Below are 51257 nucleotides of genomic sequence, written 5' to 3' on the forward strand. Positions count from 1 at the left end.
TCCTTATGAAACGAGACGCAATTGACCTCGGTGAAAAAAACTTTGGATGAAGGATTATCTTAGCCACCGCAATCTCAAAGGGGATATCGATCAGAAATGCGCTCGGATGCTTCAATGGAAAATCCATAGCCCTTGTTGGCAGACCGCAAAATCTTTCGACCATGACATCCTCCAACGTATTCCCGCCATGAGTGGAATCACTATCCACACCGATGTTCTTGATCTGATTGTACCTTGGGACAATCGCGTATACGTTATGGACACGCATTGTAAAACTCATCTGGTAGTCCCAGGAATAAAAGCGACCGACGCTCTCTTTGGCCTCAAGCTCATAATCAAGATTGTATTTATCCTGATAAAAGAGCCTTTTATACTGGTAATCGGCCTTTATTCTGTTCTTTATGTAATTATCGCGCCAAAGTTCCAACTCACCATCATACAACTTTGTAAATTTGTCAGACCAAGATGCCCAACCGCATGGCATCATGTTTTTGGTAAACACGTAACTGGAACTATCCTGCGGAGCATATTCCTTCAGGTAATTAGTTCCACACACCCACAGCACTCGAGAATCATGCTTGTACTTATTCAGCACATCTTCACAAAACTTGAAAAACGTCAATTCCGGAAGATTATCATCCTCCAGGAAAATGGCATATTCTTCGCGCTGAAAAACCCACTTGGCGCCTTCAGCGATATTTGAATAGACCCCAATATTTTTTTCTTCATACTTTCGAATTACTTCGCAGTCCCATGTAATAGCATCTTCAATGGAGCGCCTGCAGCGCTCTACGAGCACCTTCTCTTCCTCGTTCCTGCCGCCATCCGACAACAGATACAGCTTTGCAGGGGCAACTTTTGCAATTTGCTTAAGGACCTCCAAAGGCTTGTCTATGCGTTTGAAGAGAAACAAAACAACCGGGACACTAAATTTTTCCATTGCCATCACGCACTCCACCCAACCCTTAAGATCAACCTGCCAGTTAACGATGCTTCGGTACTTCGGGCTAAAACACCAATACACACACAATTAAACCATCGCCCGAAGCGCCTCATCCCATCAAGCTAATAGCTCTTTACCTTATTGACCAACGAATAACTATAAACTATCTCTAACAGAGCCGAGCTGACCAATGCCAACACAACAGAATACATGCTCCAACTGAAGTATAAGTAAATTGCACAAAGAGAATAGAATGAAACCACCGAAACCAGCTGATTCCTTAACACAAAGTCGTATCGCTGATGCGGGACAAATATAAAATAAATGTGACTGCCAACTATCAGAAAAGTCATTATATTAACACTAAGTAACATCGACAAATAATACGCCTCTTGCATATCATGGACCGATATTAATTTAACAACCCAATACCCCCCAACCGCGACGGACAACATGCAGAGCAACCCGATAAATACTTCAATTTTTATTATTTTATTAACGATGTTTTTTTGCGCCTTTTTCACCATCATAGGAAAAAGTGCAGCGTTAATATTTGAAGCCAGCAAACTTGGAACAGAAAATATTTTGTTTGCCAAGTCATAGACCGCGACTTCCTTCATACCAAACAATGAGCCTATTATGATCTCGACACTTTTCTGTTTGAGGGTATTTGTAGCGCTGGACCAGAAAAAAGGTTGCACTTCAAACAACAACACCCTTACTTCAGCCAGTGCAGGCCACTTTAGCGCTGAGCCAGATAGTTTGACCGCCATGCCAAATGCGATTACAGCTGAAAGCACGTTAGTTACAACGACAATAAATGTATAAACATCAATATCATCAACACCATCAACAAGAAAAAAGATTGCAGGCAACGATAAAAACTTTAAAGACAGTTGAATAATTGTCAGGATTTTCATTTTTTGCATGCCATGGAAATACCAGACAGGCAGGAATATGCACGAAAGCGTGTTCGCAAAACACAATAAAAACAGTAACCAACTACCCCTCATGAACGGAATATTCATCACCAAGAGTAAAAACACTGCAATCGCAAACAACTCAAGCAGTACTTTCGCAACCGTGACCGAGGAAATCAACGAAGCATGTAATTCTCGATCATTCTGATCAAGCGATATCAATTTTGCAGCATGCATATCAAACCCAAAGTTTATAAACACCATGAAGTACGCTGCAATACTTGTAGCAAAAACATAAAGCCCGTAATTTTCGAGCCCTACTGTGTTAATAACAAATGGATAAATAAGTATGTAAAAGAACGAATTGACTACCTGTAAGATAGTCATATGGGAATAATTACTAATAACCTTGATATTATTCTTGTAGATTTTATTGATCTGCGCCAGATTCAAACAACACCTCACATAAAGCTTACGAACCTATGTATCTTTAGATCAGCGCCCGAGACTTTCAACAGCAGTCAGAGCGCCCACACCTAAAGAGAGCTCTGAGAAAGTGTTTTTTCAGGAAGCAGAAAACGGACCAATGCCAGGAAAACGCCAAAACCAAAACCCACCACCAAACCCAACACCAAGATAAGGAGTTTTCGCGGCTTGATGGGTTGATCAGGCAACTCTACCAAGCCATCCTGACGGAAAACGGTAACACTCGCAGGGTCAATATCCAGTGTACGGTAAAACGCTAAGCGTTCCTGTTTCTGACGCAACTGACTAATGAAAGGATCGTCCGACTGTCTCTTCTGCAGGTTGTCAATTTCCGCTTCGAGGGCTTTGCTACCACGCATATACATCAGAGAGCCATCCATGCCGACGGACACTTCCGCTGATAGCTCGCCCTTTATGACTGGCGGTTTCTCCAGGCCAATAGACCTTGCGATAATCAACGCCTCCTTGAGTTGCACAATATGGTCTTCGCGCTCCTTACGTGAGCTTGATTGCTGCCTGTCGATTTCTCGCTCAAGGTTATTTGCTTTGATCGTCGCATCGCTCTTGATGTTACCAAGCACTTCCTGTTTGGCATGATCGCCAGCCATCACCGCAAACGCCGTCACCCATTTCACCGCATCATTGGGATTGGGAACTGTAGCGATGATAGAGAAGCGCGTCAGATCTTCTTTGCTGGTTAATGCAACCGCCAAAGACCTGTCGAATCGACCAAACATCGCATTCTGTGAACCAATGCGCTGCGACTCAGCAATACCCGGCAGGTAAACACTCTCAAACAGATCCCTGCGCAAGGCCTCAGACTGCAGATGCTTGAGGTAGACATCGTAGACATCCTTGACCGTTAGCACCGGCAAGCCAGTACCTTCCCCCCGCCCATAATTGAGGTTTGCAATATCATTTTGTGTCGGGGGCTGCACATAAAACGTTGTTTCGTAGGTCGGCGTTACGTACCAGGCGTAGCCAGCAGCTGCCAGGAGTCCAATGGTCGTGCACAGCACAATCAGAATTTTCTGCTTCCACAGCCCTTTGTACAGGTCTGTTAAATCCATCTCGTCGCTCTCAATCAAGCGGTCTCGATCGTTAACCATTATTCTCAATTTTCCTTGAATGCAACTCACCGGGCTCGCGGCGGAAATTCAACGACCAAGAGCCTGGTCACCCATGTCGGGCAACAGTAGAAGCGTAGCAGCTCGGTCGAGGGCGAAGGCACGTAACAGCGGTTACGGCTTGACACAACCACAACGGCTCGGTGACTTTTCCTGCATCGAAGCAGAGCCAACCGGCCGTCCGGCCACCGATTTTCGCCTAGAATATCTGATACTTACGCATCGGAAAACCAGCTTTAAGATTCGCCTTACACACTGAAGTTCACCCACACAGACTCCGCTTGTCGCATATCACAATCAAGACAAAGGGGCGAGGGGGTGAAGAAGCAAATACCCTCTAACAGCAATCACCGTAAAGTGTGCAGTAAAGGAAAAAATGAGTGCGCTAATTAATATCGCGCAATTTCAGTCCATTTCTCCTGCGACTACGCTTGACAACCAGCAAACTCACAGCTGGCCCAAAAAACAGCCCAACTAACAAGGCAGCAATCAGCAAAGCAGAAACAGGGAAGTGCGGCAGAGAGAAACCCAAAAAAACCAAGCCGACCGCTTCCTGATTTTCCAGGACAAATAACAGGACAGCCGCCGCCAGCAAAAGGAATACAAATACCAACAGTAGGCGCTTGATTTTATTCACCCCTCCCTCCCTGATACTCATTGCCGCCTTCTTCCTCCTCCTCATTCACCCGATCCCGCAACTCCTTCCCCGGCTTGAAATGCGGAACAAACTTGCCATCCAGGCTAACCGACTGACCAGTCTTCGGATTACGCCCTACCCGTGGCGCACGGTAGTGCAATGAAAAACTGCCGAACCCACGGATCTCGATACGATCGCCGGTGGCCAGGCATTGGGACATTTGCTCAAGCATGGTCTTGATGGCCAGCTCCACATCCTTGGATGAGAGCAGCCCTTGATGGGTGACAATTCGTTCGATCAACTCCGACTTCGTCATAATTTTCCCTTCTTTTTCAAGCAGCTAGATCAGCGCTTCAAAGGTTTTAGCATGCCCTGACAAATTTGAACAGCCCCATGCTGTACCCTGCTTTTTCTCCTTAGGCACTGCAATGCCCTACCCACCCACTCACCTGCAGATAACCAGCATCGTGCGCGTGATACAGCCCGCTGGATTGAAGCCGAAGAGATAATCCTCCTCTTCCTTGGCATCATCGGACCTTGCCACCACCTTGTAGCCTGAACCATTGCATTCTTTAACTGCGCGCTTTTGGCACCTATCCCACCCCGACCCCAGCCCCGAGCAATCGATCTCGATACCACTGACCCCACGCACGACATGCGTTCTTGCATTAGTTGTACAACCAGCCAATGCCAGCACCGCCATCACGACAACGAGCCTTTTCATTCGCATCCTTATGCCAGGCAGACAGCCTGACGGTCGCTTACCCCAAGCTAAGACTAGCTGCAAATAAGCGATTGATCCTGCTAAAGAAAGAGACAGTTTTGCTGAGGGAATGTTTCGTGGTTGGCGCGCAGAAGAACGCGCCTGCTGGGCATGGGTCAAATTCCAGGCACAAAAAAGGGCGACCGAAGTCGCCCTTTTTTACAGAAAGTCAGAACTTAGTTCTGTTTTTCCGCTTGTGCAGCACGCAGCAGGTCACCCAGGGTGGTGGCTACTGGAGCGTCACCAGCTACTGGCTTGTCGCGCAGGCTCTGGATAGCTTCTTTCTCGTCTTCAACGTCTTTCGACTTGATCGAGAGCTGGATTACGCGGCTCTTGCGATCAACGCTGATGATCTTGGCTTCTACTTCTTCGCCTTCTTTCAGAACGTTGCGCGCGTCTTCAACGCGGTCACGGCTGATTTCGGAGGCTTTCAGAGTCGCTTCGATATCGTCGGCCAGGGTGATGATGGCGCCTTTAGCGTCAACTTCTTTCACGATGCCCTTAACGATTGCGCCTTTGTCGTTCTCTTGAACGTACTCGGAGAACGGATCGCTTTCCAGTTGCTTGATACCCAGGGAGATGCGCTCACGCTCTGGGTCAACCGACAGGATAACGGTGTCCAGCTCGTCGCCCTTCTTGAAACGACGAACAGCTTCTTCGCCCACTTCGTTCCAGGAGATGTCGGACAGGTGAACCAGGCCGTCGATGCCGCCGTCCAGACCAATGAAGATACCGAAATCGGTGATCGACTTGATGGTGCCGGAGATTTTATCGCCCTTGTTGAACTGGCCAGAGAAATCTTCCCATGGGTTAGATTTGCACTGCTTGATGCCCAGGGAGATACGACGACGCTCTTCGTCGATGTCCAGAACCATAACTTCCACTTCGTCGCCGACTTGTACGACTTTCGAAGGGTGGATGTTCTTGTTGGTCCAGTCCATTTCGGAAACGTGTACCAGGCCTTCAACGCCTTCTTCCAGCTCAGCGAAGCAGCCGTAGTCGGTCAGGTTGGTTACACGAGCGGTAACGCGAGTGCTTTCTGGGTAACGGGCTTTGATAGCAACCCATGGATCTTCGCCCAGTTGCTTCAGGCCCAGGGAAACACGATTGCGCTCGCGATCGTACTTCAGAACCTTGACATCGATCTCGTCGCCAACGTTGACGATTTCGGAAGGATGCTTGATACGCTTCCAAGCCATGTCGGTAATGTGCAGCAGGCCATCGACGCCACCCAGATCGACGAATGCGCCGTAATCGGTGAGGTTCTTGACGATACCTTTGACTTGTTGGCCTTCCTGCAGGGATTCCAGCAGAGCTTCGCGCTCGGCGGAGTTCTCGGCTTCCAGGACGCTGCGACGGGAAACGACAACGTTGTTGCGCTTCTGGTCCAGCTTGATGACCTTGAATTCCAGCTCTTTGCCTTCCAGGTGCGTGGTGTCGCGCACTGGACGGACGTCAACCAGAGAACCTGGCAGGAACGCACGGATGCCGTTAACGTCGACAGTGAAGCCGCCTTTAACCTTACCGTTGATAACGCCCTTGACCACTTCTTCGGCTGCGAAGGCTGCTTCCAGAACGATCCAGCATTCAGCGCGCTTGGCTTTTTCACGGGACAGCTTGGTTTCACCGAAACCGTCTTCAACCGAGTCCAGAGCAACGTGAACTTCGTCACCGACGTTGATGTTCAGTTCGCCAGCGTCGTTGTAGAACTGCTCCAGCGGGATCAGTGCTTCGGACTTCAGGCCAGCGTGAACGGTTACCCAGCGAGCTTGGTAATCGATATCAACGATAACACCGGTGATGATGGAGCCTGCCTGAAGGTTCAGGGTTTTTAGGCTTTCTTCAAAGAGTTCCGCAAAGCTTTCGCTCATTTTAATTCCTGTTGATGAGGGCGAAGAATACGCCCATCTCCACACCCCAGACGGTGTGGGTTAGTTTCATTTAAAAGAAGCGCCACAGGACTATGACTGGTCCCCTGCGGCCTTCTTGGTCACCCGGCGATATCGCGAATGGCGATCTCGCTCATGATGCGTTCCAGCACCTGGTCGATGGATAATTCCGTGGAATCCAGCTGTATGGCGTCAGCCGCCGGTTTGAGCGGGGCTACCGCTCGCTGGGTGTCACGCTCGTCGCGTGCACGTATCTCATCTAGCAGACTCGACAGACTAACATCCTCGACCTTGTCCTTCAACTGCAAATATCGACGACGTGCCCGCTCCTCGGCGCTGGCGGTCAGGAAAATCTTCAGCGGCGCATCCGGAAACACCACCGTGCCCATGTCGCGACCGTCAGCCACCAGGCCCGGCGCTTCCCGGAAGGCGCGCTGGCGCTGCAGCAACGCCTCGCGTACCGCGGGCAATGCAGCCACCTGGGAGGCACCCGAGCCGATGCTTTCGGTACGGATCACATCGCTGACTTCATCACCTTCCAAGATGATGCGCTGCAGCTGACCTTCGGTCGCCGCGATGAACTGCACATCCAGATGAGCGGCGAGTTTCTTCAGCAGCTCTTCATTGGTCAGGTCGACGCCGTGGTTGTGGGCGGCGAAGGCCAGCAGGCGGTACAACGCACCGGAATCCAGCAGGTTCCAGCCCAGGCGATTGGCCAGGATCCCGGCGATCGTGCCTTTGCCCGAACCGCTTGGCCCATCGATGGTGATGACCGATGCACTGTTCTTCACGACTGGGCCTCTTGGGCAACGCGGATACCGACCTGCGCACACAGCGCGAGGAAGTTGGGGAACGACGTGGCGACGTTGGCGCAGTCATGGATGCGGATCGGTGCGGTGGCGCGCAGCGAGGCAACGCTGAAGGCCATGGCAATCCGGTGGTCGCCGTGACCGTGCACTTCGCCACCACCGATCGAGCCGCCATCAATGATGATGCCATCCGGGGTCGGCTCACACTTGACGCCAAGTGCCAGCAAGCCATCGGCCATGACCTGGATACGGTCCGATTCCTTGACCCGCAGCTCTTCGGCGCCGGTCAGCACGGTGCGCCCTTCAGCACAAGCGGCAGCCACGAACAGCACCGGGAATTCGTCGATCGCCAACGGAACCAGCGCCTCGGGAATCTCGATACCCTTGAGTTTAGCTGCACGCACGCGCAGGTCAGCCACCGGCTCGCCACCGACTTCACGCTGGTTTTCCAGGGTGATGTCAGCGCCCATCAGGCGCAGGATGTCGATCACACCGGTGCGGGTCGGGTTGATGCCGACGTGCTCGAGCACCAGCTCCGAGCCTTCGGCGATCGATGCGGCCACCAGGAAGAACGCCGACGACGAGATGTCGCCCGGCACTTCGATGTGGGTCGCGGTCAGCTTGTTGCCGGATTCGACCGACGCGGTGGCGCCGTTGACGCTGACCGGGTAGCCGAAGCCGCGCAGCATGCGCTCGGTATGGTCGCGAGTCGGTGCCGGCTCGGTGACGGTGGTCTTGCCTTCGGCGTACAGGCCCGCCAGCAGCAGGCAGGATTTAACCTGGGCACTGGCCATCGGCATGGTGTAGGTCAGGCCCTTGAGCTTGTTGCCACCACGAATGATCATCGGTGGACGGCCTTCAGCGGCGGTCTCGATCACGGCGCCCATCTCGCGCAGCGGGTTGGCCACGCGATTCATCGGGCGCTTGGACAGCGAAGCGTCGCCGGTCAGGGTGCTGTCGAAGTCTTGCGCGGCCAGCAGGCCGGACAACAGGCGCATCGACGTGCCGGAGTTACCCAGGTAGATCGGGCCCGGTGCCGGCTTGAGGCCATGCAGGCCGACGCCGTGAATGGTCACACGACCATGGTGCGGGCCTTCGATGACCACGCCCATGTCACGGAACGCCTGCAGGGTCGCCAGGGCGTCCTCGCCCTCGAGGAAACCTTCGACTTCGGTGACGCCTTCGGCCAGGGAGCCCAGCATGATCGAACGGTGGGAAATCGACTTGTCGCCTGGTACGCGAATCCGACCGGACAGGCGGCCACCAGGTTGAGCCAGGAAAATCAGATCGTTGGAATTCATAGCGTCCACATAGGCCCGACGGGCCAGGATTTTACTGAAATGCTCGCGGGCAACCCGGGCGCGCGTGAAAACGCCCAACAATTGGTGCCCATCCCCTGCATCGACCGCGTCGCGCAAGGCGTCGAGGTCGCTGCGAAATGTATCGAGTGTGCGCAGGACAGCGTCGCGGTTAGCGAGGAAGATGTCATGCCACATGACCGGGTCGCTCCCGGCGATTCTTGTGAAATCGCGGAAACCGCCCGCAGCGTAACGGAAGATCTCAAGATTTTCATTGCGCTTGGCCAGCGAGTCGACCAGGCCGAATGCCAGCAAGTGCGGCAGATGACTGGTGGCGGCCAACACTTCGTCGTGCCGCTCGACTTGCATGTGCTCGACATCGGCGCCCAGTTCGCGCCACAAGCGGTCGACCACGGCCAAGGCTTGCGGATCGGTCTGTTCCAGCGGTGTGAGGATCACTTTGTGGCGACGAAACAGTTCGGCATTGGAGGCTTCCACTCCGCTCTGCTCGGAACCGGCGATCGGATGCCCCGGCACGAAACGCGCCGGCATGCCGCCAAAAGCTTCGCTTGCCGCATGTACAACATTGCCCTTGGCGCTGCCGACGTCGGTCAGGATCGCTTGCCCCAGATCCATGCCGGCCAACCGGCCAAGCATTTTTTCCATGGCGAGGATCGGCACAGCCAGCTGGATCACGTCGGCGCCCTGGCAAGCGACCGCCAGGTCGTCTTCGCAGCGGTCCACTACACCCAGTTCAACCGCCAGCTTGCGCGACTGCGGGTCGAGGTCAACCCCGACCACTTCGCGGCACACGCCACTTTCGCGCAAACCCTTGGCAAACGAACCGCCGATCAACCCCAGACCGACCACCACCAGGCGTCCGATCATAGGCTCAGCAGATTGAGGCACAGTGACATCAACCACGAGCCATAACCTTGGTCAGCGCCTCGAGGAAGCGGCTGTTTTCCGCCGGCAGGCCGATGGTGACGCGCAAATGGTTCGGCATGCCGTAGTTGGCCACCGGACGCACGATCACGCCTTCGCGCAGCAAACCCTGGAACACCGGAGCCGCTTCGCGACCCAGATCAACGCAGATGAAGTTGCCTTTGGAAGGAATCCAGCTCAGCCCCAGATCACGGAAACCCGCTTCCAGTTGCTGCATGCCCGACTCGTTCAAGCGGCGACTTTCTGCCAGGTACTCGGCGTCTTGCAGCGCAGCGCACGCAGCGGCCAAGGCCAGGCTGTTGACGTTGAATGGTTGGCGCACGCGGTTCAGCACATCGGCGACCACGGCGGTGGAAAAGCCATAACCGACGCGCAATGCCGCCAGGCCGTAGGCCTTGGAGAAGGTGCGCGACACCAGCAGGTTCGGGTAGGCCGCCAGGAAGTCCAGGCCGTCCGGCAAGTCGCTGCCTTCGGCGTATTCGATGTAGGCCTCGTCCAGCACCACCAGCACGTGCTCCGGCACGTCCTGGAGGAATTCGTCCAGCGCCTCGGTATCGAACCAGGTCCCGGTCGGGTTGTTCGGGTTGGCGATGAAGACGACGCGGGTATTGGCGTCGATCGCCGCCAGCATCGCAGGCAGGTCATGCCCCCAGTCCTTGGCCGGGATCACTTTGGCCTGGGCGCCGACGGCCTGGGTCACGATCGGGTAGACCGCGAACGCATGCTCGCTGAACACCGCATTCAGGCCAGGTGCCAGGTAGGCGCGCGCCACCAGCTCAAGGATGTCATTGGAGCCGTTGCCCAGCGTTACCTGGTTCAGCTCGACGCGGCACTGTTCGGCCAGCAGGGTCTTGAGCGCAAAACCGTTGCCGTCCGGATAGCGGGTCAGCTCGACCAGGGCATCACGGATGGCGGCCAGGGCCTTGGGGCTCGCGCCCAGCGGGTTTTCGTTGCTGGCCAGCTTGACGATGCTGGATGGATCCAGATCCAGCTCACGTGCCAGTTCGTCCACGGGCTTGCCCGGAACGTAAGGCGAAAGTTGTTGCACGCCCGGCTGTGCCAGAGCGAGGAAATTGCCACTCATTTGCTACCGCCCCTTAGAGAACTGCTTTCGGGTAGGAACCCAGCACTTTGAGTGCTACTGCTTCCTGACTGATCTTTTCCAGCACACCTTTTACCAGCGGATCGCGGTGGTGGCCGACGAAGTCGATGAAGAACACATAAGTCCATTTACCGCTGCGCGACGGACGGGTCTCGATGCGCGTCAGGTCGATGCCGTTGTCGTGGAACGGCACCAGCAATTCGTGCAGCGCGCCCGGCTTGTTGCTCATCGAGACGATGATCGAGGTCTTGTCGTCGCCGGTCGGCGGCACTTCCTGGTTACCGATCATGAGGAAGCGCGTGGAGTTGTCCGGACGGTCCTCGATTTTCTCGGCCAGTCGGGTCAGCCCGTAGAGGCCGGCCGCCATGTCGCCGGCGATCGCCGCCGAGTTCCACTCACCCTTGACCCGCTTGGCCGCTTCGGCGTTGCTGGACACCGCCACGCGCTCGACATTCGGGTAATGGGCATCCAGCCACTTGCGGCACTGGGCCAGGGACTGGGCGTGGGAGTAGATGCGGCTGATGCTGTCGGTCTTGGTGTTTTCACCGACCAACAGGTGGTGGTGGATCCGCAGCTCGACTTCACCACAGATCACCATGTCGTGCTCGAGGAAGCTGTCGAGGGTGTGGTTGACCGCGCCTTCGGTGGAGTTTTCCACCGGGACCACGCCAAAGTTCACCGCACCGGCCGCCACTTCACGGAACACTTCGTCGATGGCCGCCATCGGCTTGCTGATCACGGCGTGACCGAAGTGTTTCATGGCCGCGGCCTGGGTGAAGGTGCCTTCAGGGCCGAGGTACGCCACTTTCAGCGGCTGCTCGAGAGCCAGGCACGAGGACATGATTTCGCGGAACAGCCGCGCCATCTCTTCGTTGCCCAGCGGCCCCTGGTTGCGCTCCATGACACGCTTGAGCACCTGAGCTTCGCGCTCGGGACGATAGAACACCGGCACTTCGCCTTCGGCCAGCGAGGCCATCTTTACTCGCGCAACTTCCTGGGCGCAGCGTGCGCGCTCGCTGATCAGCTCCAGGACTTTTTCGTCCAGGGCATCAATGCGCAGGCGCAGTGCCTTGAGTTCTTGCTCAGACATTAGCCGTGTTCCTTCTCGAACTCTGCCATGTACGCCACCAGCGCGTTGATCGCGTTGATGTCCACGGCGTTATAGATGGAGGCGCGCATGCCGCCCACGGAACGGTGACCTTTGAGGTTCAGCAGGCCACGTTCGTCGGCACCGGCCAGGAACGGCTTGTCCAGACGGTCGTCCGCCAGGCGGAACGGTACGTTCATCCACGAGCGGTCCGACTTGTTGATCGGGTTGCTGTAGAGGCCGCTGGCGTCGATGAAGTCGTACAACGTGCGCTGCTTGACGTCATTGAGCTTACCGATGGCCTCGACACCGCCCTGCTCTTTCAGCCACTCGAACACCAGGCCGGACAGGTACCAGGCCAGGGTCGGCGGGGTGTTGTACATCGAGCCGTTATCGGCTGCGACCTTGTAGTCGAGCATGGTCGGGCAAATGGAACGAGCCTTGCCCAACAGATCTTCGCGAACGATGTTCACGACGATGCCGCTCGGGCCGATGTTCTTCTGGGCGCCGGCGTAGATCATGCCGAAACGCGAAACATCGATCGGGCGCGACAGGATGTCCGAAGACATGTCGGCGACCAGCGGAACCTCACCCGTTTCCGGAACCCACTGGAATTCCAGGCCGCCGATGGTTTCGTTCGGCGCGTAGTGGACGTAGGCCGCGTCTTTAGACAGCTTCCATTCGTTCTGGCCGGGAATGGCGAAATAGTCGTAGGGCTTGGCGGTGGCGGCAACATTGACGTTACCGAAGCGCGACGCTTCCTCGATGGCTTTCTGCGACCAGATACCGGTGTCGATATAGTCGGCGGTGCCGCTTTCAGGCAACAGGTTCAGGGGAATCTGGGCGAACTGCTGGCTGGCGCCACCTTGCAGGAACAGCACTTTATAGTTCGACGGGATATTCAGCAGATCACGCAGATCCTGCTCGGCCTTGGTGGCGATGGACACGAACTCATCGCTGCGATGGCTCATTTCCATGACCGACAGGCCTTTGCCGTGCCAGTCGAGAAGTTCACCCTGGGCGCGCTGCAGGACAGCTTCGGGAAGCGCCGCAGGACCGGCACAGAAGTTATAGGCTCTCTTGCTCACATCCAATCTCGCTCTGATTTGGTGGTATCACGCAATAAATCAAATTATCAATCGACACAGGGTCCCTGCTGAAGCACAGCTTTTGTAGGAGTGAGCCTGCTCGCGATTGCATCACCGCGATGTGTCAGACATACCGCGGCGCCTGCATCGCGAGCAGGCTCACTCCTACAAGGGACTCCATGGGTGTCGAATTTTTCATTCAGGACAAACAACAAGGGGGCGAATTTTCATCCGCCCCCTGCTTACCCGCTTATTCCTGTGGTTCTTCGTCAGCAGCGGCGTCGAGTTGCTGGTCCTCGACGATGTCGTCGATCACGACATTGCCTTCGAACTCAGCACCTTCTTCACCTTCGAGCTCTTCACCCTCGACTTCCGACGGCTCCTGGACCCGCTCCAGGCCGACCAGCGTTTCATCGTTGGCCAGCTTGATCAGGGTCACGCCCTGGGTGTTACGACCCAGGCTCGACACTTCGTCGACACGGGTACGCACCAGGGTGCCCTGGTCGGAAATCAGCATGATTTCCTCGCCGTCGAGCACCTGGACCGCACCGACCAGACGGCCGTTACGCTCGTTGCTGACCATGGCGATAACGCCTTGACCGCCACGCTTGTACTCAGGGAATTCGGTGATCGCCGTGCGCTTGCCAAAACCACGCTCGGAAGCGGTGAGGATCTGGCTGCCTTCTTCGGGGATCAGCATGGAAATCAGCTTCTGCCCTTCTGGCAGGCGCATGCCGCGCACACCGCGGGCGGTACGGCCCATGGCGCGAACGTCGGATTCCTTGAAGCGCGTGACCTTGCCGCCGTCGGAGAAAAGCATGACTTCGCGCTCGCCATCGGTAATGGCCGCGGAAATCAGCACGTCGCCTTCGTCCAGCTCCAGCGCGATCAGGCCGACGCTGCGTTGACGGCTGAAGGATTCCAGCGGGGTCTTCTTCACGGTACCGTTGGCGGTGGCCATGAAGATGAAGTGACCTTCGGTGTATTCCTCGACCGGCAGCATGGTGGTGATGTATTCACCGTCATCCAGCGGCAGCAGGTTGACCAGCGGACGACCACGGGCGGCACGGGAGGCTTCCGGGATTTCGTAGGTTTTCAGCCAGTACACCTTGCCCTTGCTGGAGAACAGCAGCAGCGTGGTGTGGCTGTTGGCAACCAGCAGGTGAGCGATGTAGTCCTCATCCTTGACGCCGGTCGCCGACTTGCCTTTACCGCCACGACGCTGGGCCTGGTAGGCCGCCAGCGGCTGGGTCTTGGCGTAGCCACCGTGGGAAATGGTCACGACGCGATCTTCTTCCGGGATCATGTCGCCCAGGGTCAGGTCGAGGCGTGCATCGAGGATCTCGGTGCGACGCACGTCGCCGTATTCGGCACGGATCACTTCCAGCTCTTCGCGGATCACTTCCATCAGGCGCGTGGCGCTGTTGAGGATGCGGATCAGCTCGCCGATCTGGTTGAGGATCTCTTGATACTCGGCCAGCAGCTTTTCGTGTTCCAGGCCGGTCAGACGGTGCAGACGCAGCTCCAGGATGGCTTGCGCCTGCTCTGGCGACAGGAAGTACTTGCCGTCGCGCAGGCCGTATTGCGGATCGAGGTTTTCCGGACGGCACGAATCGGCACCGGCACGCTCCACCATCGCCACTACTGCCGAGGATTCCCAAGGGGTGCTGACCAGCGCTTCCTTGGCTTCCGACGGGGTCGGCGAGGCCTTGATCAGGGCGATGACCGGGTCGATGTTCGACAGGGCAACCGCTTGACCTTCGAGGATGTGGCCACGCTCGCGCGCCTTGCGCAGTTCGAACACGGTACGGCGGGTGACGACTTCGCGACGGTGACGCACGAAGGCTTCCAGCAGGTCCTTGAGGTTCAGGATGCGTGGACGGCCGTCGATCAGCGCGACGATGTTGATGCCGAATACCGCTTGCAGCTGGGTCTGGGCGTAGAGGTTGTTGAGGATGACCTCAGGCACTTCGCCGCGACGCAGCTCGATCACGACGCGCATACCGTCCTTGTCGGACTCGTCGCGCAGCTCGGTGATGCCTTCGAGTTTCTTCTCTTTTACCAGCTCGGCGATCTTCTCGATCAGACGCGCCTTGTTCAGCTGGTAAGGAAGTTCGGTGATGACGATCTGCTGGCGACCACCGACCTTGTCGATGTCTTCGATCATCGAGCGGGCGCGCATGTAGATGCGTCCGCGACCGGTGCGGTAGGCCTCGATGATGCCGGCGCGACCGTTGATGATCGCGGCGGTCGGGAAGTCCGGACCCGGGATGTACTGCATCAGCTCGTCGACGGTCAGCTCGGGGTTGTCGATGAGCGCCAGGCAACCGTCGATGACTTCACCGAGGTTGTGCGGCGGAATGTTGGTCGCCATGCCCACGGCGATACCGCTGGAGCCGTTGACCAGCAGGTTGGGAATACGGGTCGGCATGACCGCCGGGATCATTTCGGTGCCGTCGTAGTTCGGCACCCAGTCCACGGTTTCTTTATGCAGGTCAGCCAGCAACTCGTGCGCCAGCTTGGTCATGCGCACTTCGGTGTATCGCATGGCCGCGGCGTTGTCGCCGTCCACCGAACCGAAGTTGCCCTGGCCGTCTACCAGCAGGTAGCGCAGGGAAAATGGCTGCGCCATCCGAACGATGGTGTCGTACACCGCAGTATCACCGTGCGGGTGATACTTACCGATCACGTCACCGACAACACGGGCAGATTTCTTGTACGGCTTGTTGAAGTCGTTGCCCAGCTCGCTCATCGCGAACAGCACGCGCCGGTGCACGGGCTTCAAGCCATCGCGCGCATCCGGCAGTGCCCGCCCGACAATTACGCTCATCGCGTAGTCGAGATAGGACTGCTTCAGCTCGTCTTCGATATTGACCGGGAGGATTTCTTTGGCCAGTTCGCCCATGAGAAGCCTGATTCCTTTTTCTGGTGAAACTTCGTCTCATCCATATGGGACGAACGAAGCTCGCCGCTGCAGGCTGAGTGCCATGCACCGACTTACGACAAATCAACGAGTTATGCCATGGATCTGCGCAGTAAAGGTCACCCCGCGGGGCAACCTTGGAAACCGCCGGATGTTATCACAAGAGCCGCCACGCACCTATCCCCCTGATGCGCATGGAGCATAGTTAGTTGACCGATGACAGGCTTGAGGGGGATCAGAGGGGCTTAGAGCCGGATTGAATGCTGAATTGGGGTTGATTCTGGCTAATTCATTACCTTTTAGGGCCCCTTCGCGGGCAAGCCTCGCTCCTACAGGTTTTGTGAGCACCGCAAAACATTGTAGGAGCGGGCTTGCCCGCGAAGGCGATTGGTCAGACACCAGATACCTTTAATGCAGGCGCTTGCGGCACATCAACTGCGTCATCTTCGCCGTGTCCGGCCGCTCGACGATGCCTTTTTCGGTGACGATCGCGTCGATCAGGTCCGCCGGGGTCACGTCGAACACCGGGTTGAACGCATCGACATCCGCCCCGAGCCGCTGGCCACCCACTTCCAGTAACTCACGCCCATCGCGCTCCTCGAGCACAATGTCGTCGCCACTGGCCAGGTCCATGTCGATGGTCGAACTCGGCGCCACCACCATGAAGCGCACGCCGTGGTGCATGGCATTGACGGCCAGCTGATAGGTGCCGATCTTGTTGGCCACGTCGCCATTGGCGGTGATGCGGTCCGCGCCGACGATGACCCAGGTGACGCCCTTGATCTTCATGATGTGCGCAGCGGCGGAATCGGCATGCAGGGTCACCGGAATGCCTTCGTTGGCCAGCTCCCAGGCGGTCAGGCGCGAGCCTTGCAGCCATGGACGGGTTTCGCTGGCATACACGCGCTCGACCATCCCCTCGATGAAGGCGCCGCGAATTACCCCCAGCGCCGTGCCGAAGCCACCGGTGGCCAGTGCGCCGGTGTTGCAATGGGTAAGGATCGCCTGGGCGTTGCCCTGGTGCTTGCGGATCAGGTCGACGCCCAGTTGCGCCATGGTCAGGTTGGCTTCGCGGTCGCTTTCGTGAATAGCCAGGGCCTCGGCTTCCAGCACGGACAAGGGGTCCGCGTGCTTTTTCAGCCGTGCCAGGCGCTCGCGCATGCGGCCCAGCGCCCAGAACAGATTGACCGCGGTTGGACGGGCGTCGGCGAGCTGCGTGAAATCCTCCTCCAGCGCTGCCTGCCAATGGCCGCCCTCGGCGAACCGGGCGCGCGCCGCGAGCACAACGCCATAGGCAGCACTGATGCCAATGGCCGGTGCGCCGCGCACCACCATCGAGCGAATGGCCTCAGCCACGCCCGCTGCGCTGGTACAGGCGACCCAGGTTTGTTCGAACGGCAAAACACGCTGGTCCAGCAGGTACAAGGTGCCATCACGCCAATCGATGGCCTTTACCTTCTCAGCAGCCAACAGTCGATCGCGCATCCCACACCCCGCAGTCAGAAACAAAAGCCGCCGATTATAGCGATCCCCCGACGAAGACGCTCGGGTATACTTCGCCATCCTTTACAAAAGCCCTGGAACCGATCCTCGATGCCGAACACCGCCGTTGCGCTCGATCTGTTGTTGCTGCCGACCTGGCTGGTACCCGTCGAACCCGCTGGCGTCGTGCTCAAGGATCATGGCCTGGGCATCCGTGACGGGCGCATCGCCTTCATCGGTCCACGTCGCGACGCCCTGAAGCTTAACGCAACCGAAGTGCGCGAACTGCCGGACATCCTGCTCAGCCCCGGCCTGATCAATGCCCACGGGCATGCGGCAATGACCCTGTTCCGCGGCCTGGCCGATGATCTGCCGCTGATGACCTGGCTGGAAAACCACATCTGGCCGGCCGAAGCCAAGTGGGTCGACGAGGAATTCGTGCGCGACGGCACGGACCTGGCCATCGCCGAGCAGCTAAAAGGCGGCATCACCTGCTTCTCTGACATGTATTTCTTCCCGAAGGTTGCCAGCGAGTGCGTGCACAACAGCGGTATTCGCGCACAGATCGCGATTCCGATCCTGGATTTCCCGATCCCGGGCGCCAGCACGGCGGACGACGCGATTCGCCAGGGTGTCGAGCTGTTTGGCGACCTCAAGCATCACGAACGTATCAAAATCACCTTCGGCCCCCATGCACCCTACACCGTGGGCGATGAAAACCTGGAAAAAATCCGGGTGATCGCCGAAGAGCTGGACGCCTCGATCCACATGCATGTGCATGAAACTGCCTTCGAAGTGCAGCAAGCGCTCGAACAGCGGGGTGAACGGCCACTCGCCCGCCTGGCGCGCCTGGGCCTGCTGGGGCCGCGCTTCCAGGCGGTGCACATGACCCAGATCAGCGAGGAAGACCTGGCGCTGCTGGTAGAAAGCAACACCCATGTCATTCACTGCCCGGAGTCGAACCTGAAGCTGGCCAGCGGTTTCTGCCCGGTGGAGCGTTTGTGGCAGGCCGGGGTCAACGTGGCCCTCGGCACCGACGGCGCCGCCAGCAACAATGACCTCGACCTGCTGGGCGAAACCCGTACCGCCGCCCTGCTGGCCAAGGCCGTCGCGGGCTCGGCCACCGCGTTGGACGCCCACAGTGCCTTGCGCATGGCCACCCTCAACGGTGCACGCGCCCTGGGGATCGAAGCCGAGGTGGGTTCGCTGGAGCTCGGCAAGGCCGCCGACATCGTCGCATTTGACCTCTCGGGCCTGGCCCAGCAACCGGTTTACGACCCGGTTTCGCAGCTTATATATGCCAGCGGTCGCGATTGCGTGAAACACCTTTGGGTCGCGGGCAAGCAACTGCTCGACGACCGCCGCCTGACGCGCCTGGATGAACAACAACTGGTGGCCACCGCCAAGGCGTGGGGCCAGCGCATCAGCGGACGCAAAGAATCGTAAGCCCCCCGGACTCAACACCGGGGCTACAGGATTTTTCAAGTTTTAGAGGACTTAAACCATGAGCAACGTCGACTACGCCGAAATCGCCAAATTCGAAGCCCTGGCCCATCGCTGGTGGGACCGCGAGAGCGAATTCAAACCGCTGCACGACATCAACCCGCTGCGCGTCAACTGGATTGACGAACGAGTCAACCTGGCTGGCAAGAAAGTCCTCGACGTCGGTTGCGGCGGCGGCATCCTCAGTGAAGCCATGGCCCAGCGCGGCGCGACCGTGACCGGCATCGACATGGGCGAAGCGCCACTGGCGGTGGCCCAACTGCATCAGCTGGAATCGGGCGTGAACGTCGAATACCGGCAGATCACCGCCGAAGCCCTGGCCGAGGAAATGCCCGAGCAGTTCGACGTGGTCACCTGCCTGGAAATGCTCGAACACGTACCGGACCCATCCTCGGTGATCCGCGCGTGCTTCCGCATGGTCAAGCCGGGCGGCCAGGTGTTCTTCTCCACCATCAACCGCAACCCGAAGGCTTACCTGTTCGCCATCGTCGGCGCCGAATACATCATGAAGCTGTTGCCGCGCGGCACCCACGACTTCAAGAAGTTCATCCGCCCTTCCGAGCTCGGTGCCTGGAGCCGCATGGCCGGCCTGACCGTCAAGGACATCATCGGCCTGACCTACAACCCGCTGACCAAGCATTACAAACTGGCGTCCGACGTGGACGTCAACTACATGATCCAGACCCTGCGCGAGGAGTAAGCCGATGCGTATCAGAGCAGTTCTTTTCGACATGGACGGCACCCTGCTCGACACCGCGCCGGACTTCATTGCGATTTGCCAGGCGATGCGTGCCGACCGCGGCTTGCCGCCGATCAACGACAAGCACATTCGCGACGAAATCTCCGGCGGTGCCAAGGCCATGGTCGCCGTGACCTTTTCCATGGACCCGGAGTCGCCAGGTTTCGAAGAGTTACGCCTGGAGTTCCTCGAGCGCTACCTGGTGGGCTGCGCGGTTCACAGCAAGCTGTTCGACGGCATGGGCGAACTGCTGGCCGACATCGAGAAAGCCAACCTGATCTGGGGCGTGGTCACCAACAAGCCGCTGCGTTTCGCCGAGCCGATCATGCAGCAGCTGGGGCTGGCCGAGCGCTCGGCACTGCTGATCTGCCCGGATCACGTGAAGAACAGCAAGCCGGACCCGGAACCGTTGATCCTCGCCTGCAAGATGCTCGACCTCGACCCGGCCAGCGTGCTGTTCGTGGGCGACGACCTGCGCGACATCGAATCGGGGCGCGATGCCGGCACCCGGACGGCCGCCGTGACATTCGGCTACATCCACCCGGACGACAATCCGCGGCATTGGGGCGCGGATGTGGTGGTCGATCATCCGCTGGAGTTGCGCAAGGTGCTTGATAGCGCCCTGTGTGGCTGCTAAGCCTGCATCCGATTTTTGGAATGCGGAGTGAATGCTGACGCCTTCGCGGGCAAGCCCGCTCCCACAGGGTCCGGGGTGATCACAAATTTTGTATCCTCAACAAGACCTGTGGGAGCGGGCTTGCCCGCGAATGGCCGCGCCGCGATCTGTCGTCTGTTTTCGTGAGGTTTTTTATGTTTGATTATTCCGCCCGCCCCGACTTGCTCAAAGGCCGGGTCATCCTGGTCACCGGCGCCGGCCGTGGCATTGGCGCTGCCGCCGCCAAAACCTATGCCGCCCATGGCGCCACCGTCCTGTTGCTGGGCAAGACCGAAGCCAACCTGACCCAGGTCTACGACGAGATCGAAGCCGCCGGCCATCCGCAACCGGCCGTGATCCCGTTCAACCTGGAAACCGCCCTGCCCCATCAATACGATGAGCTGGCCGCGATGATCGAAAGCGAATTCGGCCACCTGGATGGCTTGCTGCACAACGCGTCGATCATCGGTCCGCGCACCCCGATCGAACAGCTGTCCGGCGAAAACTTCATGCGCGTCATGCAGGTCAACGTCAACGCCATGTTCATGTTGACCAGCACCCTGCTACCACTGCTCAAGCTGTCCCAGGATGCCTCGGTGGTGTTCACCTCCAGCAGCGTCGGGCGCAAGGGTCGCGCGTACTGGGGCGCTTACGGGGTTTCGAAATTCGCCACCGAAGGCCTGATGCAAACCCTGGCCGACGAAGTCGACAGCGTGGCGCCAGTACGCTCCAACAGCATCAACCCGGGGGCCACTCGCACCAGCATGCGCGCCCAGGCGTATCCGGGTGAAAACCCGCTGAACAACCCTACGCCCGAGGAGATCATGCCGGTCTACCTCTACCTGATGGGGCCGGACAGCACCGGTATCAACGGCCAGGCGTTCAACGCCCAGTAATACCGTCCGTCGCTTTTGTGCCGCGTCGACTTCCCGACGCGGCTCTCCAGCGACAGCGCGCTTTCAGTCAAACAACCGTCGCAAAATTTCCATCCTCCACTTTAGCGCTTATCAACCCATTGATAGATAAGGGTTTTTATATAAAAGTTGCTAAATGGCACGACTTTCGCTGTGTATTTGCCCGAACCCGCTGTGGAAAAGCCGCGGCTTCGCGGCCAAATTGCGGATTACTAATCTGCGATAAAGCAGATTAAGCTTGTACGAAATGTCCCAAGGGACTGACGGACCAGTATGACGCGCGGCCAAGAGCCGCTCGCACCCAGCTTGTAAGACAGCCTTACTGCTCAAGGGCGCACGCCATATGAAACCACCTTCCCAGACCAACGCAATTGACTTTGACAGCGCCAAATTGCAACGCCTGGGGTTTGGTCAGCAGCCACCGATCCTGGAGAGGCCCGTCAGCCTTGCGCAACTGCGCCAGCAATTGAACCTGCAGCTGCAAACCAGTCTTGAGCCGCAACGCATACTCGGGCTGTTCTACCGCGAAATCCAGCGACTGGTGCCCCTTGATGCCTTGAGCTACCTGCACAAGAGCAGCGACTTGCGCCTGGAATTCGGCCTGCGAGGTCACCATTCGATCAGCTACAGCCTGAGCCACGAAGGCGAGCACCTGGGCGAACTGATCTTTCGCCGTAACCAGCGCTTCAGCGAACAGGAGCAGGCCAGCCTCGAGTCCCTGCTGGCCGCGCTGCTCTATCCGATGCGCAATACCCTGCTGTACCGCGCCGCCACCCAGAGTGCATTGCGCGACCCGCTGACGGACACCGGCAATCGCATCGCCATGGACCAGACGCTGCAGCGGGAAATCGAACTGGCTCGACGTCATATGCAGCCCCTGTCGTTGTTGATGCTGGACATCGATCACTTCAAGCAGATCAACGACACCCATGGGCACAGTGCCGGCGATGACGTGCTCAAGGCCGTGGCCGCCTCGATCAAGAACCAGCTGCGCAACGTCGACATGGTGTTTCGCTACGGGGGCGAAGAGTTCCTGATCCTGCTGTCCAACACCAGCCGGGAAGCGGCGGCCCTGGTCGGCGAGCGCCTACGGTTCGCAGCGCAGACCGAAGATTATCCCGCCGATGGCCGCACCGTGGAGCTGACAATCAGCCTTGGCTGCTCAACCCTGCTGCCCGGCGAATCCGCCGAGAGCCTGTTGCGTAGGGCCGACAGCGCACTGTACGTCGCCAAGCGCGAGGGGCGTAATCGGCTGACGATGGCGGGGTGATATCCGGGTCAGCGCACCGCGCCACGCAACTCACCCACCATTGCCTGCAACCGGGCCGGCTGCGCTGTTTCAACAGCCACCATCGGCCCCGCCACCAGCGTCACCCGCGACCACAAGCGGCGAAACAGCCCCTTGCCCGGATCGCGGCTGAAGAAGCTCCCCCACAACCCCTGCAATGCCAGGGGAATGACCGGCACCGGGGTTTCTTCGAGAATGCGCGTGAGCCCGCCCTTGAACTCGTTGATCTCGCCATCGGCGGTCAACTTGCCCTCGGGGAATATGCACACCAACTCTCCGTCCTTCAGGTACTGCGCGATGCGCGTGAAGGCCTTTTCGTAGATCTGGATGTCTTCTTGACGGCCCGCAATAGGAATCGTCCCTGCGGTGCGAAAGATGAAATTGAGCACCGGCAAGTTATAGATCTTGTAATACATCACGAAGCGGATCGGCCGACGCACCGCGCCGCCAATCAGCAAGGCATCGACGAACGACACGTGATTGCACACCAGCAACGCCGCCCCCTCATCGGGAATCAGGTCCAGGTTGCGATGCTCCACGCGGTACATGGAATGGCTGAGCAGCCAGATCATGAAACGCATGGTGAACTCGGGAACGATCCTGAAGATGTAGGCGTTGACGCCGATGTTCAGCAACGACACCACCAGGAACAATTGCGGGATCGACAGCTTGACCAGGCTCAGCAGGATGATCGAGACGATCGCCGACACCACCATGAACAGCGCGTTGAGAATGTTGTTGGCGGCGATCACCCGGGCCCGTTCGTTCTCGGCGGTGCGTGACTGGATCAGGGCATACAGCGGCACGATGTAGAAACCGCCGAACACCCCCAGGCCGAGGATGTCGAGCAACACCAGCCAGGCATGGCCAAAACCGAGGATCTCGAGCCAGCCATGACCGTCGACACTTTCCGCAATACCGCCGGAATGCCACCACAGCAACAAGCCAAACACGGTCAACCCGAAGGAACCGAACGGCACCAGGCCGATTTCGACTTTGCGCCCGGAGAGCTTCTCGCAGAGCATCGAACCCACGGCGATGCCGACCGAGAACACCGTGAGGATCAGGGTCACGACGGTTTCGTCGCCGTGCATCCACTCCTTGGCATAGGCCGGGATCTGCGTCAGGTAAATCGCCCCGACAAACCAGAACCAGGAGTTACCGACGATCGAGCGCGACACCGCCGGGGTCTGCCCAAGGCCCAGTTTCAGCGTGGCCCAGGACTGGCTGAAGATGTTCCAGTTCAGGCGCATTTGCGGCGAGGCCGCTGCCGCCCGCGGAATGCCGCGGCTGGCCAGGTAACCGAGTACGGCGATAGCGATGATCGCGGTGGACACCACCGGCGCATAGTGACTGGACGACATCATGATGCCGGCGCCGATGGTTCCGGCCAGGATCGCCAGGAAAGTACCCATTTCCACCAGGCCATTGCCACCCACCAGTTCATCTTCACGCAGGGCCTGGGGCAGGATCGAGTACTTCACCGGCCCGAACAGCGCCGAGTGCGTGCCCATGGCGAACAACGCCAGCAGCATCAACGACAGGTGATCGAACAGGAAGCCCACCGCGCCCACCGCCATGATGGCGATCTCCCCGAGCTTGATCAGGCGGATCAACGCGTCCTTGGCGAATTTCTCGCCGAACTGCCCGGCCAGCGCCGAGAACAGGAAAAACGGCAGGATGAACAGCAACGCGCACAGGTTGACCCAGATCGAACGGTCACCTTCGATCGACAGCTTGTACAGGATGGCGAGGATCAACGACTGCTTGAAGATGTTGTCGTTGAACGCCCCGAGGGACTGGGTCACGAAGAACGGCAGGAAACGCCGGGTGCGCAGCAAGGTGAACTGTGAAGGGTGACTCATCTTCCATGTGTCCCTGAAGCTTATGAATAGGTAGCGAGTGGCGTGGATACAGTCTTGGAATGTCGCACGCCGATCCAGGCCACACATTACCTAATCTTTGCCGGTTATTTCTTTAATCCTGCAATGCACGGCGAGACGAACAGCTCGCCGCGCCAGGCACCTTGCACCGTACGCTTGGCGACGATCAGCCACATCACGATCAGCAGGCTCACCAGCACACAACCAAAGACACTGAAAAACGTCAGGTGCAGCATGCTGGCCAGTTTCAACGTTGCCAAAGAATAGACACCCAACGGAAAGGTGAAACCCCACCAGCCGAGATTGAAGGGAATACCGGCGCGCAGATAACGCAGGGTGATCAGCACGGCCATCAGCATCCACCACAGGCCAAAGCCCCACAGGGTGATCCCGGCGACCAGGCCCAGCCCCGCGGCAATTTCACCGACACCCGGCAAACCGTTGGCGGCAAAGATCACCGGCGCATCGGCGCCCAACAGCAACATGCCCAGTGCACCGGTACCAATCGGCCCGAGTGCCAGCCAGCTCGAAGCGGCCATGTTTTCGTGGGGCAGTTTATGCAGCGCCATGCGCAGCAGCAGAATCGTCAGGATGCTGAACGCCACCGGCAGGGAAAATGCCCAGAGTACGTAGCTGGTCACGAGCATCACCAGTTGCCCATGGGCATCGGCCAGGTGCGGCGCCAGCAAACCACCGCTGGCGGCCGCCACTTCCGCCGCCACCACAGGGAGCAGCCAGACCGCGGTCATCTGATCGATGCTGTGCTCCTGGCGAGTGAACATCAGGAAGGGAATCAGCACCCCGCACGCCACCGACATCGCCACGTCCAGCCACCACAAGGCCTCGGCCAGGTGGATCACACCCTCGCCCCAGCGCGGCAAGCCGAACAGCAGGAAGCCGTTGATGATGGTCGCCAGGCCCATGGGGATCGTGCCGAAAAACATCGACACCGTGGAGTGGCCGAAAATCCGCCGCGCCTCATCGAAAAACATCACCCAGCGCGCCGCGTACAGCGCCGTGAACAACAGGAACAGACCGATATTGAACAACCAAAGGGTTTCGGCAATGGCGCGCAGCACCGGACTGGCAACGGGCAATTGCACCAGTGCCAAGGCCAGCACCCCGGTGCCCATGGTGGCGGCGAACCAGTTGGGGGTGAACTGGCGGATGACTTCGCGCGGGTGCTGCAAATGGCTGAACGGTTTGATTCCGGATTTAATGGTATTGGGGCATGTCATGGCGAACTCCTGTCCTCTCGTGAGGTGGAGCCCATCTTAGATCCGGATCGAATATCTATATAACGGGTAATATCTCTAACTGTTATCTATTTTGCAGATAAACAATCAATCACCTGCAACGCACACCCTGGCCCTGCGCCGACGCAACGACATCAGCAACGCGCCGACGGACAGGATAATCAGCCCCACGCCATAGCCATCGGCAGTCGCCACCAAGCCGAACGCATGCGTCAGGTTTCCGGCCAGGAACGACGGCAGGCAGAACGCCAGGTAACTGAGCACGTAATACGCCGACATCAATCCTGCCCGTTCATGGGGCAAGGCCAGTGGCACCAGGCTGCGTACGGCACCGAGGAATCCGGCACCGAAACCACAGCCGGCCACGAGCGTGCCCAGGAAAAACAGCGGCAGACTCGCACTGTGGACGCCCAGCAGGATCAGCACGATACCCACCGGCAGCAAACTTGTGCCCAGCTGCAGCGCTTTGCCGGCGGGTTGATTGCGCAGGGTGAAAATCATCGAGGCGCCGGTCAACGTCAAGGCCGCGACCGTTGCTCCGCCAATCAGGTTCGAGGTCGAACCGGTGGCCGTACGCACCAGCGAGGGTGCCAGCGATGCGTAAAAACCGCCGAGCGCCCAGGTCGCCACGTTGAGCGGCAATACCCGCCACAGGGTCGAACGCGCCTGAACGGGCACATGCAGTGTCGGGCGCAACGATGCCCAGGCCCCGGCTTGGGGCGATACGCTCTCTGGCAAACGCCAGACATACACGGCCTGCAACGCAAACAGGGCAAGCAGCAGCCAGTAAGTCAGCTGCAGGGGCGCGGGTGCAAACTCCGCCAACAGGCCGCAACCCAAGCCGCCCATGGCCATGCCGAGCAAGGGCGCAACGCTGTTGATCAGCGGCCCCTGCTGGCGATCGACATCCAGCAAGGTGGCACTGAGCACCGCTGTCGCCATGCCGGTGGCGAAACCTTGCAGCACCCGGGCACCGATCAGCCAGGCGACGCTGTCGGCCTCAATAAACAACAGCATTGCCACGCCATTGAGCACGACAGCAGTGAAAATCACCGGCTTGCGCCCCAAGTAGTCCGAGAGCGAACCCACCGTCAGCAGCGCGGCCAGCAGGCTGAGGGCATACACGCCGAAAATCAGGGTGAGCATGGCCGCCGAAAACTGCAGCTGCTCCTGATACAAGTGATACAAGGGCGTCGGCGCCGTCGAAGCCGCCAGGAAACTGAGCAAGGTGATGGCCAGGAACCCCAGGCTTGCACGGTGTGAATGAGAACTGGACATGGACACACTCCACAAAAGCTAATTTTTTGCTTTTGCGGAGTGTGCTACCGACCGGCGCTTAAAGCAAATTCTTTGTGTTAAGGTCAGGTGCATGGCCCTACAGAGCCCCGCGAAACAGGAAACACGCAATGACAGCGCCCACTTTACGTCCCGGCGGCCGCAGCGCCCGGGTACAGGAATCGATCCATACCGCCGTGCGCGAACTGCTCGAAGAGCAAGACCGCGCCAGCGTTACCGTGCCGCAAATTGCCGCGCGCGCGGGGGTCACGCCTTCGACCATTTATCGGCGCTGGGGGGACTTGTCGGCGCTACTGGCGGACGTCGCCCTGGCCCGCATGCAACCGGAAAGCGAGTCGCCCAAGACCGGCAGCCTGCTGGGCGATGTGCGGGCCTGGGCGGATCAGTACCTGGATGAAATGAGCTCCGCGCCTGGGCGCAACATGCTGCGCGACGTGCAATCGAGCCTCAAGCCAAGCTATTGCGCGACGATCATTGGCGGGCAATTGCAGGTCATCCTCGATCGCTACCCGGACCAGCCCACACCTGGCGTCGACCGGCTGATCAACATGGTGGCTGCGCCTATCGTGTTTCGCATCCTGTTTTCCGAGGCGCCGCTGGAGGTTGAGGAGTTGCATCGGTTGATCGAGATTGCGTTGAATCAGTAAGGCCGCCATTCGCGAGCAGGCTCGCTCCCACATTTGACGGTGTTCCACTGTGGGAGCGAGCCTGCTCGCGAAGAGGCCAGCACAGGCACCATCAATCTGCTGCGACACCCCGCCACGCACGACCTTGGTCGACACTGACTAACCCCGGCCATCGTGCGAGACTGTCAGTCCGGGCGGGAGGCCCGGGTGTCTTTGGTTGCCTGGAGTTCCCATGTCGCTGTCCAGTGGGCTGATTGCCGTCGTCGCCCTGGCCTATATGGCCATCATGTTCGCCATCGCCTTCTACGGCGACCGTCGCAGCGCGCCCCTGCCGCCGCGGATGCGGGCCTGGGTGTACAGCCTTTCGCTGGCGGTGTACTGCACCAGCTGGACCTTCTTCGGCGCGGTGGGCCAGGCGGCTGAGCAGCTGTGGTCCTTCCTGCCGATCTACCTCGGGCCGATCCTGTTGTTGATCGGTGCGCCCTGGGTCCTGCAAAAAATGGTGATGATCAGCAAGCAGGAGAACATCACCTCCATTGCCGACTTCATTGCCGCCCGCTATGGCAAATCGCAATCCCTGGCGGTGGTAGTGGCCCTGATCTGCCTGGTCGGCGTGCTGCCCTACATCGCGTTGCAGCTCAAGGGTATCGTGCTCGGGGTGAACCTGCTGATCGGTGCCGGCGCCGATGCCATGGGGGTTCGCGCGCAAGACACCGCACTGGTGGTGTCCCTGGTCCTGGCGCTGTTCACCATCGTCTTCGGCACGCGCAACCTCGACGCCACGGAACACCACCGCGGCATGGTGTTGGCGATCGCGTTCGAGTCGCTGGTCAAGCTGTTCGCTTTCCTCGCGGTTGGCGCCTACGTGACCTTCGGCCTGTACGACGGCTTCGATGACCTGTTCGACCAGGCCATGCTCGCCCCGCGCCTCGAGGAATACTGGAAGGAGACCATCAACTGGCCATCCATGGTGGTGCAGACCGGCGTGGCGATGATGGCGATCATCTGCCTGCCGCGGCAGTTCCACGTGACCGTGGTCGAGAACATCGACCCGCAGGATCTGCGCCTGGCCAAATGGGTGTTCCCGGCCTACCTGGCCTTGGCGGCCCTGTTCGTCGTGCCCATCGCGCTGGCGGGCCAGATGCTGCTGCCCAGCTCCGTGCTGCCGGACTCCTTCGTCATCAGCCTCCCACTGGCCCAGGCTCACCCGGCCCTGGCGTTGCTGGCCTTTATCGGCGGCGCATCGGCGGCCACCGGCATGGTGATCGTGGCCAGCGTGGCGCTGTCGACCATGGTCTCCAACGACATGCTGCTGCCCTGGCTGCTGCGCCGCAACAATGCCGAGCGCCCGTTCGAGGTGTTCCGCCAGTGGATGCTGTCGGTGCGCCGCGTGACCATCGTGGTCATCCTGCTGCTGGCCTACGTCAGTTATCGCCTGCTGGGATCGACCGCCAGCCTGGCGACCATCGGCCAGATTGCCTTCGCCGCCGTGACGCAACTGGCACCGGCGATGCTCGGCGCGCTGTACTGGAAACAGGCCAACCGCCGCGGCGTATTCGCCGGCCTCGCCGCCGGTACATTCCTGTGGTTCTACACGCTGATCCTGCCGATTGCCGCCCACAGCCTCGGTTTGTCCCTGAGCAGTTTCCCAGGCCTGGCCTGGCTGCACAGCAACCCGCTTAACCTGCCGATCACCCCGCTGACCCAAGGCGTGGTGCTGTCGCTGGCGGGCAACTTCACGCTGTTCGCCTGGGTCTCGGTGCTGTCGCGCACCCGCGTATCGGAGCACTGGCAGGCCGGTCGTTTTATCGGCCAGGAAATCAGCGCCCGGCCCAGCGCCCGCTCGATGCTCGCGGTACAGATCGACGACCTGCTGCAACTGGCCGCACGCTTCGTCGGTGAAGAACGCGCCCGGCAGAGCTTCATCCGTTTTGCCTACCGCCAGGGCAAGGGCTTCAATCCGAACCAGAACGCCGATGACGAATGGATCGCCCACACCGAGCGATTGCTTGCGGGTGTGCTGGGCGCTTCATCGACTCGCGCCGTGGTGAAAGCCGCCATCGAAGGCCGGGAGATGCAGCTCGAAGACGTCGTGCGCATCGCCGACGAAGCCTCGGAAGTCCTGCAATTCAACCGCGCGCTGCTGCAAGGCGCGATCGAGAACATCACCCAGGGCATCAGCGTGGTCGACCAGTCGCTGAAACTGGTGGCCTGGAACCGCCGCTACCTGGAGCTGTTCAACTACCCGGACGGCCTGATCAGCGTCGGCCGGCCGATTGCCGACATCATCCGCCACAACGCCGAACGCGGCCTGTGCGGCCCCGGTGAAGCCGAAGTGCACGTCGCGCGGCGCCTGCACTGGATGCGCCAGGGCCGGGCGCACACGTCCGAGCGGCTGTTCCCGAACGGCCGGGTGATCGAACTGATCGGCAACCCGATGCCCGGTGGTGGCTTCGTCATGAGTTTCACCGACATCACCGCGTTCCGCGAAGCCGAGCAGGCGTTGACCGAGGCCAACGAGGGCCTGGAACAGCGCGTCACCGAACGCACCCACGAGCTGTCGCAACTCAACGTAGCCCTGACCGAAGCCAAGGGCACCGCCGAGGCCGCGAACCAGTCGAAAACCAGGTTCCTGGCGGCCGTCAGCCATGACCTGATGCAACCGCTGAACGCCGCGCGCCTGTTCTCCGCCGCCCTGACCCACCAGGACGACGGTTTGTCCACGGAGGCGCAAAAACTGGTCCAGCACCTGGACAGTTCGCTACGCTCGGCCGAAGACCTGATCAGCGATCTGCTGGATATCTCCCGCCTGGAAAACGGCAAGATCAACCCGGATGCCAAGCCGTTCGCGCTCGATGAGTTGTTCACTACCCTGGGTGCCGAGTTCAAGGCGCTGGCGCGGGACCAGGGCCTGGAATTTCGCGTCAGGAGCAGCAAGTTGCGCATCGACAGCGACATCAAGTTGTTGCGTCGCATCCTGCAGAATTTCCTGACCAACGCTTTCCGTTATGCCAAAGGGCCGGTGCTGCTGGGCGTGCGCCGTCGCCAGGGCGAGGTGTGCCTGGAAGTGTGGGACCGTGGGCCAGGCATACCGGAAGACAAGCAACAGGTGATCTTCGAAGAATTCAAACGCCTCGACAGCCATCAGACCCGCGCCGAGAAAGGGCTGGGGCTGGGGCTGGCGATCGCCGACGGATTATGTCGCGTGCTGGGGCACACGTTGCGCGTGCGCTCATGGCCGGGGCGCGGCAGCGTGTTCAGCGTCAGCGTGCCCCTGGCCCGCGCGCAAGCCGCGCTGCCGAACAAGGTGGTCGAACTCAATGGCAAGCTGCCCAGCGGCGCCCATGTGCTGTGCATCGACAATGAAGACAGCATCCTGATCGGCATGAACAGCCTGCTCACCCGCTGGGGCTGCCAGGTCTGGACCGCACGCAACCGCCAGGAGTGCATGGCCCTGCTCGGCGATGGCTTGCGCCCGCAACTGGCGCTGGTGGATTACCACCTGGACGACGGCGAAACCGGGACCGAGCTGATGGCCTGGCTGCGCACACGATTGGGCGAGCCGGTGCCCGGCGTGGTGATCAGCGCCGACGGCCGACCCGAGACGATGGCCCAGGTGCATGCGGCGGGGTTGGATTATTTGGCCAAACCGGTGAAGCCGGCGGCGTTGCGGGCGTTGTTGAGTCGGCATTTGCCGTTGTAATGTTGTTGGCTTTAATCCCGTGGCATGGCCTCTGACGCCTTCGCGGGCAAGCCCGCTCCCACAGGTTTTGCGTTGGACGCAGATTTTGTGGGCAACCCTTAACCCTGTGGGAGCGGGCTCGCCCGCGATGCTTTTTGGCCTATTCCGGTAATTCGACCAACCCATCCACATCCGTCATCGCCCGCTCCAGCAAGTCAGCTGGCAGGCTCTTGCTCGCCCGCGCCCCCAGCAACTTGAGCTGCTCGCTGCGGCTGACCAGGTTGCCGCGGCCTTCTGTCAGCTTGTTGCGCGCCGAGCTGTAGGCCTTGTCCAGTTGCTGCAAGCGATTACCGACTTCGTCCAGGTCCTGGATGAACAGCACGAATTTGTCGTACAGCCACCCGGCCCGCTCGGCGATTTCCCGTGCGTTCTGGCTTTGCCGCTCCTGCTTCCACAGGCTGTCGATGACTCGCAGGGTCGCCAGCAGCGTGGTCGGGCTGACGATCACGATGTTGCGGTCGAAGGCTTCCTGGAACAGTGTGGGCTCTGCCTGCAACGCGGCGGAAAACGCCGCTTCGATCGGCACGAACAACAGGACGAAGTCCAGGCTGTGCAAGCCGTCGAGACGTTTGTAGTCCTTGCCGGCCAAGCCCTTGACGTGATTGCGCAACGACAGCACGTGCTGCTTGATGGCGATCTGGCCGATGGCTTCGTCTTCGGCCGCCACGTACTGCTGATAGGCCGTCAGGCTGACCTTGGAGTCGACCACCACCTGCTTGTCGCCCGGCAGGTAAATGATCACGTCCGGCTGGAAACGCTCGCCGTCCGGGCCCTTGAGATTGACCTGGGTTTGGTACTCGCGCCCCTTCTCAAGCCCCGCGTGCTCAAGCACGCGCTCCAGAATCAATTCGCCCCAGTTGCCCTGGGTTTTCTGTCCTTTCAAGGCGCGGGTCAGGTTGGTGGCCTCGTCGCTCAGGCGCAGGTTGAGCTGCTGCAGGCGCTCCAGCTCCTTGGCCAGGGAGAAGCGCTCCCGGGCTTCGGCCTGATAGCTTTCCTCGACGCGCTTTTCAAAAGACTGGATGCGCTCCTTCAATGGATCGAGCAACTGCCCCAGGCGCTGCTGGCTGGTTTCGGCAAAACGCTGCTCGCGCTCATCGAAGATTTTCCCCGCCAGCTCGGCGAACTGCGCACGCAGCTCGTCTCGCGAGCCCTGCAGGTCGTTGAGGCGCTGCTGATGGCTTTCCTGTTGCTCGCGCAACTCGGCCTTGAGCGACGCGGCCTGGGCGTCGAGGCGGCGCAGTTCGGCTTCTTTGCCGGCGCGCTCGATATTCCAGGCGTGGGCCGCATCGCGGGCATCGTCACGCTCGATCTGCAGCAGCTCGACCTCACGCCGCACGGCGGCGAGGTCTGCCTGTTTGGCAGCGTTGGCCTGACCCAGGTCGACGACTTCATCGCGACAGGCCTCGAGCTGCGCATTCAGGCCATCCTGCGCCAGATGTGCCGTGGCCAGGCGCTCTTCCAGCAGCGACGCCTGGGCCTGAGCGGCGCTCGCCCGACGTTGCAGTTGCCAGGCCAACACCAGCAGCGGCAAGGCCGCGCCCGCCAGCCCCAGCAATGCGCTGGTCAAGTCCATAGCCATAGCCACTCCTGCCATTCAAATAAAGCTTGAAGGTTAACCAAGGCGCCAGGTCTTGGACAGCTCAGTCTTCGAGCAAGCCCAGTTCCTGCTGCGCGCGCAGGTCCCCTGCCCGCGCGGCCTGACGCAAGAGATCCTGGCCAATCCGGCGATCCCGGGCATTGCCGCATTCACGGCACATCAATTGCCCCAGCCGGCTCTGCGCAGCGACGACACCTTCACGGGCCGGTTGCTTGAGCAAACGTCCGGCGATGTGTTTGACGTTGGGGTTTTCGCCCAGGCGCGGGCTGTCCAGCAACCACTCGGCCACCCGCATCGAAATGCGCTTGGGTGAGGCAACCGTGGACGATTTGACGGAAGAGGAAGGAGGCGGTGTACGAAACTTCATAAAGCACTGTGGGCAGATCGGAAGGCGCGCCACTCTACTCTCTTTTTCTTACAGGTAAAGCCGAAAAAAACCCGGCACGCCCGTCCTAGAGCAAGCGCTCGGGACAATCCACAGAAGCTGTGGATAACTCAGTGGACAACCGCCATTGAACTCGCGCAAAGGCTTATGGAATGGGGCCTGCAGTCAAACTGACGATTTTTTCACCAGTTAAAAAAGACGATATTTTTCATTGACTTAAATTTTGGTTACAGGCACCCACTGCGTTTGAAGGCTGGATGACAGCGCGGTGACAGTCCGCGCAACTAATGTGCACAACTACCTTCGGGACGGTTATATCACTGGGTTTTTTCGGCGCATTTTTCTTGATTGCTGGGGATAACCCCCCGGGAAACCCGCGCTCCAGGCCGCTTTCAGCGATGACCACCGGTCGGATTGCGCACGATAACCGAACAGTTTCCAGGCCTCGACCAGCAGCCGACGAAGGATGAAGCCAAGCGGACATCCAGGTTTTTTTGCAAGCACACTTCCCTTTGCCTGATCAATCCGTTAGTATCCGCGGCGTTAGTACCAAGCTGAAAGTCAATTCTGGTCGAACAAATCCCCCCGGCGCAGCCTTCCCACAGGAAGCCGCTACCGAAAAAGCGGGATCGACCACCTCGATGGTTTCCAGGTAAATCTTGCGCCAACACAGCCTTTGAATCGAAAGCAAAGGGTGTTGCCAGGCTCGCTTACTCTGACCGAACCAGCCTGCAAATTGATCAGGATCTTCACCCCGGGCCCAGAACCTTTGCCCTTGATGTGCTGCCTGCCCTCCTAAGTACCTACCTGCCAGCCCAAGCGCGCCAATTATCAGCGCTTCAAACTGGCTGCTTTGTTCCAGTCGGGTTCTTCGTTCGACCAACGGTGGTCGTCGTTACTGGAACGTTTTAATTTTGCACGGCTCTTATCCGTGTCGCTTGTAGGAACACCCATGACTATGTCTACTCAAATCCACACCCAGGATGCCATCCGCACCCTCACCAACGCTTTTGCACCGATGAACTGCCTGATCATGGCCGCTCGCAAAGGCTGTTTCAGCTTCACCCTGGTCAACGAACACGGCATCGCCCGTCACAGCGAACGCCTGTATCCCGACCAGTACTCCAGCGCCGAACCGCTGCAGGCGGTGATCGAGCGTACGCGTCAGGCCCTGGTTGCCTGAAACGCCAGCACGGCTGAAACACCAGAAGCCCCGCCCGAAAAGCGGGGCTTTTTGTTGCCCGACGTTTCACGATGACTAAGCACGGATAGGTATAAGGTTTATAACTCGCAAGCACAAATATTTTAAAAACAGACCTTTACGCGGTGAATATGACACTAGACTTCAACTCAAGCGGGTTGATCCGCTTCCGACGAGCCTGAGTCGATTCACCGCTGCCAAAGCCTTTCAGGTTCGTCGCCAAATTGATGTATCGAGGGTTTTATGGGTATCGCTGCCAGCGAACTGTGCCGCTATGTGATCCGTCCGACCTTGCTCTACCTTGGATGCCATAGCGCAACTGCCGAATCCCTGCTGCTAGGCATCGCTGCCAGCCAGTCAGCCCTTGGTTCCGCCCTGCATGACCGCCGTGGACACGGCCTGTACCGAATCGCCGAACCCCGCCACCAGGCACTTTGGGACCATTACCTGGCACTCGACCCGGAACGTGCAAGCCTGGTACGTGGCCTGGCCAGCCAGCATGCTTTCCTCAGTGGCCCGCACCTGGAATTGACCGTCAACCTGCGTTACGCCACTGCCATCGCCTGGCTGCTGGTCGAAGAACAGAACACCCCCCTCCCCGAAGCAGATGATTTGCTGGGCATGGCCCGCATCTGGCGCCAGACCTTCCAGCCCCAAGGACGCCTGAGAGACTTCACCTGCGCCTGGCAAACCTGTGTTGCACCGATGAATCTGGTCGCCTGCTGAAATCCCTGGATCCAAAGATCGCGCAACTGGCAGCGAATCTGGTCGGATTGTCCTACAAAACCGCTCTAAATCAAGCATTACAGCCTATGGCGCTGGGACGAAAATGTTGGTAATTTTCGCCCCGGTGATCACCAGGAGTTCTAATAATGAAAAAAGTAATGCTCAAAACCACCATTAGCCTCGCCGTTGCCATGGCATCCACCCAACTTTTCGCAAGTGGCTTTGCCCTCAACGAACAAAGCATCAGCGGGATGGGGACAGGTTTTGCCGGGCGATCTTCTGCTGCCGACGACGCATCCACCGTTTTTGGCAACCCTGCCGGCATGTCGCGCCTCAAGCGCGAACAAATGACCGGTGGCGTTGCATTCATCGACGCGCACGCTGACATCAGCGATGCCAGCTCCCGCCCAAATGGCGGCACCAACAAAGGTGACATGGTCCCTTTCATGGGCGTGCCCATGGGCTACTACGTCAAGCCACTCGATGACCAGTGGGCAGTCGGTTTCGGCGTCTACGCTCCATTCGGCCTGGTGACCGACTACGAGAGCGGCTTCGCCGGCCGTTACTTCGGCAGCAAGAGCGAAGTCACCATCGTGACCCTGCAGCCAACCGTCAGCTACGCCTTCAACGACAAGGTGTCGATCGGTTTCGGTCCGACCATCAACCGCATCGACGGCAAGCTGGAATCGGCCCTGTCGCTGAACCCGGCAGCAGCGGACGGTGAAGTCAAGATCAAGGGCGACGACACCGCTGTCGGCTACAACATCGGCATCATGGTCCAAGCACTCGAAAGCACTCGCCTGGGCCTGACCTACCACTCGAAAGTGAAGTACAAGCTCGAAGGCAACACCAAGGTCAACTACGGCCTGCTCGCGGCGCTGGGCCAGAACCCGAACCAGAAGTTCGACGCTTCGCTGGACATCACCACGCCTGAGTCGGTGGACTTCTCGGTCACTCACCAACTGGACGACCAGTGGACCCTCTACGCAGGCAGCACCTGGACTCGCTGGAGCCGCCTGAAAGAAATCACCGTGGAGAACGAAGGCGTTCCTGCCGCCCTGGCCGCACGCGGCTTTGGCACCATCACTGAAGAGCAAAACTGGCACGACACCTGGGCTCACGCCATCGGTGCTTCCTACCAGCTGAACAAGCAGTGGGTGCTGCGCACCGGCCTGTCGGTTGACCAGGCGCCAACCAACAACGAAAACCGTTCGCCACGCATCCCGACGGGCGATCGCACGATTTTCAGCCTGGGCGCCGGCTGGAGCCCGACCGACGACCTGACCATCGACGTTGCGTACTCGTACCTGCGTGAAGAGTCGGTCAAGGTCAACGATAACAACGGCCGCCAGGCCTATAGCTCCAAGTATGAAAACTGGGCGAATGGTTTCGGTGTCGGTGCTACCTACCGCTTCTGATGACCGTCGGCGAGCCTGAAAGACTCGCCGCCTGAATCAAAAAAGCCCCGCGCTCTGGCACAGAGGCGGGGCTTTTTTGTAAGGCTTTTTGTGGGAGCGAGCCTGCTCGCGATGGACGTCAACGATTACGCGTGAAGCCTGACACCCCGCGGCGCCCTCAAGTCCATCGCGAGCAGGCTCGCTCCTACAGATCAGGGAGTCGAGGCCAATGGTGGCGAAGCCAGGGCTTTCTCCACCGCCTCAATGAACTCGGGATCATCCGGCTTGGTCAGGCTGGAGAAACTTGCAACCACCTTGCCCTGGCGATCGACCACGTACTTGTAGAAATTCCACTTCGGCGCGCTGCTCTGTTCGGCGAGGACCTTGAACAGGTGCGCTGCATCGTCGCCACGGACTTTCTGCGGCTCGGTCATGGTGAAGGTCACGCCGTAGTTCACGTAGCAGACCTTGGCGGTCTCGGCGCCGTCCTTGGACTCCTGCTTGAAGTCATTGGACGGCACACCGATCACTTCCAGTCCCTGCGCCTTGTAACGCTGATTGAGCGCCTCGAGGCTTTTGAACTGCGGGGCAAAACCACAGAAGCTCGCGGTATTGACCACCACCAGCGGCTTGCCCGCGAAACGCTGGCACAGATCGATGGATTCATTGGCACGCAACTTGGGCAACGAGCCTTGCAACAGCGCCGGGCACTCTGCCGCCTGGGCCAATCCGGTAAACGCTACCAGTAACGCGGGAACCGCCAACCAGCGCATCAGCATATCGGTGCTTCCTTCAGAATTCGTGTGAGATTGAAGTTACTCGCCCTCACTTGCTGCTAGCAAGCATCCTTCTGCACGCCGCCTTTTAACACGCCCCCATGCCCAACTGCATCAACGCCAAGCCTCCCTGATGCCAGCCCCACCATGCCACGGCCAGCAACAAGGCACAGGCGGCGATCATCAGGACCCGCGGCCAGTGGCTGTTCATGTCGCACTCATCTGGCTTTGCAGGCGCGCCACCGGCCGCTCACGCACGGGCCAGTTCAGGGCCGCAGCCATCAGGCTCAAGAGAATCGCCACCTGCCAGATCAAGTCGTAGCTCCCGGTCCGGTCATACACCACCCCGCCCAGCCAGCCACCGAGAAACGACCCGAGCTGGTGAAACAGGAAAACAATCCCACCGAGCATGGACAGGTTTCGTACGCCGAACAAGGTGGCCACGGTGCCGTTGGTCAAGGGAACGGTCGACAACCACAGGAACCCCATGGCCATGCCGAACAGGTAGGCGCTGGTCGTCGTCACCGGCGCCCACAGGAACAGTGCGATCACCACGGCGCGCAGCAGATACAGGCCGGTCAGCAGACGCGGCTTGGACATGCGCCCGCCGAGCCAGCCGGCGGTATAGGTGCCGAAGATGTTGAACAGGCCGATCAGCGCCAGCACCGTGGTGCCCACCGTCGCCGGCAGATGTTGATCCACCAGGTAGGCCGGCAGGTGCACGCCAATGAACACCACCTGGAAGCCGCAGACAAAAAAGCCGAACGCCAGCAGCCAGAATCCCGAATGGGAACAGGCCTCGCGCAGTGCTTCAGAAAGGGTCTGTTCGTGGCCCATGACCGGCAGCGGCTTGTCCTTGAGCATGCCCACCAGCGGCACGATCAGCGCCACCAGCAGCCCCAGCGCCAGCAACGCCGCCGACCAGCCGAGCCAACCGATCAGTCCGAGCGTGCCTGGCAGCATGGCGAACTGGCCGAACGAACCGGCCGCGCTGGCGATACCCATGCCCATGCTGCGTTTTTCCGGCGGCACCGCGCGCCCGACCACGCCGAGGATCACCGAGAAGGACGTGCCGGACAGGCCGATGCCGATCAGCAGGCCGGCGCTCAGGGACAAGGTCACCGCCGAGTCGGAAAGCCCCATGCACACCAACCCCGCCGCGTACAGGACACCACCGACCAGCACCACTTTCGCCGCGCCAAAGCGGTCGGCCAGGGCACCGGTGAAGGGTTGCGCCAGGCCCCAGATCAGGTTCTGCAGGGCGATGGCGAAGGCGAAGACCTCACGCCCCCAGCCGAACTCGGCGCTCATCGGCGCCAGGAACAGCCCGAAGCCGTGTCGCACCCCCAGGGACAACGCCAGGATCAGCGCACTTCCCAGCAAAACCCAACCGCACGTACGCCACATCGAGGTCATTTTTGTTCTCCATACGCGGGTATATACCCGCTTAATATCGTAAAAACTGGCCTCAGGCCAGTTCGTCCAGCAATTTCAGTAAGGTCTCACGCTTTTCCGCGCCCAGGCGATCGACCAATCGCTGTTGCGCCGCTTCCCAGGCCGGCAAGGCGGCTTTCAGGCGCTCGGCGCCCGCCTCGGTCAGCAAGACGATGCGATTGCGCATGTCCTCACCTTCGACCAGCGTCACCAGCCCTTCGCCTTCCAGCACCCGCAAATTGCGCCCCAGGGTGCTGCGATCCAGGCCCATGGCCTCGGCGAGGGTGGAAATACTCGGTTGATCCAGGCGCTGCAGGTTGCACAGCAAAGAATACTGCGCGACGTTGATCCCGAAGCCATCGAGAGCGCCGTCGTAATGCCTGCTGACGCCACGGGCGGCGCGACGCAGGTTGATGCATAAACATTGGGAATCGAGCATGGTGCGTGTATATACCCGTGGTTAAATGATTGCAAATTTATGTTACATCAAACCCCAACCTTCTGTAGGAGCGAGCGGGCGGCGATCCGGCTTGCCCGCGAAGAACGATGACGCGGTCGGCTTGATGGACCGCGGCGCGCCCTTCGCGGGCAAGCCTCGCTCCTACAAGGACTCAGAGCAACGTCACGCCCACCAGCACTGCTACTTCCAATAGCTCCAGCAACGCCCCCGCCGTGTCGCCTGTCGTGCCGCCCAATCGGCGCAGCATCACTTGCCTCAGCCAGGCAAACATCAGCGCCGCCAGCAGCAGCGCCCAAACGCCGTTGAGGCCAGCGATCAGCACGCACAGCAAGGCACTGCCCGTCAACACCTGCTTGCCCGCCGATCGCGGAAGATGATCGGCCAGGGCCTGGCCCAAACCGCCGGGACGCACATAGGGTGTGGTCAGGAACAGCCCCAGCAACGCACTGCGACTGATCAGGGGAACGATGATCAGGGCCAGCGCCTGCTGCTGTTCGATCAGCGCGACCAGCGCAGCGAACTTCAGCAGCAACACCAGCACCAGCGTGACCACGGCGATCGGCCCGCTGCGCGGATCCTTCATGATCGTCAGCGTGCGCTCGCGGTCGCCAAAGCCGCCCAGCCAGGCGTCGGCGCTGTCGGCCAGGCCGTCCAGGTGCAGCGCGCCACTGAGCAGCACCCACACCGTCAGCAGCAGTGCCGCATGCAGCAACAGTGGCGCCCCCAGCAACAGCCCGTTCATCCCCCACAGAATGCCGCCGAACAGCAAGCCCACCAGCGGATAAAACAGCAGCGAGCGCCCCAGTTCCTCGGGCGTCGGCATGCCCGGCAGACGAATCGGCAGGCTGCTGAGAAATTGCAGGGCGATCCAGAATGGCAACATGTTCAGCGCACTTCCTTCAAGACGCCACCGGGCTCGACCGACAGCGAGAACAGCGCGCCATGAGCCACTTCGACATTGAGCAACTGCTCGCGTGGCAAGCCCCGGGCATGGGCCAGTAACAAGCGCATGACCCCGCCATGACTGACCAGCAGCACGCGTTCGCCAGCGTACTGCGTATGCAAGCGCGCCACTGCCGCCAGCACCCGCGCGGAAAAGTCCGCGACCGGTTCGCCCTCAGGCGGGGTAAACGAGTAAGGATCAGCCCAGAACAGACCCAGGGCCTGGGCGTCGGTTTCCATCAGCGCCGCGGCGCTCTGCCCTTCCCAGGCACCGAAATGCAGCTCCTGCAGGTCTTTGTCCAGTTCGATCGGCAGTCCTGATTGCGCCGCCAGCTCTTCGGCGAAGCGCGCACAGCGCTGCAACGGCGAACTGACCAGGCGATCCCAAGGCCCCTGCTCCACCACCGCCTGGCGCATCTGCGCCCAGCCCTTGTCGGTCAGCGCGTCGTCGAGGCTGCCGCGCAAGCCACCGCCGAGCTCGGTTTCACCGTGGCGCAAGAGATCCAGGTGCAAGATCATGCCGGGCGATCCGCCACCGCCGCTTCGGCGAACGTCGCCATCTGCCCGTGCAGGTCGCAGGCCAGGCGCAACAATGGCACGGCCAACGCCGCGCCACTGCCCTCGCCCAGGCGCAAGCCGAGGTCCAGCAAGGGTTCGGCCTCCAGGGCTTCCAGCACATGGCGATGCCCCGGCTCGGCACCGCGATGAGCGAACAACAGCCATGGCCGGCACGATGGATTCAAGCGCACCGCCACCAACGCCGCGACACTGCAGATGAACCCGTCCACCAACACCGCAATGCCTTGCTGGGCGCACGCCAGGTAGGCACCGACCAGTGCGGCGACTTCAAACCCACCGAGATTGAACAGGGTTTGCAGCGCATCGCCACGCTGAGCGCCGTGCAGTACCAGCGCGCGCTCGATCACCTGCGCTTTATGGCTGACCCCCGTCGCATCCAGCCCCGTACCGGGCCCGGTCAGGTGCGCCACCGGGCAATCCAGCAAGGCACAGGCCAGGGCGCTGGCCGCCGTGGTGTTGCCGATGCCCATTTCGCCACCAATGAACAGTTGCGCGCCCGTTGCGATGGCACGTTGCACGCTGTCGCGACCGGCCTGCAACGCACGTTCGCCTTGGGCCACGGTCATCGCCGGCCCCTGGGCAAAATTCGCCGTGCCGGGCCCGATGTTCAGGTGTCGCACACCCGCCAGGTTCAACGACGGTGTGACGGTGCCTAGGTCGACCACTTCCAGGGAGGCGCCCAGCTGCCGCGCCAATACGCTGATCGCCGCACCGCCGCTGACGAAGTTGTGCAGCATCTGCCCGGTGACTTCCTGGGGATAAGCCGACACGCCCTCGGCCACCACACCATGGTCACCGGCGAAAATCGCGATCGACAAGCGTTCCAGACTCGGCTTGACCTGCCCCTGGAGTCCGGCCAGTTGTACTGCCACCGACTCAAGCTGGCCGAGGGAGCCGGCCGGCTTGGTCAGTTGCTGTTGACGGGCTTGCGCCTGCTCGACTGCCTGGGCGTCGATCGATTGGCACGGGTTCAGCCACCAGGATGGGTTCATAACGCAGTTCCTTTCAGAGTCAGGGGCAGGCCGGCGACGGTCAGGACGACACGCTGACAACGCTCGGCCAGGGCTTGATGCAGCCAACCGGCTTCATCGACATAGCGGCGAGTCAATTCGCCCAGCGGCACGACACCCATTCCGGTCTCGTTGCTGACAAAAATGATTTCACCCGGCAATGACGCCAGGCATTCGAGCAAGGCATCGCGTTCAGCGGTCAGACGCTGGTTGTCATCGAGCATCAGCAGATTGGTCATCCACAGCGTCAGGCAATCCACCAGCAGGCAGCGATCGGCCCGGGCGGTTTCGCGCAGGACGCGGGCCAGTTCCACAGGCTCTTCGATCAACGCCCATTCGGCCGGACGGCGGGCGCGGTGATGGGCGACGCGTTCGTTCATTTCGCCGTCCAGGGGTTGGCTGGTGGCGATGTAGGTCACTTGCAGCTGGCTGTCTGTTGCCAGTTTTTCTGCCAGGCGACTCTTGCCGGAGCGGGCGCCGCCGAGGATCAGTTGGAGCATGGTTGATTCCTTTAAATCTTCAGTGAGGCAACGGGCCTCTTCGCGGGCAAGCCTCGCTCCTACAAGGCGCTCACCGTACCTGTAGGAGCGAGGCTTGCCCGCGAAGGGGCCAGTACAGCCACCTCAAAAACCACAGAGCTCCCGCAACAGCCGGGTATCCAGATGCTTCTCCACCAAATCCGCCAGCCGTTCGATATCGCGCTCGCGCAACCCGTGGTAATCCACCTCCTGCACCGCCTGCAATCCCGCCCACCGCAACAGCGCACTGCACGCCGCCGGGGATTCGAACAAGCCATGCAAATAAGTGCCGAAGATCTGCCCATCAACACTCTGCGCGCCATCGCAGCGACCGTCGTCCAGCTGCACGGCGGCGCTCTCCAGGGCCGGGCCGGTGGTCACGCCAGCGTGGATCTCGTAGCCGCTGACTTGCGCATTCTCCAGCGCCAGGCGACCGCGCACATTGCGCAGTTGCTTGTGTTCTTTGAGCTGCGTGGCGAATGCCAGCAGGCCCAGGCCGTCACTGGACCCCGGCGCGCCTTCAAGGCCCAGCGGGTCATGCACTTGCTCTCCGAGCATCTGCAGGCCGCCGCAAATGCCCAGCACTTTGCCGCCATAGCGCAGGTGTCGCGAGATCGCGGTTTCCCAGCCGTTGGCGCGCAGATAGGCTAGGTCGCTGCGCACGCTTTTCGATCCGGGCAGAATGATCAGGTCGGCCGCCGGAATCGCCTGGCCTGGGCCGATGAATTGCAGATCCACTTGCGGGTGCAGGCGCAGTGGATCGAAATCGGTGTGGTTGCTGATGCGCGGCAATACCGGCACCACCACTTTGAGCACCTGCTCGGCCTTGTCGGCCTGGCGCTGGTCGATACCGTCCTCGGCCTCCAGATGCAAGTCCATCACGTACGGCAGCACCCCGATCACCGGTTTGCCAGTACGCGCTTCAAGCCAGTCGAGACCGGGTTGCAGCAGGGCGATGTCACCGCGAAAACGGTTGATGATGAAACCCTTGACCCGTGCCTGCTCGGTGGGCGACAGCAGTTCCAGGGTGCCGACCAGGTGGGCGAACACCCCGCCGCGATTGATGTCGGCGATCAGCACCACCGGGCAATCCACCGCTTCGGCGAAGCCCATGTTGGCGATGTCGCCAGCGCGCAGGTTGATCTCGGCCGGTGAACCCGCGCCCTCGACCATCACCACCGGATACGCCGCGCTCAAGCGCTCATGGGAGGCCAGCACCGCTTGCATCGCGATGGCCTTGTAGTCGTGATAGGCCACGGCGTTCATCGTGGTGACCGCACGCCCATGGATGATCACCTGGGCGCCGGTATCGCTGTTGGGCTTGAGCAGCACCGGATTCATGTCGGTGTGGGGTTCAAGAAAGGCGGCCTGGGCCTGCACCGCTTGCGCGCGACCGATCTCGCCACCGTCGGCAGTCACCGCGCTGTTGAGCGCCATGTTCTGCGGCTTGAACGGCACCACGCTGACACCCTGGCGTGTCACCCAGCGGCACAATGCTGTCACCAGCGTGCTTTTACCGGCGTCGGACGTGGTGCCCTGCACCATCAAGGTAGTCATTGGTTTTCCCTGGTGAAGGCTTCGAATGCTGCATCCAGCCGTACCCAGTCGGCTGCATCGCCAGGCAGGCCGAAACGCAGGCTGCTGTTGTGGGTGAACAGGCGCAACAGGATGCCGCGCCGGGCCATGAACTCGTGCAGCACTTCAGCGCGCTCGGTGATCAGCCATTGGAACAAGGCGCAACCGCCCTGGGGTTGGAAGCCGTGCCGGGTCAACAAGGTTGCCAGCCGCTCACTGGCCTCATCGGCGCGAACCCGCTGACGCACGTGCCCTTCGGTGTCGCGCAGGCACGCCTGGCCCAGCACTCGGGTCGGTCCGCTGACCGCCCACGGACCCACCTGTTCGGCGAGCAATTTGAGCAACTTGCGCTCAGCCAGGACAAAACCCAGGCGCACGCCGGCCAGGCCGAAAAACTTGCCAAAGGAACGCAGCACGATCAAGCCGACCTGATGGGCGAAGGGCGCCACACTCAGGTGCGGCGTGTTGTCCATGAAGGCCTCGTCCACCACCAGCCAGCCACCGCGCGGGGCCAGGCGCGAATGCCAGTCGAGCAGCCGGGCGGGCGTCAGGTTCAGCCCGGTCGGGTTGTTCGGGTTGACCACCACCAGCACGTCGAGGCTGTCGACGAAGAAGTCGACTTCCTGCTCCAGTACTTCGCGCACGATGTAACCATTGCGGCGCCACGCCTCGGCATGTTCGGCATAACAAGGCGACAGCACGCCGACCTTGCCCGCCCGCCGCAAACGCGGCAGCAACTGGATGGCCATCTGCGAACCGGCGACCGGCAGTGCCTGCAGGGTCCCGTAGTAGTCGCAGGCCGCCTGCTCCAGGCCGTCATCGGTTTCCGGCAACCGCGCCCAGGCCCGTTGCGGGATTTCCGGCACGGGAAACGGCCAGGGCGCCAGGCCGCTGGACAGGTCAAGCCAATCGGCTTCGTCGATGCCGTAATCGTGCGCCGCCTTGCGCAATCGTCCACCGTGCTCAAGCATAAAATTCAGCCCCCACGCACAGAATCAGCAGCCACAACCATACCCCTCGCTGCACCAGTTGCCAGCCGCGGTCGATGGCGTCGGCATCCGCCGGAACGCCCTCGCCCAGCGTCGGGCGCTGATGCAGTTCACCGTGATAAATCGCCGGCCCACCCAGCTCGACGCCCAACGCACCGGCACCCGCCGCCATCACCGGGCCGGCATTCGGGCTGTCCCAGGTTGGCCCCTGGGTGCGCCAGCATTTCAACGCCAGGCGGGTTTTGCCCAGCAGCGCATAGGTCAGCGCCACCAGGCGCGCCGGAATGTAATTGAGCACGTCGTCGATCTTCGCCGCCGCCCAGCCGAATCGCTCGAAGCGTTCGTTGCGATAGCCCCACATCGCGTCCAGGGTGTTGCTCAAACGGTAGAGCACCACGCCCGGCGCACCGGCCACGGCAAACCAGAACAGCGCGGCAAACACCGCGTCGCTGCCGTTTTCCAGCACCGATTCGGTGGCGGCGCGGGCTACGGCGGTTTCATCCAGATCACTGGTTTTGCGGCTGACCAGGTAACTCACACGCTGGCGCGCCTCTTCAAGATCACCGCTGCGCAAGGCCTTGGCCACCGGCGTGACGTGCTCGCCGAGGCTGCGCATGCCCAGGGCGCAATAGAGCGCGAGAATCTCGACGATCCAGCCGAGGTAAGGCGCCCAGGAAAGTGCGGTGGCCAACAGGGTCAACGGCAACACCACGATGACCCACGCGGTGACCCCATGGCTGCGCCAACCGCGACCGCCGCCATTGAAACGTTGCTCGATGCGCTCGGCAAAACGGCCGAACGCCACCAGCGGATGCCAGCGCTTGGGTTCACCCAGCAGCGCATCCAGCGCTACCGCGGCGACACTCAACAACGCCACACTCATTGACTCACTCCCCAATAATTTTCATACAACAGCTCACTCAACGGACGCGCTTGCGCCCAGCCTTCGAGTACCAGCATTGGCGCCGGATAGAAGGCCTTGACCGGTCCCAGGCAGAGAATGGCCAAGGGCTTGGCGCCAGGCGGCAGGCCCAGCAGGTCCGCCAAAGCCTGCGGTTCGAACAGCGAAACCCAGCCCATGCCCAGCCCTTCGGCGCGGGACGCCAGCCAGAGGTTCTGGATCGCGCAGGACAACGAGGCCAGGTCCATTTCCGGCAGGGTGCGACGACCGAAGATATGCCGCTCTCGATCGTCCATCAGCGCGGCCACCAGCACCTCGGCGCAATCGTTGATGCCTTCGACCTTGAGCTGCATGAATTCGTCGGTACGCTCACCGAGGGCCTCGGCGGTGCAGACACGCTCCTGCTCCACCAGCCGCTGGATTTGGCTGCGCAAGGTGCGGTCGCTGATGCGGATAAAGCGCCAGGGCTGCATCAGGCCGACACTCGGCGCCTGATGCGCGGCCTCGAGCAGGCGCCGCAGCAATTCGGGTTCGACCGTGCCGCCGGCGAAGTGACGCATGTCGCGGCGTTCGCCGATGGCGCGGTAGACCGCTGCGCGTTCGGCGTCGGAGAAGGCGTTGTCAGTCATGGCCTCTTCGCTGGCAAGCCAGCTCCTACAGGGGTTACGTGATCAACTGTAGGAGCGAGCTTGCTCGCGAAGGCGTCCGAAAGGTCAGGCGCAAACAGCGCGGCAACCGCCGATGGATTGGACGGAAAATAAAAGTGCACATAAGAGGCCGTCATCCGCCCCTCGCGATAAACCGCCTCTGCCCCGCGCCCGCCATTAGGGCTCAAACCACGGGCAATCGGCTCAAGCTCGGTACTGGTCAGCGAATGATGATAGGTGTGCCCACGCAGAGACCCTTCCGGCAACTCCACCGATTGCAGAGCCAATGCAGCAAGACGCTTCTGCATCACTGCATCACCCTTCAACAAACCGACCAGCGCTGCACGCTCCCCCTCGACATCGGTCAACGAATCGAGCAAATAAAGCATGCCGCCACATTCGGCCAACAGGGGTTTGCCGGCGGCGTGGTGAGCGCGGATCGCGGCCAACATCGAGGTGTTTTGCGACAGCGCTACATGGTGCAATTCTGGATAGCCGCCCGGCAGGTACAGGCTGTCTGCTTCTGGCAAACCCGCGTCACGAATCGGCGAGAAAAACTGCAGTTCGGCGCCCATCGCCCGCAGCAAGTCGAGGCTGGCGCCATAGGTAAAGGCAAACGCTTCGTCGCGGGCCACGGCAATGCGCACGCCCGCCAGCAAGGGTTCAGCAGTCAGCACATCTGGCGCGGCGAACTCCACCGCCGGCGGCAGCGCGACTTCGCAACTGCTAGCCAAGGCGTCGGCCGCCGCATCGAGGCGCGCATCAAGATCGTTCAGCTCACTGGCCTGCACCAGGCCAAGGTGCCGACTCGGCAATTCGATCCCGGTCTCCCGGGACAAGGCGCCGTACCAGCGCAGGCCTTCGGTCAGGCTGCCTTCGAGCAGTTGCGCGTGACGCAGGGTACCCACGCGGTTGGCCAGCACGCCGGCAAATGGCAAGTCCGGCTGGTAACGCGCCAGGCCCAGGGCCAGGGCACCAAAGGTCTGGGCCATGGCGGTGCCGTCGATCACAGCGAGCACCGGCACGCCGAAATGCCGCGCCAGATCAGCGCTGGACGGCGTACCGTCGAACAGCCCCATGACGCCTTCGATCAGGATCAGGTCGGCCTCGCTGGCGGCCTCCCACAACAGGCGGCGACTGTCCTGCTCGCCGACCATCCACATGTCCAGCTGATACACCGGCGCACCGCTGGCGCGTTCGAGGATCATCGGATCGAGAAAATCCGGACCGCACTTGAACACGCGCACCTTGCGTCCCTGGTTACGATGCAACCGGGCCAGCGCGGCGGTCACGGTGGTCTTGCCCTGACCGGACGCCGGCGCGGCAATCAGCACCGCCGGGCAATGTCGAGGCTGGTTCACAGCTCGACGCCTTTTTGCGCCTTGATACCGGCCTGGAAGGCGTGCTTGATCATGCCCATTTCGGTGACCGTATCGGCCAGCTCGACCATCTCCGGCTTGGCGCCGCGACCGGTGACCACCACGTGCTGCATGGGCGGGCGGGCCTGCAAGTCGCTGAGCACCTGGTCGAGATCGAGGTAGCCGTGCTTGAGGGCAATGTTCAGTTCGTCCAGCACCACCAGGCCGATCGATGGATCGCGCAGCAGTTGCTGCGACACTGCCCAGGCCGCTTCGGCAGCAGCGATGTCGCGCTGGCGGTCCTGGGTCTCCCAGGTGAAGCCCTCGCCCATCACATGAAAACGCACCTGCTCGGGGAAGCGCCGGAAGAACAACTCCTCGCCGGTGCTGTTGCGCCCCTTGATGAACTGCACCACCCCGCACTGCATGCCATGCCCCATGGCACGCGCAAGCATGCCGAACGCCGAGCTGCTCTTGCCTTTGCCATTGCCGGTCAACACCAGCAGCAGGCCGCATTCGTTCGGGGAATTGGCGATGCGTTCGTCGATCACGGCTTTTTTGCGCAGCATGCGCGCCAGATGACGTTCGTCACGATCAGGGGTATCAGACATGGGGGAGCTCTCCGTTGAGGCAGGATTAACGGCGGGCAGGCACAAGAATAGACGGCAAGAAGCCTGGCATCGCCCACCGTGATGCCGCTTGGATGGATCAGGCCGGTCTCCGGGCTCATGAGCGGCGTAATGCCTGACTGCGCGCCTTCCCGCATCAATGATCGACGCAGTGGCTTCAGACGCAGTTTTCACTCATTTACCGTTGCGGGGGCAGCGCCGGGATCGCAGGGCTTCATCGACTGAAGCGCTCACTCACCGGCTTCCCTGTTTCACTCTGTCGACCCAAGCCACAGAGCACCTGAAACAAGCGGCGAAGGTTAGAGGGTTGGGGGTGGAGCGTCAATTGAAGACGCGGTGCCACAACGAATAACTGCCACTGATCAATAAAATGACGTCAATCTTGCGCCACACTGACAGCAGTGATATCAAATAGCCACAACCTCAGAACACAATAACAAGGGTGAACCCCATGCAAGGCATGATCATCAGCAATCCGAAGCTGGAATTCCTGCGTCCAGTACTGGAACGCTGGTTCGACTGTATCGACCGCTACAACGCCGTGCGCGGCGACAGCGAGACACCCTACTGGCTCGACGAAAAAGCCAACCTCGGCCTGCTCTCTGCCGCCGCGTGGATGGCCGAGATGATCACACTGCAGCAATCGCCCACCCGCAAACAGACCGAGGAAGGCGAACGCAATGGCCGCGCCGATCTGTTTATCGCCACCACCGAAGCACGCGCCTGGCTGCAGGCCACGCAGCGCTGGCCGCGGGTCAACAGCCTGAACCTGACCCAAGCCCTGCAGGACATCACCAGCGACGCGAAACAAATCAGCTACGCCAGCGACCTGAAAATCGGCTGCCTGTTCGTCGCTCCGCACAAAAGCCAGCAAGGCGCCACCCCCGAAGAACTGCAGGACATGGTCGATGACCTGCAAAAGGAGCACTGCTGCGCCGTGGCCTGGTATTTCCCCTATGCCTACCGCAAATTGCGCAATGAAGCCGGCCACTATCACCCTGGTATTGCCGTGTTGCTCAAGGAAGCTCGCGGCTGAGGTTGAACCATCGGGCTGCCACGCTTCTCTATGATTTAAGCCACTTCATTCATAGGGAAGGTCAGCAATGCGCACGTCCCAGCTGGTTTTCGTTATCGCACTGGCGGGAGGGCTCGCCGCCTGTGGCGAAACCGCCCGCTTGCAAGTCATCGACGGCACCGGGCCGTCTCCCAAGCTCCCGGAACCGAACAAGACACTGCTTCCAACGATGAACATCGCCCCGGCCATCGGCTGGGCGGACGGCGCAAAACCCGTCGCAGCCAACGGCACCCAGGTCAGCGCATTTGCCGAGAACCTCGATCATCCGCGCTGGCTATACGTGCTGCCCAATGGCGACGTACTGGTCGCCGAAACCAACGCCCCGCCCAAACCCGATGACAACAAAGGCATCAAGGGCTGGATCACCAAAAAAGTCATGGGCCGCGCCGGTGCCGCCGTGCCGAGTCCGAACCGCATCACACTGCTGCGCGATACCGACCACGATGGCATTGCCGAAACCCGCACGGTATTCCTCGAAAACCTCAACTCACCCTTTGGCATGACCTTGGTCGGCAATGACCTGTACTTTGCCGACACCGACCGCCTGCTGCGCTTCCACTATGAAAACGGCGACACGGCCATCAAGACGAAACCGATCAAGGTCGTCGACCTGCCGGGGGGCACCCTGAATCACCACTGGACCAAAAACGTCATCGCCAGCAAGGACGGCAGCAAGCTGTACGTCACGGTGGGCTCCAACAGCAACGTCGGTGAAAACGGCATGGACCAGGAGCAAGGGCGCGCGGCGATCTGGGAAGTGGATCGCGCCACCGGCAACCACCGGATCTTCGCTTCCGGCCTGCGCAATCCCAACGGCATGGCCTGGGAGCCACGAAGCGGTGCGCTGTGGACGGCCGTCAACGAACGGGACGAAATCGGCAGCGACCTGGTGCCGGACTACATCACCTCGGTGAAAGATGGCGCCTTCTATGGCTGGCCGTTCAGTTATTACGGCCAGCACGTCGACGTGCGCGTCGAGCCGCAAAACCCCGACCTTGTGGCCAGGGCGATTGCACCGGACTACGCGGTCGGCCCCCACACCGCCTCACTGGGCCTGGCGTTTGCCGAAGGCAACCGGTTGCCGGCGCAGTTCAAGGAAGGCGCGTTCATCGGCCAGCATGGCTCATGGAACCGCAAGCCGCACAGCGGCTACAAAGTGATTTTCGTGCCCTTTAGCGGCGGCAAGCCGAACGGGCAACCGGTGGACGTGCTCACCGGATTCCTCAATGACGAGGAACAAGCCATGGGCCGGCCGGTGGGCGTGGCGATCGATCAGCAAGGCGCCTTATTGGTGGCCGATGATGTGGGGAACAAGGTGTGGCGGGTGTCGGCCGCGCAGTAACCCGCACTTGAAAAACAGGCCGACCGGTCGGCTTTTGCTTTTGCTTTAGATCTTGATTTTCTTGCCCCCTCACGCCCTGAGCCTGTTCGTCAACGTCAACGCCTGTGGGAGATTGTTGTCTGAGTACATATCCATTGCTGCGGTAACGGCGGCTTATGGTTTCGCCCTTACGGCGACTCACTTTTCCAAACGCCGGAGTGCCGGCCCAGCAAAAAGTAAGCAAAAGGCTTTGCCCCACCACTCGGTGCCTCGCTGTGGCTCGGCATGCCCTCTCTCCGGCATTGCTCCGTGGGTCGCCGCGATGGGCCGTCCCTG

45 protein-coding genes and 1 riboswitch (1 of these 46 only partly in view) are annotated in these 51257 nt (G+C 60.4%); of the genes, 12 read left to right on the forward strand and 33 right to left on the reverse strand.

Features of this window, described 5'->3' with window-relative positions; genetic code table 11:
- From HFK74_RS30650 to mtnA, 14 genes are all read right to left on the reverse strand, one after another.
- On the reverse strand, positions 1-946 hold the 5' portion of the coding sequence (locus tag HFK74_RS30650; RefSeq protein ID WP_257230477.1) for a glycosyltransferase family 2 protein. The gene continues 71 nt to the left of window position 1, outside the view; only the first 946 of its 1017 coding nucleotides appear in the window; it begins with the start codon at positions 944-946; the stop codon falls past the left edge of the window.
- A 119-nt stretch (positions 947-1065) separates the two neighbouring features.
- Positions 1066-2316, reverse strand: coding sequence for an oligosaccharide flippase family protein (locus HFK74_RS30655; RefSeq protein WP_180206807.1), 1251 nt, complete (start codon positions 2314-2316; stop codon positions 1066-1068).
- 83 nt (positions 2317-2399) lie between these two features.
- On the reverse strand, positions 2400-3458 hold the full coding sequence (locus HFK74_RS30660; RefSeq protein WP_180206808.1) for an LPS O-antigen chain length determinant protein WzzB: 1059 nt from the start codon (positions 3456-3458) through the stop codon (positions 2400-2402).
- A 403-nt stretch (positions 3459-3861) separates the two neighbouring features.
- Positions 3862-4113 carry a DUF1049 domain-containing protein gene (locus HFK74_RS30665; protein WP_368738185.1) on the reverse strand — a complete coding sequence of 84 codons (252 nt, stop codon included), beginning with the start codon at positions 4111-4113 and terminating at the stop codon, positions 3862-3864.
- Complete coding sequence (gene ihfB / locus HFK74_RS30670) at positions 4106-4429, reverse strand: integration host factor subunit beta (protein ID WP_180206810.1); 324 nt, start codon at positions 4427-4429, stop codon at positions 4106-4108. The genes HFK74_RS30665 and ihfB overlap by 8 nt, the downstream gene beginning before the upstream one ends.
- 129 nt (positions 4430-4558) lie before the next feature.
- Positions 4559-4837 (reverse strand): hypothetical protein, encoded by a 279-nt coding sequence (locus HFK74_RS30675; RefSeq protein ID WP_180206811.1) that lies wholly within the window; start codon positions 4835-4837, stop codon positions 4559-4561.
- Positions 4838-5052: 215 nt separating this feature from the next.
- Positions 5053-6747 carry a 30S ribosomal protein S1 gene (gene rpsA, locus HFK74_RS30680; protein ID WP_180206812.1) on the reverse strand — a complete coding sequence of 565 codons (1695 nt, stop codon included), beginning with the start codon at positions 6745-6747 and terminating at the stop codon, positions 5053-5055.
- A 119-nt stretch (positions 6748-6866) separates the two neighbouring features.
- A complete protein-coding gene (cmk, locus tag HFK74_RS30685) occupies positions 6867-7556 on the reverse strand; it encodes a (d)CMP kinase (protein WP_180206813.1) in 690 nt (229 codons plus the stop codon).
- Positions 7553-9760, reverse strand: coding sequence for a bifunctional prephenate dehydrogenase/3-phosphoshikimate 1-carboxyvinyltransferase (locus tag HFK74_RS30690; RefSeq protein WP_218953887.1), 2208 nt, complete (start codon positions 9758-9760; stop codon positions 7553-7555). The genes cmk and HFK74_RS30690 overlap by 4 nt, the downstream gene beginning before the upstream one ends.
- Positions 9761-9788: 28 nt before the next feature.
- On the reverse strand, positions 9789-10901 hold the full coding sequence (gene hisC, locus HFK74_RS30695; protein WP_180206815.1) for a histidinol-phosphate transaminase: 1113 nt from the start codon (positions 10899-10901) through the stop codon (positions 9789-9791).
- 13 nt (positions 10902-10914) lie between these two features.
- Complete coding sequence (gene pheA / locus HFK74_RS30700; protein ID WP_007939916.1) at positions 10915-12009, reverse strand: prephenate dehydratase; 1095 nt, start codon at positions 12007-12009, stop codon at positions 10915-10917.
- Complete coding sequence (serC, locus tag HFK74_RS30705) at positions 12009-13094, reverse strand: 3-phosphoserine/phosphohydroxythreonine transaminase (RefSeq protein ID WP_180206816.1); 1086 nt, start codon at positions 13092-13094, stop codon at positions 12009-12011. The genes pheA and serC overlap by 1 nt, the downstream gene beginning before the upstream one ends.
- 250 nt (positions 13095-13344) lie before the next feature.
- Positions 13345-15999 carry a DNA gyrase subunit A gene (gyrA, locus tag HFK74_RS30710; RefSeq protein WP_180206817.1) on the reverse strand — a complete coding sequence of 885 codons (2655 nt, stop codon included), beginning with the start codon at positions 15997-15999 and terminating at the stop codon, positions 13345-13347.
- Between the two features lie 426 nt (positions 16000-16425).
- A complete protein-coding gene (gene mtnA / locus HFK74_RS30715) occupies positions 16426-17502 on the reverse strand; it encodes an S-methyl-5-thioribose-1-phosphate isomerase (protein WP_180206818.1) in 1077 nt (358 codons plus the stop codon).
- 108 nt (positions 17503-17610) lie between these two features.
- Between mtnA and HFK74_RS30720 the strand changes: the two genes are divergently transcribed.
- From HFK74_RS30720 to HFK74_RS30740, 5 genes are all read left to right on the forward strand, one after another.
- On the forward strand, positions 17611-18945 hold the full coding sequence (locus HFK74_RS30720) for a TRZ/ATZ family hydrolase (protein WP_180206819.1): 1335 nt from the start codon (positions 17611-17613) through the stop codon (positions 18943-18945).
- Between the two features lie 58 nt (positions 18946-19003).
- Positions 19004-19702, forward strand: a complete 699-nt coding sequence (ubiG, locus tag HFK74_RS30725) for a bifunctional 2-polyprenyl-6-hydroxyphenol methylase/3-demethylubiquinol 3-O-methyltransferase UbiG (RefSeq protein WP_008065228.1) — start codon at positions 19004-19006, stop codon at positions 19700-19702.
- Between the two features lie 4 nt (positions 19703-19706).
- Positions 19707-20378 (forward strand): N-acetylmuramic acid 6-phosphate phosphatase MupP, encoded by a 672-nt coding sequence (gene mupP / locus HFK74_RS30730; protein WP_180206820.1) that lies wholly within the window; start codon positions 19707-19709, stop codon positions 20376-20378.
- Positions 20379-20551: 173 nt separating this feature from the next.
- A complete protein-coding gene (locus HFK74_RS30735; RefSeq protein WP_180206821.1) occupies positions 20552-21292 on the forward strand; it encodes a YciK family oxidoreductase in 741 nt (246 codons plus the stop codon).
- Between the two features lie 361 nt (positions 21293-21653).
- On the forward strand, positions 21654-22580 hold the full coding sequence (locus tag HFK74_RS30740) for a GGDEF domain-containing protein (RefSeq protein ID WP_180206822.1): 927 nt from the start codon (positions 21654-21656) through the stop codon (positions 22578-22580).
- Between the two features lie 8 nt (positions 22581-22588).
- On the opposite strand, the gene HFK74_RS30745 is transcribed toward HFK74_RS30740, so the two are convergent.
- From HFK74_RS30745 to HFK74_RS30755, 3 genes are all read right to left on the reverse strand, one after another.
- Positions 22589-24463 (reverse strand): MFS transporter, encoded by a 1875-nt coding sequence (locus HFK74_RS30745; protein ID WP_180206823.1) that lies wholly within the window; start codon positions 24461-24463, stop codon positions 22589-22591.
- A gap of 104 nt (positions 24464-24567) precedes the next feature.
- On the reverse strand, positions 24568-25719 hold the full coding sequence (locus HFK74_RS30750; protein ID WP_180206824.1) for a TDT family transporter: 1152 nt from the start codon (positions 25717-25719) through the stop codon (positions 24568-24570).
- Positions 25720-25824: 105 nt separating this feature from the next.
- On the reverse strand, positions 25825-27015 hold the full coding sequence (locus tag HFK74_RS30755; RefSeq protein ID WP_180206825.1) for an MFS transporter: 1191 nt from the start codon (positions 27013-27015) through the stop codon (positions 25825-25827).
- 128 nt (positions 27016-27143) lie between these two features.
- Between HFK74_RS30755 and HFK74_RS30760 the strand changes: the two genes are divergently transcribed.
- Together HFK74_RS30760 and HFK74_RS30765 are read left to right on the forward strand one after the other, a co-directional pair.
- The gene (locus HFK74_RS30760) at positions 27144-27680 is read left to right on the forward strand and encodes a TetR/AcrR family transcriptional regulator (protein WP_180206826.1); all 537 of its coding nucleotides are present in this window, start codon (positions 27144-27146) and stop codon (positions 27678-27680) included.
- Positions 27681-27891: 211 nt separating this feature from the next.
- Positions 27892-31362 (forward strand): hybrid sensor histidine kinase/response regulator, encoded by a 3471-nt coding sequence (locus HFK74_RS30765; RefSeq protein WP_180206827.1) that lies wholly within the window; start codon positions 27892-27894, stop codon positions 31360-31362.
- Between the two features lie 139 nt (positions 31363-31501).
- Here HFK74_RS30765 and rmuC read toward each other — a convergent pair whose 3' ends face one another.
- Both rmuC and HFK74_RS30775 read right to left on the reverse strand, forming a co-directional pair.
- Positions 31502-32866 (reverse strand): DNA recombination protein RmuC, encoded by a 1365-nt coding sequence (rmuC, locus tag HFK74_RS30770; RefSeq protein WP_180206845.1) that lies wholly within the window; start codon positions 32864-32866, stop codon positions 31502-31504.
- Between the two features lie 175 nt (positions 32867-33041).
- Entirely contained in the window at positions 33042-33365 is a 324-nt protein-coding gene (locus HFK74_RS30775) for a sel1 repeat family protein (RefSeq protein ID WP_306669930.1), read from the reverse strand.
- Between the two features lie 976 nt (positions 33366-34341).
- Between HFK74_RS30775 and HFK74_RS30780 the strand changes: the two genes are divergently transcribed.
- From HFK74_RS30780 to HFK74_RS30790, 3 genes are all read left to right on the forward strand, one after another.
- The gene (locus HFK74_RS30780; RefSeq protein ID WP_007898912.1) at positions 34342-34566 is read left to right on the forward strand and encodes a hypothetical protein; all 225 of its coding nucleotides are present in this window, start codon (positions 34342-34344) and stop codon (positions 34564-34566) included.
- A 261-nt stretch (positions 34567-34827) separates the two neighbouring features.
- The gene (locus HFK74_RS30785) at positions 34828-35310 is read left to right on the forward strand and encodes a hypothetical protein (protein WP_180206828.1); all 483 of its coding nucleotides are present in this window, start codon (positions 34828-34830) and stop codon (positions 35308-35310) included.
- A gap of 146 nt (positions 35311-35456) precedes the next feature.
- Entirely contained in the window at positions 35457-36728 is a 1272-nt protein-coding gene (locus HFK74_RS30790; RefSeq protein ID WP_180206829.1) for an OmpP1/FadL family transporter, read from the forward strand.
- A gap of 191 nt (positions 36729-36919) precedes the next feature.
- On the opposite strand, the gene HFK74_RS30795 is transcribed toward HFK74_RS30790, so the two are convergent.
- The 14 genes from HFK74_RS30795 to cobO form a co-directional block, all read right to left on the reverse strand.
- On the reverse strand, positions 36920-37486 hold the full coding sequence (locus HFK74_RS30795; protein WP_180206830.1) for a glutathione peroxidase: 567 nt from the start codon (positions 37484-37486) through the stop codon (positions 36920-36922).
- A gap of 85 nt (positions 37487-37571) precedes the next feature.
- Positions 37572-37694 carry a hypothetical protein gene (locus tag HFK74_RS33360; RefSeq protein ID WP_257230480.1) on the reverse strand — a complete coding sequence of 41 codons (123 nt, stop codon included), beginning with the start codon at positions 37692-37694 and terminating at the stop codon, positions 37572-37574.
- On the reverse strand, positions 37691-38899 hold the full coding sequence (locus tag HFK74_RS30800; protein ID WP_008065262.1) for an MFS transporter: 1209 nt from the start codon (positions 38897-38899) through the stop codon (positions 37691-37693). Before HFK74_RS30800 ends, HFK74_RS33360 begins: the two co-directional genes overlap by 4 nt.
- A 52-nt stretch (positions 38900-38951) precedes the next feature.
- Positions 38952-39356, reverse strand: a complete 405-nt coding sequence (locus tag HFK74_RS30805; protein ID WP_008065263.1) for a MarR family winged helix-turn-helix transcriptional regulator — start codon at positions 39354-39356, stop codon at positions 38952-38954.
- 172 nt (positions 39357-39528) lie between these two features.
- Positions 39529-40260 carry an adenosylcobinamide-GDP ribazoletransferase gene (locus tag HFK74_RS30810; RefSeq protein WP_180206831.1) on the reverse strand — a complete coding sequence of 244 codons (732 nt, stop codon included), beginning with the start codon at positions 40258-40260 and terminating at the stop codon, positions 39529-39531.
- Between the two features lie 2 nt (positions 40261-40262).
- Positions 40263-40838 (reverse strand): alpha-ribazole phosphatase family protein, encoded by a 576-nt coding sequence (gene cobC, locus HFK74_RS30815; RefSeq protein ID WP_180206832.1) that lies wholly within the window; start codon positions 40836-40838, stop codon positions 40263-40265.
- Positions 40835-41890 carry a nicotinate-nucleotide--dimethylbenzimidazole phosphoribosyltransferase gene (gene cobT / locus HFK74_RS30820; RefSeq protein WP_180206833.1) on the reverse strand — a complete coding sequence of 352 codons (1056 nt, stop codon included), beginning with the start codon at positions 41888-41890 and terminating at the stop codon, positions 40835-40837. Before cobT ends, cobC begins: the two co-directional genes overlap by 4 nt.
- Entirely contained in the window at positions 41887-42408 is a 522-nt protein-coding gene (gene cobU, locus HFK74_RS30825; RefSeq protein WP_180206834.1) for a bifunctional adenosylcobinamide kinase/adenosylcobinamide-phosphate guanylyltransferase, read from the reverse strand. Before cobU ends, cobT begins: the two co-directional genes overlap by 4 nt.
- A gap of 123 nt (positions 42409-42531) precedes the next feature.
- Positions 42532-43983, reverse strand: coding sequence for a cobyric acid synthase (locus tag HFK74_RS30830; RefSeq protein ID WP_180206835.1), 1452 nt, complete (start codon positions 43981-43983; stop codon positions 42532-42534).
- Positions 43980-44972, reverse strand: coding sequence for a threonine-phosphate decarboxylase CobD (gene cobD, locus HFK74_RS30835; protein ID WP_180206836.1), 993 nt, complete (start codon positions 44970-44972; stop codon positions 43980-43982). The genes HFK74_RS30830 and cobD overlap by 4 nt, the downstream gene beginning before the upstream one ends.
- The gene (gene cbiB, locus HFK74_RS30840) at positions 44965-45873 is read right to left on the reverse strand and encodes an adenosylcobinamide-phosphate synthase CbiB (protein ID WP_180206837.1); all 909 of its coding nucleotides are present in this window, start codon (positions 45871-45873) and stop codon (positions 44965-44967) included. Before cbiB ends, cobD begins: the two co-directional genes overlap by 8 nt.
- A complete protein-coding gene (bluB, locus tag HFK74_RS30845) occupies positions 45870-46520 on the reverse strand; it encodes a 5,6-dimethylbenzimidazole synthase (RefSeq protein ID WP_180206838.1) in 651 nt (216 codons plus the stop codon). Before bluB ends, cbiB begins: the two co-directional genes overlap by 4 nt.
- The gene (locus HFK74_RS30850; RefSeq protein ID WP_180206839.1) at positions 46517-47899 is read right to left on the reverse strand and encodes a cobyrinate a,c-diamide synthase; all 1383 of its coding nucleotides are present in this window, start codon (positions 47897-47899) and stop codon (positions 46517-46519) included. Before HFK74_RS30850 ends, bluB begins: the two co-directional genes overlap by 4 nt.
- Positions 47896-48507, reverse strand: a complete 612-nt coding sequence (gene cobO, locus HFK74_RS30855; protein WP_008065287.1) for a cob(I)yrinic acid a,c-diamide adenosyltransferase — start codon at positions 48505-48507, stop codon at positions 47896-47898. Before cobO ends, HFK74_RS30850 begins: the two co-directional genes overlap by 4 nt.
- Positions 48508-48589: 82 nt before the next feature.
- A riboswitch (cobalamin riboswitch) is annotated at positions 48590-48824 on the reverse strand.
- A gap of 152 nt (positions 48825-48976) precedes the next feature.
- Here cobO and HFK74_RS30860 point away from each other — a divergent pair.
- Together HFK74_RS30860 and HFK74_RS30865 are read left to right on the forward strand one after the other, a co-directional pair.
- Entirely contained in the window at positions 48977-49561 is a 585-nt protein-coding gene (locus HFK74_RS30860; RefSeq protein ID WP_180206840.1) for a hypothetical protein, read from the forward strand.
- 67 nt (positions 49562-49628) lie between these two features.
- Positions 49629-50942, forward strand: a complete 1314-nt coding sequence (locus HFK74_RS30865; RefSeq protein ID WP_180206841.1) for a sorbosone dehydrogenase family protein — start codon at positions 49629-49631, stop codon at positions 50940-50942.
- The last annotated feature ends 315 nt before the right edge of the window (positions 50943-51257 follow it).

It is taken from the genome of Pseudomonas sp. SbOxS1 (assembly GCF_013416725.1).
GTDB lineage: Bacteria > Pseudomonadota > Gammaproteobacteria > Pseudomonadales > Pseudomonadaceae > Aquipseudomonas.

Bases quoted from the DNA above. Each gene is read 5' to 3' on its own strand.
- HFK74_RS30660 (WP_180206808.1), bottom strand. From the start codon at position 3,458: ATGGTTAACGATCGAGACCGCTTGATTGAGAGCGACGAGATGGATTTA.
- ihfB (WP_180206810.1), bottom strand. From the start codon at position 4,429: ATGACGAAGTCGGAGTTGATCGAACGAATTGTCACCCATCAAGGGCTG.
- HFK74_RS30675 (WP_180206811.1), bottom strand. From the start codon at position 4,837: ATGAAAAGGCTCGTTGTCGTGATGGCGGTGCTGGCATTGGCTGGTTGT.
- rpsA (WP_180206812.1), bottom strand. From the start codon at position 6,747: ATGAGCGAAAGCTTTGCGGAACTCTTTGAAGAAAGCCTAAAAACCCTG.
- HFK74_RS30690 (WP_218953887.1), bottom strand. From the start codon at position 9,760: ATGATCGGACGCCTGGTGGTGGTCGGTCTGGGGTTGATCGGCGGTTCG.
- hisC (WP_180206815.1), bottom strand. From the start codon at position 10,901: ATGAGTGGCAATTTCCTCGCTCTGGCACAGCCGGGCGTGCAACAACTT.
- pheA (WP_007939916.1), bottom strand. From the start codon at position 12,009: ATGTCTGAGCAAGAACTCAAGGCACTGCGCCTGCGCATTGATGCCCTG.
- gyrA (WP_180206817.1), bottom strand. From the start codon at position 15,999: ATGGGCGAACTGGCCAAAGAAATCCTCCCGGTCAATATCGAAGACGAG.
- mtnA (WP_180206818.1), bottom strand. From the start codon at position 17,502: ATGCGCGATCGACTGTTGGCTGCTGAGAAGGTAAAGGCCATCGATTGG.
- HFK74_RS30720 (WP_180206819.1), top strand. From the start codon at position 17,611: ATGCCGAACACCGCCGTTGCGCTCGATCTGTTGTTGCTGCCGACCTGG.
- ubiG (WP_008065228.1), top strand. From the start codon at position 19,004: ATGAGCAACGTCGACTACGCCGAAATCGCCAAATTCGAAGCCCTGGCC.
- mupP (WP_180206820.1), top strand. From the start codon at position 19,707: ATGCGTATCAGAGCAGTTCTTTTCGACATGGACGGCACCCTGCTCGAC.
- HFK74_RS30735 (WP_180206821.1), top strand. From the start codon at position 20,552: ATGTTTGATTATTCCGCCCGCCCCGACTTGCTCAAAGGCCGGGTCATC.
- HFK74_RS30740 (WP_180206822.1), top strand. From the start codon at position 21,654: ATGAAACCACCTTCCCAGACCAACGCAATTGACTTTGACAGCGCCAAA.
- HFK74_RS30745 (WP_180206823.1), bottom strand. From the start codon at position 24,463: ATGAGTCACCCTTCACAGTTCACCTTGCTGCGCACCCGGCGTTTCCTG.
- HFK74_RS30750 (WP_180206824.1), bottom strand. From the start codon at position 25,719: ATGACATGCCCCAATACCATTAAATCCGGAATCAAACCGTTCAGCCAT.
- HFK74_RS30755 (WP_180206825.1), bottom strand. From the start codon at position 27,015: ATGTCCAGTTCTCATTCACACCGTGCAAGCCTGGGGTTCCTGGCCATC.
- HFK74_RS30760 (WP_180206826.1), top strand. From the start codon at position 27,144: ATGACAGCGCCCACTTTACGTCCCGGCGGCCGCAGCGCCCGGGTACAG.
- HFK74_RS30765 (WP_180206827.1), top strand. From the start codon at position 27,892: ATGTCGCTGTCCAGTGGGCTGATTGCCGTCGTCGCCCTGGCCTATATG.
- HFK74_RS30775 (WP_306669930.1), bottom strand. From the start codon at position 33,365: ATGAAGTTTCGTACACCGCCTCCTTCCTCTTCCGTCAAATCGTCCACG.
- HFK74_RS30780 (WP_007898912.1), top strand. From the start codon at position 34,342: ATGTCTACTCAAATCCACACCCAGGATGCCATCCGCACCCTCACCAAC.
- HFK74_RS30785 (WP_180206828.1), top strand. From the start codon at position 34,828: ATGGGTATCGCTGCCAGCGAACTGTGCCGCTATGTGATCCGTCCGACC.
- HFK74_RS30790 (WP_180206829.1), top strand. From the start codon at position 35,457: ATGAAAAAAGTAATGCTCAAAACCACCATTAGCCTCGCCGTTGCCATG.
- HFK74_RS30795 (WP_180206830.1), bottom strand. From the start codon at position 37,486: ATGCTGATGCGCTGGTTGGCGGTTCCCGCGTTACTGGTAGCGTTTACC.
- HFK74_RS33360 (WP_257230480.1), bottom strand. From the start codon at position 37,694: ATGAACAGCCACTGGCCGCGGGTCCTGATGATCGCCGCCTGTGCCTTG.
- HFK74_RS30800 (WP_008065262.1), bottom strand. From the start codon at position 38,899: ATGACCTCGATGTGGCGTACGTGCGGTTGGGTTTTGCTGGGAAGTGCG.
- HFK74_RS30805 (WP_008065263.1), bottom strand. From the start codon at position 39,356: ATGCTCGATTCCCAATGTTTATGCATCAACCTGCGTCGCGCCGCCCGT.
- HFK74_RS30810 (WP_180206831.1), bottom strand. From the start codon at position 40,260: ATGTTGCCATTCTGGATCGCCCTGCAATTTCTCAGCAGCCTGCCGATT.
- cobC (WP_180206832.1), bottom strand. From the start codon at position 40,838: ATGATCTTGCACCTGGATCTCTTGCGCCACGGTGAAACCGAGCTCGGC.
- cobT (WP_180206833.1), bottom strand. From the start codon at position 41,890: ATGAACCCATCCTGGTGGCTGAACCCGTGCCAATCGATCGACGCCCAG.
- cobU (WP_180206834.1), bottom strand. From the start codon at position 42,408: ATGCTCCAACTGATCCTCGGCGGCGCCCGCTCCGGCAAGAGTCGCCTG.
- HFK74_RS30830 (WP_180206835.1), bottom strand. From the start codon at position 43,983: ATGACTACCTTGATGGTGCAGGGCACCACGTCCGACGCCGGTAAAAGC.
- cobD (WP_180206836.1), bottom strand. From the start codon at position 44,972: ATGCTTGAGCACGGTGGACGATTGCGCAAGGCGGCGCACGATTACGGC.
- cbiB (WP_180206837.1), bottom strand. From the start codon at position 45,873: ATGAGTGTGGCGTTGTTGAGTGTCGCCGCGGTAGCGCTGGATGCGCTG.
- bluB (WP_180206838.1), bottom strand. From the start codon at position 46,520: ATGACTGACAACGCCTTCTCCGACGCCGAACGCGCAGCGGTCTACCGC.
- cobO (WP_008065287.1), bottom strand. From the start codon at position 48,507: ATGTCTGATACCCCTGATCGTGACGAACGTCATCTGGCGCGCATGCTG.
- HFK74_RS30860 (WP_180206840.1), top strand. From the start codon at position 48,977: ATGCAAGGCATGATCATCAGCAATCCGAAGCTGGAATTCCTGCGTCCA.
- HFK74_RS30865 (WP_180206841.1), top strand. From the start codon at position 49,629: ATGCGCACGTCCCAGCTGGTTTTCGTTATCGCACTGGCGGGAGGGCTC.